This window comes from Bacillus sp. AR8-1 (assembly GCF_008042345.1).
Taxonomy (GTDB): Bacteria; Bacillota; Bacilli; order Bacillales; family Bacillaceae_G; genus Bacillus_A; species Bacillus_A cereus.
In genome coordinates, this window is the sequence record NZ_QNUB01000006.1 from 115,344 (window position 1) to 173,014 (window position 57,671).

The following is a 57,671-nucleotide window of genomic DNA, read 5'->3' on the forward strand; positions in this document are numbered from 1 at the left end:
TCGCTTGCAAATGCAACAAACTTTTCAATTGTTGCAACATCATTTAATTTTGATTCTGCTAATAATAGTTCTTTTAATGTGTCACCTTGAATGTAAGGAACTTCAATAATAACGAAACGGTTTTTTAATGCTTCATTTAGTTCACTTGTTCCAACGTAACCTTCGTTAATCGCAGCAATTACACGGTATTCGTCATCACCGTATACAACCTCTTGTGTAAATGGGTTTGTGATCATTTTACGGTAATCTAATGCGCCGTGAAGTAGCGGTAAAGTTTCAGGTTTTGCCATATTGATTTCGTCAATATATAGGAAGTGACCGTTCTTCATTGCTTTCATAAGAGGACCGTTAACGAATGAAACTTCAGATGCACCATCGTTCGTTTGTAGTGTGTTGTATCCTAAAATACCTTCTACATCTAAGTCGACAGAGCAGTTAATGCTATGCATTGGTTTTTGGAATAAAGAAGAAAGAGTTTCCGCTAGTACTGTTTTACCACTACCAGTCGGTCCTTTTAATAGAATGTTCTTGCCAAGAAGAAGTGCTGTAATCGCATCTTCAATAATGCTATTATCAGACGCTTTATATATTTTCGTTCCGATTAAATGTGCATTTTCACCAGCTTCTTGTTTATTCTTTTCATGAATCGTAGAAAGCTGTTGTTTTAAATCAGAATGTATATGAAATTGTTCTAACATGTATTTCCCACCTAACATTATTTTCATAAAGTAATACATCTTATGATAACTTGTTTTAATATGGTATGCAAAGAAAAGGAAGGAGGATAAAGGGAAAAGAAAAAGCAATCAAGATGAAGTTGATTGCTTACAGTAAAGGAGAAATGAGCCTCATGAAAGACTCCAATATGCGTTTTTTTATACTTCTTTTTTGGAAAGAGTTCCATTTAATTTCAGTTGAATGTTTAAAGTCTTCTTCAAAATCATGTTTAATATCGTGAACTGTTTTTGATTCATAAAGTACGCTAATAATTTCGTAATTCAATTCAAAGCTACGTACATCCATGTTTGCTGTTCCAATAGTTGCAATTGTATCATCAACGAGTACAATTTTTGCATGCATAAAACCATCTTTATAACTGTAAATAGAAGCACCAGCCTTTAAAAGCGGAGTGAAATAGGATTGAGATGCTTGATCACTAATGATGCTATCACTTTTACCTGGATATAAAATCCGTACATCTATTCCGGCAATTGCACTTAAGCGTAATAATGTTAAAGTTTCTTGATCTGGAATAAAGTAGGGTGTAGCAATCCAAATTGATTTTTTTGCAGAGCCCATAACAGCTAATAATGTATTACGAATACTTTTATCATCGGAGCTTGGTCCGCTGGCTACGATTTGAACAGCACCTTCTGCATTTGAAATCTCTTTACCTGGGAAGTATTGTCTATTCATGAATTGATCCCAGGAATAAGTATTTAAACCACTAGAGGCATAGAGCCAGTCTTCTAGAAAGATTGCTTGTAATTTATATAATGCTTTTCCTTCTATTTTTAAATGACTATCACGCCAAACAGGAAATTTCTTTGAACGGCCAAGATATTCATCACCGACATTGAGTCCTCCGGTAAAACCAATTTCTCCATCTACAATAACAATTTTTCGATGGTTACGATAATTGACAGTTTCAAGTAACCAAGCTGAAAAAATAGGGTCAAATTCTACAATTTCAATCCCAGCTTCTTTCATAGGTTGTAAAAATCGTCTTCTTAACGTATTACTTCCAAGGCCATCATAAAGGAAGCGTACAATAACACCATCTTTTGCTTTTTGTATTAAAGCATCTCGAACTTTTGTACCAATTTCATCAGATTTATAAATGTAGTATTGAATATGTATATGATGTTTTGCCTGCTCTATAGCTCGCAAAATTTCTGAAAATGTTTGATCTCCGTTTGTTAAAAGTTTTGTAGTTGTTTTATCTGCGGCAGGACCGCCTCCAAATTTTTGTATGACTTCTGTTAAATGTAAGGAACGTTCATTTAGTGGGACTGTGAGTAATAACTCTAGTCTTCTTCCTTCTAATATTTCACGGAATAATTTTCTTTGTTCTTCTGAACGATGGAGATGTTTTTTTCTTCTCCAGCGGCTGCGTCCAAAAATAGCGTATAAAAGCACACCTATAATAGGAAGAAGTGCTAATACTAAAAACCATGCTAATGTACTTTGTGGAGATCTATTTTCTATAAAAATAACGAATGAAATTCCTACGATTGTGATGGACCATAGAGCACCGACAAATGTATATAACGAGATATACGATGTATTTAATAGGAACAGAACGATAGATACAATTGTAAATATTAATAGTAATTGAACGATAGGCTTCTTCATTTCTATATAATTCCCCTAATCTTTTTTCAATATAGACTTCTTAAATAGAAGATGTAATATGACATCTTTATTATAAGGTGTTTTGCTTTTTTTACAAAATATAGACATTTCACCTATACTTTCCGCATTTGTCCTACATACAGTGTACTATCCCATTTTTTATCTCACTCTTAACGCATATGAAAATGAAAAAATCGAAAAGGAGCGGAGAAACATGAATTATATAGAAAATAATGGATTGTACTATCGGAATCATCATGGAGGACACAATCATGGTGGGCATAATCATAACGGCGGACATCATCACCATGGAGGACACAATCACTATGATCACCATCATCATCACGGAGGCGGATGGGGCTGGGGTGGTGGTAGTTCATGGGGAGGCGGATTTTTCCCTGGAAGCTTTGCAGGAGGAGTGTTAGGCGGACTGACAGCGGGTGCGTTAACAGGTGCAACAAGTGGAGGATATTATCCGGCTCCATATCCAGTAGCTTATCCATCACCATACCCTGTAACGTATCCAATGCCATACCCAGGTTATCAGCAAATACCATATTCGTATTAAACTAAAAAAGAGTCTTTTTTAGTTTAATACGGTATTTATTTATAAAATACACCCAACCCTGTAACGTATCCAATGCCATACCCAGGTTATCAGCAAATACCATATTCGTATTAAACTAAAAAAGAGGCTATCCTCTTTTTTAGTTTAATACGGTATTTATTTATAAAATACTTCCAAAATTAAGGTGAAAATATGTTAATATTTTGTTATTGTAATTCAAAAACATATACATTGATGTAGAGTTTTATATTATTATTCGTGAATAGTTATGTAGTATGTTCTAATTTCTATTTCGTTATTAAAAACAAAGAGATCAGATGTGAGTGGTATTAGTTGGAAATAAGGCTTGCATAGAGCCACTTAAAGGGATTGCAGTATAATAAGGCGCGAAATAATTAGGGAGATGAGAAGCTACTAGTTATAATTGGAACGGTATAATATTGCTTTTTATTACAAATAATATTATGTTATTTTAATCGGTCTATTTAAAAAGATAATTTATGTAATGGGCTAGTGTTAGAAAATGAAATATCTCTATTTCTATGAAGAGAAACAGGTTGTGTTTTAGTCAGATAGAAGCAAGGAGAGATGCGCATGCTAGAACAGAGAGGTCATGCATTATATGACTCTTCATTGCGAGATTTAAAGTTAGCATTAGATGAGTCTTCAATTGTTGCAATTACAGATCGAAAAGGTCTTATTACATATGTAAATGATAAATTTTGTGAAATCTCTAAATACAAAAGAGAAGAATTAATTGGAAAAGATCACCGTATTTTAAATTCAGGACATCATCCAAAAACCTTTTTTCAAGACTTATGGAAACGTATTTTGAATGGGAAAGTATGGACAGGTGAGATTCGGAATCGAGCAAAAGATGGTACATATTATTGGGTCAAAACAACAATTGTTCCATTTTTAAATGAAAAAGGAGAGCCATACCAGTTTATCGCAATTCGAAATGATATTAGTAGTAGAAAAGAAGCGGAACATAGATTGCGGCTAAGTGAAAGTCGTTATAGGGAACTTGCCTATCATGATGCTTTAACGAGTTTGCCTAACCGTTTACAATTAATAACGACCGTTAATAAATTGATTGCAGATAAAAAAGAATTTGGTATGATTTACTTTGATTTGGACCGTTTTAAATTAGTAAATGATACGTTAGGTCATATGATAGGGGATTTACTTTTAAGCGAAGTTGCTTCACGGTTGCATTATGTACTAGGAGAGAAAGATGTTCTGGCTAGGCTAGGTGGCGACGAATTTGTGCTGTTAACAAAAAATCATAGACAAGATGATATGAGTCAGTTAGCGACATCTGTGTTGTCATGTTTTCAGGCACCATTTATGCTGGAAGGCCATGAAGTATACATTTCAGCTAGTCTAGGACTTTGTTCTTATCCACAAGACGGACAAGATGTGGAAACTTTATTGAAAAACTCTGACTTAGCTATGTATAGTGCAAAAGAACAGGGGAGAAACGCTGCGTGTTTCTTTACAGATGAGCTACGCGCGAAAATAAATCGTAGAATGAAAGTTGAGTTTGCTTTGCAAAAGGCAATTCGTGATGAAGAGTTAGATGTAGCATTGCAGCCTATTATTGATTTGAAAACGAAGAGATATTCTGGTATAGAAGCTCTAGTACGTTGTATGACAGAAGACGGACCTATTTCACCAAGCGAATTTATCCCTGTTGCTGAAGAGTCTGGACTTATTATAAAGCTAGGAGACTGGGTATTAGAAAAGTCATGCCGATTGTTTAAAACTTTGCCAAATTATCAAGAAGGACTAAAGTTATCTGTGAATTTATCTATACAACAATTAATGCAGAAACGTTTTATTTTGTCTGTACGTAGCATTTTAAAGAGAACTGGTTTTCCTCCGAACCGTTTAATATTAGAAATAACGGAAAGCATTGCAGTTCGCCATTTTGATTATATTATTGCTACATTACAAGAATTAAGAAATATGGGTGTTTTAATTGCTTTGGATGATTTCGGAACTGGCTATTCTTCCTTATATTATTTAAAACAACTACCACTGGATATTGTAAAAATTGATCGTAATTTTATTCGTGAATTTCATTATGATCATGCACAACCAGAACGAACGATTGTAAAATCCGTTATTGAAATTGCTCATAGTTTAAATTTAGCAGTAGTTGCTGCAGGGGTAGAAACAGTAGAGCAAGAGAGTTTGTTACAATCAATGAGCTGTGATTATGTACAGGGATTTTATTATGCGAAACCTTTATCTGTAGGAGAGCTAAAAGAAAAGTTAATTACAGATTTTTAATAAAAAAGAGAAGCCAGCAGCTTCTCTTTATTTAATCCGTTTTTTGTGAGTCTTTCATTAGTACAGGATAAAGAATAAGACCTAATACGAACAATCCAATTCCTAAGAAGAACGTTTTTAAGTCAGCAGTTCCTGTTTTGATAACCCAAATTGAGTATATAAATGCTAATGTAGTGATGATTCCGTCCTTTATTCGAGAACCAGGCATTATATCATACGTTTCTCCTGTAATAACCAGTTTGAATTGGTACAGAGTAGAAACAAGGTATGGAATTAAATAGGCTAATGTTGCTACGACGATAGCGAAACTATACGCTTCTGAAACAGTACCAGAAATCGTTGAAAATAAGAAGATTTGCGTCATTACATTTGTAATCAATAATGATTTTGAAGGACTACCTTTTTTATTTGTTTTCCCGAAAAACTTAGGGAAAAGTCCATTCTTTGCTGCCTGGTAAGGTACTTCTGAACTAACAACAATCCAGCCAACTGTAGATCCAAATAAAGATATAAGAGCGAGTAAAGCCATGATATATGCGCCTTTACTTCCAATTGCTAAATTTAATGCGTCTACTAATGGTTTTTGAGACTCTTTTAAAGCATCTTGCGGAAGAGCTCCCATTGTAAGTAAAGTAATTGACATGTAAATAAGAAGAGCGATAATTAATCCGAAAATCGTAGCTTTTTTTACATCGCGCTGTGATTTTGCACGATTAGAAAGCATAACTGCTGATTCAATACCGATAAATGCCCAGAGTGTTGCAATAGCAGCTGAATTGATTTGTCCCCCTAACGAGATGGATTGTCCTGCTTCATTCATAAAGGTTTGACCGTCTCCGAAATTAGAGGCATTGAAAATGAATAATGTAATTACAATAAACATTGTAAATCCGATAATTTTTGCAATGGTAGCAAGTAGATTCATGTTTCCAGCTCGATCAATATTTTGAGAAAGAATATATTGAATTCCCCACAGCATAAGGCTACATACGAGGAAAGTTAATCCTTTTCCGAGTTCCAGTGAAAATCCATTTATTGAAAAAAGAATTTGCTTACTTTGTAAAACTGGAAAGAATGTTGATAAATATCCAGCAAAGGAAATAATAACAGATGCTGTTGCAGCCCAGTTAGCAGCCCAATATCCCCATGCCATACTATATCCTGCAACTTTACCAGCTTTTTTTGAAGGAAACATAGCTTGAGCATAGCTTTGTGGTCCAGCTTTTAATTCTGGTTTCCGAATCGCTAAATTTCCAAATACAAGTGCAATCATAAATACGCCAAGTCCTGTAATACTCCATGCGAGTGTAGAACCCATCGGACCTGATACTTGTGCTAAATTTGCTGGAAGCATAAATACGCCACCGCCAACCATATTCCCGATAACAAATGCTGTTAAAACCCATAATCCCCATTTTTTCGTTTCCATTTTTGTTAACTCCTTTGTAGTAAGTTTTGCTTAAACATCATTTTTTACTAGCTTTTTGACAATAAAAAAAGAGCCATGTAGATAAAAAATACCTACATGGCTCTTTGCCTAACGTAGGTACAACGGGAATAACCCTTGTACCTACGCGTAATTTTTCCGCTAGGTTTCAAGGGTTACGTATGATGATGATGTTTTTGTGCAAATGTAACTACAGTTGTTGTATAAGTAAGCATAGTTCTTTGCTCCCTTTCTCCTCTGATTTTGAAGTTAGTATACTACATGTTTTTTTGAATGAAAAGAAAAATATAAAAATTTTTATGAAAATACGTTTTAAAGATTAAATATTTACCTATATTTTTCTTGTACTGGAAAATAAGTGAGAGATTGGCAGAAGAGTGAAGCATGTTATAATACATATAGAATTAGAAGGTGACAAGGGGCTATTGTAGATGATGAGTAAGTATGAACAAATTTATACAGAAATCAGTAAATCTATTGATAATAAACAATTAAAAGAGGGATGCAAAATTCCATCAGAAACAGAATTAATGAAGCAGTATGAGGCAAGCCGAGGCACGGTAAGAAAAGCTGTAGATTTACTGCAAGAGCGTGGATATGTGCAAAAAATTCATGGAAAAGGTGTTTTTGTTTTAAAGCGAAAAAATATTGAATTTAATTTTGGCGGTATTGTAAGTTTCCAAGAAGAAAATGAACGTTTAGGACGTCATTGTATTACGGAAGTTGTGGAAATGGACAAAGAAAAAGCCAAAAAAGAAATTGCGAAATTATTAAATGTAAAAGAAAAAACAGAGATTGACCATATTAAACGTGTACGAAATATTGATGGAGAAAAAGTAATTTTAGATATAAATCATTTTGTATCTGAATTTATTCCAGGATTAACGAAAGAAATTGCAACAGCATCGATTTATAAATACATCGAGAAAGAGCTTGGGCTACATATTAGTTATTCGCAGAGGGTAATAGAAGTACAGCCATGTACAGAGGATGACAGAAAGTATTTAGATTTAAATGGAACAGACTATGTTGTCGTTGTGAAAAACTTTACACATTTGTATGATGGAAGTCAGTTCGAATATACAGAATCACGCCACCGTTTAGATATTTTTCACTTTTCGGATGTGGCACGCAGGAAGTAAAGAGGTGGAACAAAATATTGTTTCATCTCTTTTTTTATAAAAAAAAAACACGAACTCGTATATACGAGTGTTGACTAACTTATATATACGAGTTAATATGTAATTGTAAACGGTATCAAAAAAAGAAAAGAGGGACGGGAATATGGGGAAAGACTATCGTAAAACAGCAGAGGAAGTGTTGCAGTATATTGGTGGGAAAGACAATATTGAACAAGCTGCACATTGTGTGACGAGGCTCCGTATCGCTTTAAAAGATGAAAGTAAAATAGATAATGATAAATTACAGTCTGTTTCATTAGTGAAAGGAGCGTTTCATAACGCTGGTATATTTCAAGTTGTAATTGGTCCAGGGGATGTAGATCGTGTTTACGCTGAATTGATAACGCTTGCAGGTATGAAAGAATCGACTGTAGCTGACGTAAAAGACTCTGGAAATCAGAAGTTAAATCCAGCTCAAAAGTTTGTAAAAATATTTTCGGATGTATTTATGCCTATATTACCAGCGATCGTAACGGCTGGTTTACTAATGGGTATTAACAATCTATTAGGGGCAAAGGACTTATTTTTTGATGGGAAAAATTTATTAGATGTTTATCCGAACTTAGGTGGGCTTTGGGATTTAATTAATATGATGGCCAATACAGCATTCGTATTCTTACCAGCACTTGTCGGGTGGTCAGCAACGAAGCGTTTTGGTGGTAGTCCAATACTAGGGATTGTTATGGGATTAATGCTTGTGCACCCGGCCTTATTAAACGCTTGGGACTATGGAAAAGCAGCGACTGGTTTAGAGGGTCAAAAGATTGAGTACTTCAATATTTTAGGACTATTCCAAATTGAGAAGGTAGGATATCAAGGACAAATTTTACCTGTTTTAGTAGCAGCATTTGTATTAAGTAAAGTGGAAATTTTCTTAAAGAAACATGTACCAAATGCAATTCAATTATTAGTTGTACCAATTACAACAATCGTTGTGACAGGTGTGTTGGCACTAGGAATTATCGGTCCGGTTACACGTCATATTGGAGATTTATTAACAGTAGGATTAGTAGGTGTATATGAAACAGTACCAGTAGTTGGAGCAGTATTATTTGGAGCGTTATATGCACCCCTTGTAATTACAGGTATGCATCATATGTTTATTGCAATTGATTTACAATTGATTGCACAACATGGCGGTACATTTATTTGGCCGATGATCGCTCTTTCTAACATTGCGCAAGGTAGTGCGGCACTTGCGATGTTCTGGATTTCTAAAAATCAAAATGATAAAAGTATGGCATCAACATCAGCCATTTCAGCATACTTCGGTATTACAGAACCAGCGATGTTTGGTGTGAATTTACGAAATAAGTTCCCGTTCTATGCAGCGATTATAGGGTCTGCTGTGGCAGCGATATTCATTACATTAAATGGTGTATTAGCACCTGCTATCGGAATTGGCGGATTGCCAGCATTTATTTCTATCATTCCGAAATCGATTCCAATGTTTATTGTAGGAATGATTATTGCAGTTGTAATCCCATTTACTTTAACATGGTTATTTGCAAAAAGAGTCAAACAGAAGTAGGAGGAAGTTAAACATGAAGGATTGGCATAAAAGTGTAGTCTATCAAATTTATCCGAAGAGCTTTAATAGTTATTACAATAGAGAAACCGGTGATATAAAAGGGGTTACAGAGAAACTAGATTATTTAAAAGAACTCGGAGTGGATTATATATGGTTAACACCGATATACCAATCACCACAAAATGATAATGGATATGATGTAAGTGATTACTACAGCATTGATCCATCTTACGGAACGATGGAAGAGTTTGAAGAACTTTTAGCAGAAGCGAAAGTACGTAACATTGAGATTATGCTTGATATTGTTGTAAATCATAGTTCGACTGAACATAAGTGGTTTAAAGAAGCGAAGGAAGATAAAAATAGTCCATATCGTAATTACTATATTTGGCGTGATGAAAAAAATAATTGGCAGTCTAAGTTTGGTGGATCTGCTTGGAAATATGAGGAGAAGACGGAGCAATATTATTTACATTTATTTGATGAAACACAAGCTGATTTAAATTGGGAAAATGAAAAACTTCGTGAAGAAGTATATGATATGATGCGTTTTTGGCTGGATAAAGGGGTAACAGGATTCCGATTAGATGTCATTAACTTAATTTCAAAAGACCAATGCTTTTTAAACGATGAAGGTAGTACTGCGACAAGTGATGGACGCAAGTATTATACAGATGGTCCGCGTGTTCATGAATATTTACAAGAGATGAACCGAAATGTTTTTGCAGGAAAAGATGTCATTACAGTTGGAGAAATGTCATCTACGACAATTGATAATTGTATTAAATATTCTAATCCTGAGCGTAATGAATTAAGCATGACGTTTAGTTTCCATCATTTAAAAGTAGATTATCCGAATGGTGATAAGTGGACGAAAGCAGAGTTTGATTTTATTAAATTAAAAGAGATTATGTCTAACTGGCAAATTGAAATGCAAAAGGGCGGAGGATGGAATGCGTTATTTTGGTGTAATCATGACCAGCCTCGCATCGTGTCACGCTTTGGTGATGATGGAAAGTACCGAAACGAATCTGCAAAAATGTTAGCGACAGCCATGCACATGCTGCAAGGAACGCCTTATATTTATCAAGGGGAAGAAATCGGTATGACGAATCCTAAATTTGAGTCCATCGAGCAATATCGTGATGTAGAATCGTTAAATATATACGATATAAAGCTAAAAGAAGGGCTATCAAAAGAAGAGATTATAGGGATTTTAAAGCAAAAATCTCGTGACAACTCTCGCACTCCGATGCAGTGGAATGAAGAGATGAACAGTGGTTTTACAACAAGTACACCTTGGATTTCAGCGGCTGAAAATTTTAAAGAAATAAACGTAGAGAAAGCATTAGAAGATAAAGAGTCCGTATTTTATCATTATAAAAAGTTAATAGAGCTTAGAAAAACGTATGATGTAATTACAGAAGGAGAATATGCTATTTTGGATAAAAATGATCCTAAAATTTGGGCATATACTCGTACTACAGAAAGTGAAGTACTACTTGTTATAAATAACTTCTATGGAGAAGAAATAACGTATTCAGTACCAGCGCACGTTCAGTTAGATGGAATGAAACAAGAAGTACTACTTTCGAATTATAAAGATGCCAGCAAGGATATTGCAAAACTTAACTTAAGACCATATGAATCAATTGTGTATCGATATACGAAATAAAAAGGTTGTATGCCCGAGCGGCATACAACCTTTTTATTTTAAGACACCACTATACAAAATGCTTACTTCTACTTCAGGTTTGAATTTTACTTTTGCATAATCTTTATTCCAATTTTTTTTCTTCCATAAGTTAGGATGATAAGCGATAAGATGTCTTCCAATACCGAAAGCATCACAATTTGCTTTTTGTAGTTTTCGTGTTATTTTTTTCGCTTCTTTCGTGAGTTGTTTAGAAAGTTCTTTATTTAGTTTTTCTCTATCGTCCATTGTATACATATTATCTCTTGGAGATTCAAGTGCTATAACTTTTAATTGGAGCTTAATGTGAGCATAAACATTTCCTTTTTTATCTGTTGTTATTTTTAAGTCGCGTTTTAATTTTCGATTACTAATTTCCATTGTTAAATAATCAGATGTCTTCTCAGATTCATCACTAGTCAGTTTTTGGGTTATACGGGCACTTGTTCCCATTTTTCCGGTTAATAACACGAATAAAACAGATTGTTTCAAAGGTAAATGCCCAGTTAATTTATCATTGTTAAATAAAGCTAACCCGTTTGTAACTACTTCTTTTCCTTTTATTTTTATAGAAGGAAGGGTAAAGTCTTTACCGGGATCTAACATTTTTGTAGCAGCTGTTTCTAAAGTTTCTTTTGGAAATACACTCATATCTTCTAAGCTTTTCACTTTTTTCTTTAGAAAATCTCCAATTAGTAAATTTCCTATTTTCTTTTTTTCGAGTATCTCCGATGTTTCACCATCTACTGCAATAAGTTTTACTAAAGCAGTTGGGTTTGTTGGATCTCGAAAGCTGACATCTAAATAGGGGAGTATACCCTTTTTTAGAATTTTGGTTCCGAGTAATTGAACACCATATTTAAAATAGCGAATATTCCCAGTCACATTTTTTTTTAGGGCATCGCCTGTATCCATTATGTTATGCCCGGTTGCTGAATATATTTCATTCTCAAATGAAGATTGCTCTCCGCTTGAACTTTTTACGAGCTCGATTGTTTGCTGGAGTTTATTCTCTTCCGTAATATCAGCTCCAACGCTATAAGCTAAACTTGCCTCCCTTAATGGTTCTTGATCCCAACAGCCAGAAAGGAGGGAACTAGCACATAATATTAAAAGTAATTTAACTCTTTTTTTGAACATACTGTTCTCCTTTCTTATTTCGTATCACAGAATAAAGTAGAAATAAAAGAGGAAGGACAACTATAAAAATATAGGTGAACTTATCAGTGAAAGTTGAAATTACTTTTAATTCTTCAGGTGTATCTATAAATAAGGCTACACTAAAAGCAATAATACCAACGATTGGAACAGCCTTTTTATGATTAGCAAGGTTGAATATATGTCCAATTCCGATTGAAGCAGCGCAGTAATAACTAGCAATAGAAGCGACAACTGTTATCATCCAAATTGGGATGAAGATTAGGTCCGTTCGATCTATAATTCCAATATGCAAGGAGCGTAATAAGTAAGCAACTGGCTCTGGAATAAGCTCAATTTGCTTTGGACTAAATACGATAAAGCAAATCCAAACGGTAAAAGTATAAAAAAGAGTTACAAATCCATTGGCGATAGAAATGGCCTTCAGTTTTGCAATAGAACTCCCATTTACTTTTGGGAAAGCGATAAGAATAATTTCAAAACCATACATGGCTGTAATTGTTTCCTTGGATGCTTGAATTATATTCCACCATCCGGCTTCTGTAATAGGAAAAATATAAGAGAAATCAGCTCGTGAAAGCCCTAGGGCAATTAAAAGGGCCATTGGAATAATGAGAATAGAGGCCATGACATAAAATCGTACGATGACTTTAAATGTGTTATAAGCTACATAACAACAAGCTACTGTACATAATATGAGAATTGCAGACCACGGAGTTGCGTGTAAAACCCATACTTTAATGACGTTACAAGCATTCAACATAACCGTCATACCGATAAGGGTAAAATAAAAAACATAAGAAAAGCCCAATAGTTTTCCTAACTTATTACCAAATAGCATACAAACACTTTTATACATATCTGCATCAGGAAATCGTTTTAAGAAAAGCCACATAAGTAAAATAATAAGTTGAATGGCAAGCCCCGCGATGAGCGCAGAAATCCAACCACCACCTTTTGCTATCGGATGAAGCCGGTTAGGTAGAGATAGTATACCGACCCCAATTTGGCATTGAATAACGAAAAAGGTAAATTGAACAAGTGAAATTTTACTTTGCGTGTTTGTCACCGTCCTCATCCTCTCTCGTTACAGGTTGGCGCTGCATTTTTTTCGGTTTTGGATCATGTGGTCTTTCCCAAAATGACCAAATTGGTAGTCTTATGAAAGAATCTTTCATATCTTTAATCCGCATCGGGGCAACAGGAGAAAGATATGGTGTATGAAATGAATGAAGCTGACATAAGTGAACGAAAGTTATAATGAGACCGAATGATATTCCTACATATCCGAATATGGCAGCAAGGAGCATTAATGGAAAACGAAGAATCCGAACTGCTGAACTCATATCGTTTGATGGAACGAGAAAAGATGAGATTGCAGTTAAAGCTACAACGATGATCATTGTGTAAGAAACGAGTCCAGCTTTTACAATTGCATCCCCAATTACTAAACCACCTACAATACCGATTGTTTGTCCAACGCGGCTCGGCAAGCGAATACCAGCTTCTCGTAATAACTCGAAAATTAACTCCATTAAGAGAGCTTCAAAAATAGGAGGAAGCGGTACTTTCTCTAATGAAGCTTTAATCGTATACACAAGTTCGAGCGGTAACACATCAGGATGAAAAGCGACAGTTGCAATATATAAAGCTGGTAAGAGAAAGGCAATTAAAAAACTTACTAAGCGAATCATTCGGACGAAAGAACCGACAATCCAACGGTTATTATAATCATCTGGTGATTGATAAAAAGCGAATAACGTAACCGGTACGATGAGTGCTGTTGGATCTCCGTCAGATAAAATAGCAACACGCCCTTCCATTAAATTAGCAACAGTTCTATCTGGACGCTCTGTATTTAATTGCTGCGGAAATGGGGAGAAAGACGTATCCTCTATAAATTCTTGTATGTATCCTGGTGGCATAAGTGCATCCGTTTTAATGGTTTCCAATCTTCTTTTCACTTCTATAACTAAATCGTCATTCGCTATATTTTGCATATAAGTAATTGCCACTTTCGTGTGCATTTCTTCACCGAGTGTAAAATACTTAACAACTAAATTTGGACTCTTAATGAGTTTACGAATAGAGGTTAAATTAGTTGCTAGATCCTCTACAAAACCAGTATGTGGACCGCGCACAACTCCTTCATTATCAGGCTCTGCTATATCTCTCTTTAAAGATAAGGCTGTTTCGAAAATACAAAAACTGTCGACGTGTTCATGAAAATATAAGGATTTACCTTGTAATAAAAGTTGTATCCCATAATTTAAATTCGTTTCTTTTTTCATATTTAACGTAGAAAAAGCTTTATCTAAAGATAAATCTGATCGCGTTAATAATGGCTCAAGGACTAACTGATGAATTAGATTTGGATCTGCTAAAGATTCGATATATAAGATTGTTCCTTTTCCGTTTTGAAAAGGGAGATCTAATTTTTTTATATCATCAGAATGAGAAAGTTTATTTTCAATGTAATTAATGTTCTCCGGAAGTGATGGAAACATATGCTTTTGGTTTTTACTCTCTTGTTGTTCTTTTTGCTCTGTCATAATTTCCACCTCTCTTAAAGTGCAATTGTTTCTGTTAATTTTTGTTGTTTGTGAGAAATTTATGCTTGAATTATTTTAAAAAAAAGAGGATTGAAGGTTACGTTACATTGTCTTTTGTGCATTATTCAATTTCATAGCAGTACTTCTAACATTTGTGTCGAATTAAGAAGATATATAGGAGGGATATATATGGAAATAGCTGTAGAACGTGTTTTTACGAAAGAGATTTTAAAAAGAGCAGCGAATTTGTTTCATGTAACAGTAGAAGAAAAGCCACTTGGAGATTTTGAGAATTATATTTTTAAGGCGAAGGGTGATAATGATGAAGATTACGTATTACGTTTAACACATTCTTCTCATCGTTCTAAACAAGAGGTAGAGGCTGAACTAGATTTTTTACGATATGTTGCGGAGAATGGGGCAAAGGTAGCAGGACCTCTTTATTCAACGTCTCGAAATCTCGTAGAAGAAATCGTAGCAGAGGATGGGACTTTCTTTTTCGCTTCTTTATTTACATATGCAAAAGGTGAGCCAGTAAAAGGAGCAGAATCGCCTTATTGGGGAGATGCTTATTTTGAAGCGTGGGGAAAAGCGATTGGGCAACTGCATCGCCTTACAATGGATTATCCTAAAACAGACTACCGTGAAACGTGGGAAGAAGACGAAAGTGGAATTGTTAATGAATTAGAAGATGGTCAAGTGAAAGAGATTGCAGCGGTATTAATGGATGAAATTAAGGCTCTTCCAGTTGAAAGAGAAACGTTCGGTCTTATGCACGGTGATATCCATCAAGGTAATTTCCATTATGATGGAAAAGAGCTTACAATCTTTGATTTTGACGATGCAGCTTATAATTACTTTATACATGATTTAGCGATGGTTCTATACTACTCTGTTCTATTTACACTGTGGACAGCAGAAGAGAAGACAGATTTTGCTCGTAAACAGTTACAAGTGTTACGAAAAGGATATGAGTATGAGCACAGGCTGGCGGATAGTTGGTATGAATCGATACCACTATTTTTACGTTTACGTGATATAGGTTTATATGGAACGCTTCAGAAGAAGTTTAAAGGGAAAGATATGCCTGATAACTTCTTGAAATTATCAGAAGAGCTATACGAAAGAATTATTAAAAGAGAAGCAATTGTGAATATATAATACATTTAGTTCAAAACAAAGTATATAAAACAAATATATACTTTGTTTTTTTATACAAAAATATGTTTACTTTATTAAAATAATATTGTCCTGGATTCGGTATACACTTATAATTTTATATATATTCTGAATATTCTTTATAAAGAAGGAGGGGGAATGTTGGAAGCTTTCGTAAATTGGTTAAATAATATTGTTTGGAGTCCAGCACTTGTTTATTTATGTTTAGGAGTAGGTTTATATTTTTCCATTCGAACGAAGTTTTTACAAGTAAGGCACGTAGGAGAAATGGTGAAGCTGACATTTCAAGGAGAAAAATCAGAAGCTGGTGTTTCTTCATTCCAAGCGTTAGCACTTTCATTATCAGGACGCGTTGGAACAGGAAATATTGCTGGAGTAGCAACAGCGGTTGCATTCGGTGGACCAGGAGCTGTATTTTGGATGTGGGCAGTAGCCTTTTTAGGGGCAGGATCAGCTTATGTAGAATCAACACTCGCGCAAATATATAAGACGAAACATCAAGGGCAGTTTCGTGGTGGGCCTGCTTACTACATCGAAAAAGGTCTAGGAGTTAAATGGTATGCTTTAGTATTCGTTGCAGCGACAATTCTTGCAACAGGACTTTTATTACCAGGTGTACAAGCAAATAGTATTGCTGTAAGTTTAGAAACAGCTTTTGGTATTAATACTACCGTATCAGGGGCTATATTAGTTGTCGTATTAGCTCTTATCATTTTCGGTGGAGTAAAGCGGATTGTTAACGTAGCGCAAGTTGTCGTACCGTTTATGGCAATAGGCTATATTTTAGTAGCTTGCGTCATTGTTGCTATGAATATTGAAAAATTGCCAGAAGCATTTATGTTAATTATAAGAAGTGCATTTGCATTAGAAGCTGCATTTGGTGGTATTATCGGTTTAGCAATTTCTTGGGGAGTAAAACGTGGTATTTATTCTAATGAAGCAGGGCAAGGAACTGGGCCACATGCAGCAGCAGCAGCTGAAGTATCACATCCAGCTAAACAAGGTTTAGTGCAAGCATTTTCCGTTTACATTGATACATTATTTGTTTGTTCAGCAACAGCATTTATGATGATTATTACAGGCATGTATAACGTATTTGATGCAAGCGGAAAAAACTTTATCGTTAATAAATTAAATGGTGCTCAGCCAGGACCAGGATATACACAGGCAGCGGTAGAATCTGTTTTCCCTGGATTTGGAAACGGTTTCGTTGCAATCTCGCTATTATTCTTCGCGTTTACAACAATTATGGCGTATTACTACATTGCAGAAACGAATATAGCGTACTTAAATCGTGATAAGGATCGTCCTTGGCTGTCCATGATACTAAAGTTTGTATTTTTAGGAGCAGTATTCTATGGCTGTATAAAAACAGCAGCAACGGCTTGGGCTTTAGGCGACATTGGGGTAGGAATTATGGCATGGGTAAATATTATTGCGATTTTACTATTACAAAAACCTGCATTAGTCGCATTAAAGGATTATGAAAAACAGAAAAAAGAAGGAAAAGATCCAGTATTCGATCCAGGGCCATTAGGAATTAAAAATGCTGATTTCTGGGAGCATGAGTACGGGAAAGATAAGAAAGAAGAAGTATCTTAATAGGATAGAAATGAAGGAGCAAAGGGAGCGATCTTTGCTCTTTTTTTATGGACAAATTGAAGTTGAAAGTTATTTTTTTGCCTATTTTTGAATATAAAAAGAATGTACATGCGTTGTTAGGGGAAGGGGGGAGTATGTTGATAGAGTTTCGTAATGTAAATAAATATTATGGTAACTTTCAAGTTTTGAAAAATATTAATGTGCAAGTGAAAAAAGGCGAAGTGGTAGTAGTTGTTGGGCCTTCAGGATCAGGAAAAAGTACATTACTTCGATGTATAAATCAATTAGAGGCAATTACAGATGGAGAATTAATTGTACAAAATACAGAGGTACACAATAAAAAAACGGACATGAATGAATTGCGGCGAAATATTGGGATGGTCTTTCAACATTTTTATTTATACCCACATAAAACAGTTCTGCAAAATATTACACTAGCACCGATTAAAGTAAATAAAGTTTCCAAAGAAGAAGCAGAAAAAACAGCAATGTTTTATTTAGAGAAAGTAGGAATCCCGGAGAAGGCTAATGTATATCCGCATCAATTATCCGGAGGACAACAGCAAAGGGTAGCAATTGCTAGAGGACTTGCGATGCAACCGGAAATTATGCTGTTCGATGAGCCTACGTCTGCTCTTGATCCGGAGATGATCGGGGAAGTACTTGATGTTATGAAAACGCTAGCTAAAGAAGGGATGACAATGGTCGTTGTCACGCATGAAATGGGATTTGCACGAGAAGTAGCAGATCGGATTTTATTTATGGATGATGGTCAAATTATTGAAGATACAACACCGGCACAATTTTTTGCAAATCCTGAACAAGAAAGAGCTCGTTTATTTTTAAGTCGGGTGCTAAATCATTAGAGGAGGAATTTCATGCTTAAAATGAAAAAGTTATTTACTTTAATCGTATTTTCATGTTTATTCGTGCTTGTTGTTGCTGGATGCGGAAGTAAAAAAGATGAGGCAAAGGAAACAAATACGAAGCAAGGCGGGGCTGTTGAGCAAATTAAGAAACGAGGGAAATTAGTAGTTGGGGTGAAGAATGATACGAATTTATTTGGATTAAAAAATCCTTCAACAGGGCAAGTAGAAGGATTCGATGTTGATATCGCGAAGGCACTTGCGAAAAAAATTCTTGGGGACGAAAAGAAACTAGAGTTGAAAGAAGTAACATCTAAAACACGTATTCCACTACTGAAAAATGGTGATATTGATGCAATTATCGCAACAATGACAATTACGGAAGAACGTAAAAAAGAAGTTGATTTTTCAGATGTATATTTTAAAGCAGGGCAATCGTTACTTGTGAAAAAAGGAAGCAATATTAAGAGTATTGATGATATAAAACAAGGTGTGAAAGTATTAGCTGTAAAAGGCTCAACATCTACAAATAACATTCGTCAAAAGTCACCAGAAGCGACTGTATTAGAATTTGAAAATTATAGTGAGGCATTTACAGCGTTAAAAGCGGGGAAAGGTGATGTTTTAACGACAGATAATGCAATTCTTTACGGAATGGCAAAACAAGATTCTAATTATGAAGTTGTAGGGAAAATTTTTACGGATGAACCGTACGGAATTGCAGTGCAGAAGGGTGCAGAGGATTTAACAAAAGAGATTAATAGTTTATTAAAAGATATGAAAGCTAATGGAGAATACGATAAATTATATGAAAAATGGATCGGTCAAAAACAAGAAAAATAAAGTGACACTAATTGGAATAAATAATAAGAGTGAGAGGATGAGGGATGCTCATCCTCTTCTTGTAAAGAAAGAGGGGAGAATATGTGCCTGATTTTTCTATACTAACGAATAACATTGATATGTATTTAGAAGGCTTTAAGTATACAGTTATGTCTAGTGTAATTGCATTAATAGGAAGCTTTATTTTAGGAGTAATTTTGGCGGTAATGCGTATTGCACCGATTCGTATTTTAAATTGGGTAGGATCAGCTTTTGTAGAGTTTGTAAGAAATATTCCACTCGTATTAATTGCATTTATATTTTATTTTGCTTTACCTGTAATAGGAATTACTTTAAATGGTTTTGTAGCAGGAACAGTTACGCTTACGGTATATACGGCAGCTTTTATTGCGGAAGTCATTCGCGCTGGTATTCTATCAGTCGCGAAAGGTCAGATGGAAGCAGCAAGGTCTTCAGGGTTAACGTATGTACAGGCGATGTATTATGTTGTCTTACCTCAAGCGATGAAAATCGTAATTCCTCCTCTAGGAAATCAATTTCTCAATTTAGTAAAAAACTCTTCCATACTCGGAATTATCGCTGGTACTGATTTAATGTATCAAGGAGATTTAATTTCAACGAAGACGTTTGTTACGTTTGATGTTTATATATTTGTCGGGATGTTTTATTTAATATTAACAATTCCGCTCAGTATGCTAGTGCGTTATTTAGAAAAACGCTTGGCAAAGGAGGCGGTGTAAATGGATTTTAAGGGGGCAATTACAGGGGATCATATTCTATTTTTATTAAAAGGATTACTTATAACGTTAGAGGTAGCGCTCGTAGCAATTGTACTTAGCTTTATTATCGGTAGTGTAATAGGAATATTGCGCTACACGAAAATACCTGTCGTCTCACAAATATTAGGAATTATCGTTGAAGTGATTCGAAACTTACCACTACTGTTAATTATATTTTTCACGTATTTTGCACTTCCAGAAGCAGGCTTGAAATTAGAAATTATAACAGCTGCAATTGTTGCTTTAACAATATTTGAGGCAGCAATGATATCTGAAATTGTTCGAAGTGGTCTGTTATCTATTGAAAAAGGACAGATTGAGGCCGCAAGATCTTCAGGATTAACGTATGTGCAAGCGCTGTGGCATATTATTTTGCCACAAGCATTAAGGAGAATGGTCCCGCCGCTTGTCAGTCAGTTTATTTCATTGCTGAAGGATACGTCGCTAGCGGTTGTTATATCACTCCCAGAGCTTATGCATAATGCTCAAATTATTAGCGGGCAGAATGTAAATTATATGATTCCAACGTTTATAGTAGTAGCTTGTATGTATTTTATCGTAAATTATAGTTTATCAATTTTATCGAGAAGGTTAGAACTTCGTTGACTCTTACAATATATGTAAGGGTTTTTTCCTTGTTTATCCTTATTTTCCTCTAAATAGAATCTAAATCTTGCAATAATTAGATTTTTTATATTATTTTATCAGAAAAGTTTTAATTTTATATAGAAAATGTAATCGCTTTCGTGTATATTTTTATTATCAGAAAATTTTAACAAGACATAGGGGTATGGTAGGGGGAGGATTTAGATGCAGCAACCAACGAATGAGAAATTACATCGTACGATGAAGAGTAGACATTTATTTATGATCGCACTTGGTGGTGTAATCGGAACTGGTTTTTTCTTAGGTTCAGGTTACACTATTAATCAGGCTGGACCAGGGGGGGCCATCCTTTCATATTTAGTAGGCGGATTTATTATGTATTTAACAATGCTTTGTCTTGGAGAGTTAACGGTAGCAATGCCAGTTTCAGGTTCTTTCCAAAAGTATGCGACGAAGTTTATTGGACCAGGAACGGGCTTTATGATCGGCTGGCTATACTGGCTTGGCTGGGCAGTAACAGTAGGACTAGAATTAACGTCAATCGGTTTAATGATGAAAAGATGGTTTCCAAATGTTGATGTTTGGGTATGGTGCCTTGTATTCGGCGTTATTCTATATGCGTCAAATGCTATCTCAGCGAAAAGCTACGCTGAATTAGAATTTTGGTTTTCTAGTATTAAAGTAATTACAATCCTTGCATTTGTTGTTCTTGGTGGTAGTGCATTATTAGGATTTATATCATATGACGGAAAAGAAGCAGCACCTCTTTTCTCTAACTTTGTAAGCGATGGTGGACTTTTCCCGAATGGACTAGCTGCCGTATTACTTACAATGATTACAGTTAACTTCTCGTTCCAAGGAACAGAGTTAATCGGAATTGCAGCGGGAGAAAGTGAAAATCCAGAAAAAACAATTCCACGTGCGATCCGTAATACAGTATGGCGCATTATGTTATTCTTCATTTTAACAATGACGATTTTAGTAGGATTAATTTCTTGGAAAGAAGCAGGCGTAATTGAAAGCCCATTTGTAGTCGTATTTGATAAAATTGGTATTCCATACGCAGCTGATATTATGAACTTCGTTATTATTACTGCGTTATTATCTGTAGCGAACTCTGGATTATATGCAGCGACGCGTATACTATGGTCACTTGCAAATGAAGGAATGGCACCAACTTCCTTCCAGAAAGTAAATAAGCGGGGTATTCCAATTACAGCGCTAGTCGTAACGATTGCGGTAGCTGGATTATCTCTATTCACAAGTTTCCTTGCAGAAGATACAGTATACATGTACTTATTATCGATAGCTGGTTTATCGGCTGTTTCAAGTTGGATCATTATTGCTCTATCGCAACTTCGCTTTAGAAGTCAGTATATAAAAGGCGGAGGAAAGTTAGAGGACTTAAAGTATAGAACACCACTATATCCGATTGTTCCAATTTTAGCTTTAATTACAAATAGCATCGTTGTTATTAGTTTAGCGTTTATTCCTGAACAAAGAATGGCTTTATACTGCGGTATTCCATTTATCATTTTCTGCTATATATATTATTATTATTATATGAGTAAGAAACAGCAGAAACCGATGAAAGTGGAGATGGACAAAACAAATGAAACTAACAATCAAACACGATGATATAAAGGCAGATTTATCGTACGCTCAATTAGCGATTGGAAAAGAAAACGGGTATTCACCGTTACAATTACTCGTTTCTTCTATCGCAGGATGTAGTGCAATTGTCTTTCGAACAATTTTAGAAAAGAAACGTATTCCATACGATACGTTTACGATCGAAACTGAAATTGGTAGAAGTGAAGCTTTATCCAAACCAGTTGAAAGTGTTCATTTGCACTATAAAATTAAAGCGGAAAACATTACAGAAGAGCAGTTGGACAAAGCATTGCAGCTCGCAGTGAAAAATTGTACGATTGTTCAATCTGTAAAAGATAGTATAAAGGTTACGGAAACAATTGAACTAATAAAATGAAACATAAAAACGTGAGAGCCGTATTCTCACGTTTTTATGTTTTTAGAAAGAGGGGAAAGTGTAGTGGACTGTTTAGGTTGTAAATTAGCAAACGAAGAGAAAAAAATATATAAAGTATATGAAGATGATTATGTAACTTGCTTTTTAGATCATGCGCCTTTCTACCCAGGACATACTTTAATTGTGCCAAAGCAGCATGTTGTAGAAGTAGACGAATTAGATGACGTTGTAGCAAGATCAATTATGGATGCTTCTAAGCTGATTGCAAAAGCGATTAAGGCATTATATAAACCAGATGGAATTACAGTTTGTCAAAATGGTGGAGTATTTAACGAGTTAACACATTACCATATGCATGTCGTACCAAGATATAAAGAGCGTTCGTTTGCTGAGTTTTATACGGTGCAACCGGAGGAAAAGAAGAATCATAACTTTGAAGAGACAAAGAATTTGTTAAAAGAAGCGATAGAGCAAATACTGTATATTGAAAAGGTGTAAAAGAATTTTTCTTAGAGATACAGTCAGGAAAATTCTAATATTAAAAAGCCCAATTTCTCAGTTACAATAGAGAAATTGGGCTTTTGTTTATTCTATTATTAAATTTTATCTATAAAAAGATTTTGCAGTGTCACAAAGTTACAGTGCTCATTCGTTATATAGAGTGAGAGGAGGAATTATATGAAAGTTACAAACAAAGATTATGAAAAGATGGAAGAGCTATATGAGTTGTATGAACAAAAAATTTATTATGTAGCTTATTCTATTTTAAATAATATTCAACAGGCTGAAGATGCGGTTCAAGAGACGTTTATTACTCTTTATAAGAACTTGGAAAAGCTCCATAGCTTGAGCACTGAAGAGCTTAAACGCTATATTTTGAGGATCGCGAAAAACAAGGCGATTGATAGTTACCGGAAAAATAAACGACATGAAACATTTTTAGAAGAATATGAAAGAGAATCAATAGAAGCAGTAGATGAAAATATTGAAGAGTGGGAAAAACGTAAAATGTCTGAGGTTCAAATTGATACATTGCTAAAAGAGTTAAATGAATCTAACAGACAGGTGTTTAAGTACAAAGTCTTCTATAACTTAACGTATCAAGAAATTTCAAGTGTAATGGGGATTACGGAGGCTAATGTCCGCAAGCAGTTTGAACGCGCTCGAAAACGAGTCCAAAATATGATAGGAGGTATACAACATGACGAATTCAAAGAACTCCAAAGAAATATATGAACTTGCTGAAAAAATTGCTTTAGATGATTTTGATAAATCCGAAGAACAACATGAATTTTCACATACATATACGCGCAAAAAGAAACTGTTTATGGAGGAAATGAAGCTGAAGGGCGAGCGACAACAGAAAAAGAGTAAAAGAAATCGTATGTTAATCGCTGCTGCCTGCTTATTGATTGGTATGCCGACAACCGTTTTTGGTGCAGTAAAAGTCTATAATATGATTGTTCAAAAACAAAATTATGAAGTAAATGTTTCCTTAACAAATAAGGATTCGAAAAAGAGTGATCAGTGGTATAAGTTGAAGGTTGGTAAATTGCCAGAAAATATGGAAGCAATTGATGACACTGCTATGAAATATTCATTTAAAGATAACTATGCAAATGGAGGCTTTTCATTCGTTCTTTGGAGAGTAGGGGGGAATTCAGATTTTCCAACTCTGTACTCGAAAAGTTATGAAGAAAAAGAGATAAATGGTAAGAAGGCAGTAATTGTCCATAGAGAAACTGGTAAAAAAGATTTAATGATGGACAGGGTAGTTTTTCTATTCTTTGAGGAAGAAGGGATCATGTTACAAAGTTATATTGGAAACGATATAAATGAAGAACAAATGGTGGATGTGTTAGGGAACATCTCACTTGAGCCTACGTCAAAAGAAAAGGCATCACATATAACAGATTATGATAAAAAGTATTTTAGCGAAGAAAGTAAGCCTAAAAAAACTAAGGTGATTCCTTTGAAAAAAGATAGTAAACGACTATTTCATATAGGACAAAAGGTTCCAGTAACGATTATCATGGATAACAGCAAAATTGAATATGTGATAGAAAAGGTTGAAGTTTTTGATTCAATCAAAGATTTTAAACAAGAGAACTTTTATGAACTTGGCTTAGGAATACTAAGCAGGAATCAGGCTTTGGATCAAGGGGGACAATTAATACCATATAGACGGGACAAATATAAAATTGGAAATGGTAAAGATTCAATTGATCAATTAGTAGAATCAAAATTAATTCATCCTAAATTTGTCTACCTAACAACAACAGTGAAAAATATAGGTAAACAGGCGACAGAAGAAATCTATATGCATCCATCCATACAAGTGCTTAAAAGTAAGGGGAATGTATGGAATTACGCTGAAAGAGATGGAATTGCAGAAAAAAATATTATGACAGGCGAAGTTGATTATTTAGAGCCTCACGGAGATGGAAAAAGCTTTTACAATATTGGCAGTATCCGACCAGGACAAACGGTGAAGGTTAACTTAGGTTATTTTGTAGATGAGGATAAGATAGATTCAATCTTCCTTGATGCTTTCCGTTACAGTGGGTCTAGTGGCACTGAGAATATGAATGAGAAAAATCGTTGGTGGTTCGATATTCGTCAACAATCAAAATAATAGAAACAAATCGAAGAAAAAAGCTGCTTATATTTAGCAGCTTTTTTCGTCTTCATACATATGTAAAATTTCTTTCGCACGTATACGTAAACCATCTGTCAATTCTTTCGGTTCTAAAACTTTTGCATCTTTTCCAAGTCTATAAAATAAAGGAGTAATAAAGTTAATCTCACCTTTATCAATTGTTGAATTTATATATCCTGTCCCATCCTCGTTTACTATAACGAATTCCTCAAGATAAGGAACGCTTTTACATTGGCGTACGCCTTCTGTTGTCAGTAAAACATGTAACTGAGTAGGATTGTGTACTACGTTAGAGTTAGAGGCAAACCACTCTTCTAAATTCATGAATGTATCTGTATTTTCTTCCATCGATAATATTGAGAGAATACGATCAACGCGATACAGTAATACTTTTTTTCTACCGAAGTCATAGGACGGTAAGTACCATAACCCGTCGTGAGCATATACACCAATCGGATGAACATGTTTTGTTTTTATCCCTGATTTAGATTCGTATTGAAAGTGTAAATTTTTATTTTCAATAGCCGCTGTTAACACTTCGTTTAAAAGTGGGGTCTCAATTGTTCTCTTCGGATTCCAAAAGGCGATATAAGAACGTATTTTATCAACTTTCACTTTCGCCTCATGTTGTAGAGAGCTATATAGTTTATGAGTGACAGAATTGATTTCTGTATTAAAAGGCAAGTCTCTGTAGTAGCTTAAAGATTGAAAGGCAAAAAAGATGGAGACTGCTTCTTCTTCCGTAAATAAGATAGGTGGAATGACCCTAGTTGTTAATACTTTATATCCTCCATTACGACCTTGTTCAGCATAAATGGGTAATCCCATATCACTTAAATCTAAAATATATCTATGGACAGTACGAACGGAAATATTAAATTCATCGGCTATTTCTTGAGCTGTAAATGCTTTTTTTGCAGAAGCAAATATAAGAATATCTAATAAGCGTTTAGCTTTTGACAAATGTATCACCTTTTTTCTTTTTAACATGACATAAATTGTCATGTTTTATTGTTAGTATATTGTTTACATCATATGTTATCAAGATGAGATGCAAGGAGGAAAAGATATGTCACGTGAAATAGTTTTATTTATAGCGGCGAGCTTAGATGGGTATATTGCGAAAGAAAATGATGATTTAGAGTGGTTAATGGAAACGGAAGGAGAGGGAGATAACGGTTATACAGAAATGTATGAAACAATTGATACAATAATAATGGGAAAGAGAACGTACGATTATGTAGTAGAGCATACAGAGACATTCCCGTATTTAGATAAAAAATGTTATGTGTTTTCTAATTCAGAAAAAGGCACGAACGGACATGTAGAGTTTGTAAATGAAGATGTAGTGGAGTTTACAAAAAGGTTAAAAGTACAAGAAGGATCTAAAATATGGATGGTTGGTGGAGGAGAGCTACTGAGAGAATTCTTTAAAAATAATCTAATTGATGAATATATTGTTACGATTACACCGCATATATTAGGCTCGGGTGTTCCATTATTTAAAGAAAAGAATCCAGAAATTAATTTAACTTTAACGGATACGAAACGTTTTGGGCAATTTGTAAATTTATATTATAAAGTAAGATGATAAAGAAACACGACTACTGATGATAGTCGTGTTTCTTTATAGATGGTAATGAAATTATAAAGCAAGACCCGTGATTGACTTCACTCGTTACTGTAATATTTCCGCCGTGTAGCTCTACAATTTCCTTCACGATAGATAGTCCTAAACCAGTTCCACCTGTAGCTCGTGATCTAGCTTTATCAACACGATAAAAGCGGTCGAAAATGTGAGGGAGGTCTTCAGGCGGGATACCTTCGCCTTCATCTTCAATTGTAATGGAGATACGTTTATGTTCTTCTGTAATAGAAATGTTTATATGAGAATGTTCTTTTGAATGTCTATAAGCGTTATTTAAAATGTTTACTATAACTTGTTCAAATCGCTGTTCATCTAAGTTTACTAGCAGTGTAGGAGAACAAGAGAAAGAAACTTTAATGTATCTTTCTTTATACATGGCGTTTACTTTTTCAGCTATGCGAGTAAGGAAGGTGTGTAAATGCACTTCCTTTACTTGAATAGAAAAGTTATGTTGTTCCATTTGTGCAAGTGAAAATAAATCTTGAACTAAGTTTGTAATGTAATCAGACTCATCTTTTATAATCGATAAATATCGTAAACGTTGTTCAGGAGAGGTGCTTTCTTTTAAAGCAATGTCAGCATAACCTCTTACGTATGTTAACGGTGTTCGTAATTCGTGAGCAACACTTGCTAGGAATTCACTTCGCTCTGTTTTCATATAATGTAAATCATTTGCGAGCGTTTGAATAGATGATGCTAGTTCACCAATTTCATCATTTCGAGTAGTTGTTAACGAAACGGACAAATCGCCTTTACTCATTTTTTCAGTTGCATGTTTCATGTGTAACAATGGTTTTGTTAACAAACGTGATAATAGAAAGATGGTGATGGCTGTTAGTAGAAACGTAATGACTCCGGCAATAATGAATTGTCTTGTTAGCCCGTTAACCATTTCCTCGATTGATTCCGTCCCGAGAAACATATATACGTATCCTTCCGTTTTTCCAGCCACTACAATGGGGCTAACTGTACATATATAATTAGATGTTTTCCAATGATTCTCTATAATTGCTCCGTCATGATCTGTCCGTGTTTGCATCTTTTCAATATGCTTTTTTATAGTAGTATTTATTTCATTGGATTTAGCTAGTACCTCCTTATTTGCATTTGTAATAACAACAGTAGTTTCGGCTTCGGATTCCATTAGTGCAACATGGGAGATTGTTTGCTTATCAAAATACTTTTCAAGGACATCTCTGTGACTATTTCCGCGCTTTAATAAAGCTGTCATTTCTTCATTTACTCTATTGTTGACAAGGCTATAATAAAGCGAGACAAATAGAACACTTTCGATTAAAAGTGTAACAATCAAAAAATAAAATCCGAGCTGAATAGAAATTCGCTTCATTGCTTTGCTCCTTAATCTAGAGTATCAACCCATCGATATCCGACTCCGTAAACAGTTTTTAAATGGTGATCAATAGGGAAATTTACTTTTCGCAATTTATCACGTAAATTACGAATATGTGAATCGACTGTGCGATCTTCTGTATTTGTGTTTAACCCCCAAATTCGTTCGATGAGCTGATCACGGCTTAATACGTAGTTCACATGGCGTAAAAATAATCCGAGTAAAGAAAATTCAATTGGTGTGAGAAGGAGTTCTTCATTATGGACAGAAACGAAGTGTTTTGTTTCATCCCATACAATACCGTGATATTGGATTTGTTTATGTTCATTTGTACGTCTTAAAACGGCTTCAATTCTTGCGAAAAGTTCTTCTTCATGGAAAGGTTTCGTTACATAATCATCGGCTCCAAGTTTTAATCCTTGAACGACATCTACTGTTTGATCACGAGCTGTAACCATAATAATAGGAATGTTACTAAAAGATCGGATTTTTTTGCACGTTTCCCATCCGTCCATCTTTGGCATCATAATATCGAGTAAAACAAATTTAAAGTTTCGATTTTCTATATGTAAAATAGCTTCTTCTCCTGAAGTCGCACATACGCAGTTATATCCAATTGGGGTAAGATAAAGCGTTAATAATTCAAGCATTCTCGGTTCATCGTCTACGAGCAGTATATCAATCATAGAGAGCCCTCCATATTTATAATCGTTACTTAAAGTGTAATGCAAAATCATGAAGAAATGGTGCAGATTATGATGTGTCTGCATAATTTCTTCAGAATTGCTTGTTATTGTGGAGTTGAAATTACATTTTAGGTAATCATATTGGCTCAAAAATGATTAATACGGAGGCGGTATAATGAAAAAAATGACCCGAATTTTTGGGATAACAATAATTACAGCAGTTGGTCTTGCTGCATGCGGACAAACGAATACAGACCATAAAAACCATGAATCTACAAAAGAGAAAAAAACAGAGCAAAAGGAAATGAAAATGAATCAGGAGGTAACGGCGCCAAAAGAAATGAACCAAGGGGCATCGTATGATTTATTAACGACAAGTTTAAAAAATGTGACGAGGTTAAATACAAATGATCCCCTGCAAATGGCAGTGTTAACTTCGCAAACGATATGGCCAGCAACCCATAAAGAGAACCAGCCGGGTGCTGTTATTTTAGTACCAGCAAGCGAGTGGCAATTAGGTATTGCGAGTGCAGACCTTATTCATCATCCGAATAACGGGCCGATTTTATTTATAGAAAAAGAAAAGATACCGGAAATGACGTTAAAAGAAATAAAACGATTAAATCCAATCGGAACGAAAGATGGAACACAAATTATGGTGATGGGGGATGTAGGTACTAGCGCGCTTGAACAATTAAAAGGTTATAAAGTAAAACAAATAAAAGAAACGGACCCAGCTATATTTGCGAAAGATGTTGATAAGGAGTATGCCGATATAACAGGAAGCTACCCAAATAGTGTTATTATCGGTTCATCTGCAGAAGAAGGACGTTTATATACAACACCCGCTGTAAATTGGATTTCTCATATGCCGGAACCACTACTCTATACAGAAAAGAATAAAGTGCCAGAAGCGACAATAGAGGCATTAAAGATGAGAAAAGATAAAGCAAATATATATATATTAGGGCCAGAAAAAATTGTTTCAAAAGAAGTAGAAAAGGAGTTAAGCAAATACGGGAAAGTAACGCGTATTAGTGGAGAGACCCCTACAGAAAACTCGATTGCGTTCGCTAAATTTAAAGATGAAAAAACAAAATTTGGCTGGGGATTCACAAAACCTGGTCACGGTTTATCATTTGTTTCAAGCAAAACACCAGATTTAGCAGTTGCTGGGGCACCTTTTTCACATATGGGTAAACACGCACCTGTTGTATTATTAGAAGAAGGTAAAGCTTCACAACCAGTGTATGACTTCCTTGCAAGCATTCAGCCGAAGTTTAAAGATGATCCAACACTTGGACCATATAATCATGGCTTCTTATTAGGAAGTACGAGTGATATTTCATTTGAAACACAAGGAATACTAGATGAGAGGTTAGAAATTGTTCAGGAAAGTGGTCAAGGACACGGTGGACATTAATGAAATGAGAAAAGACGCTACTAAGGTAGCGTCTTTTTCTTTAGGAAACTTTTACATAGTAAAAAATCTTCTACTCGTTATATAATAGCTTTCGTGCAGTCGGCTAGATTTTCTTATGGAGAAAATCAAATTATAAAGGAGTAGAGGAGTGGTATTTTGTTTCAAACGATAAAAAATGACTGGTTTTCTAATGTGAGAGGGGACGTGTTATCAGGGATTGTCGTTGCTTTAGCATTAATCCCTGAAGCGATAGCCTTCTCTGTTATTGCAGGCGTAGATCCGACAGTTGGACTATACGCAGCCTTTTGTATTGCGGTTACCATTTCATTTGTTGGCGGAAGAACTGGAATGATTTCAGCTGCAACAGGTGCAATGGCATTATTAATGGTAACGCTCGTTAAAGATCATGGTTTGCAATATTTATTTGCTACAACAATATTAACAGGTATCGTCCAAATTATTTTTGGCGTGTTCAAACTGAGCTCATTTATGAAGTTTGTTCCGAAATCTGTTATGAGTGGTTTTTTAAATTCACTTGGAATTTTAGTTTTTACAGCGCAATTACCGCATTTTAAAAATGCAACTTGGCAAATGTATGCACTCGTTGTATTAGGACTTGCAATTATATATTTATTTCCACGTATTACAACGGTTGTACCTTCTACGCTTATTTCAATTATTATTGTGACGAGCATTGCACTTATGAGCGGATTACAGTTGAAAACAGTAGGGGATATGGGAAGCCTGCCGAAAGAATTACCGTTCTTTAGTATTCCTGATGTGCCATTTACATTAGAAACATTAGGGATTATTTTACCTTATGCAGTTATGCTTGCAATCATTGGTTTACTAGAGTCTTTATTAACAGCTTCAGTTTTAGATGATATGACGCATACAGAAAGTAATAAGCATAAAGAGGCACGCGGACAAGGGATCGCAAACATCGTTGCTGGATTTTTCGGAGGAATGGCAGGATGTGCAATGATCGGTCAATCTGTTATTAATATTAAATCAGGTGGACGAGGTCGCCTATCAACATTTGTAGCGGGCGGATTTTTAATCGTATTACTATTCGTTTTAGGAGATTATGTCGTTCATATTCCGATGGCAGCTTTAGTTGCGGTTATGATTATGATTTCAATCGGAACGTTTGATTGGAACTCTGTAACAACGATTCATAAAGTACCAAAAGGAAACGCATTTGTTATGATCGTAACAGTTGTGATTGTCCTAATTACACATAACTTAGCAGTAGGTGTAATTATCGGAACAGTAATTAGTGCGGTGTTATTTGCATTCAATATGGCAAAGATTCACGTGAAACATTTATATATTGAAAATAAGAAAATATACGAAATTCACGGTCAACTTTTCTTTGCATCCACAGCCGATTTCATAAATAATTTTTCATTTAATGAAGATGTAAAAGAAATTGAAATGAATTTTACTCATGCGCACGTATGGGATGATTCAGCGGTGGCATCAATTGATAAAGTTATCATAAAGTATGAGCAAAGTGGTGTGAAAGTAAGTATAACAGGATTAAATGAACGTAGCTCAAAACTTGTTGCAAATTTAGCTACTTATAATAAAAGAATTGCTAGTTAAAAGCCTCCTTTTTAGGGGGCTTTATTATATAATACGAGTAGGATAACGAAAAGGGGATTCAGCATATGTACAAACAAATTATATTAGCATGTGACGGTTCTGAACATGCACTTCGAGCAGCGGAACATGCAACATATATTGCGAAATTTAGCGAAGAAACAAATGTTGAAGTTGTGTACGTAGTAGATAATAGAACGGCAAAATCAGATATTATACAAGGTCAAACAGATTTAGAAACAATATCGGCTAGTCGAAAAGATAAGTTAAAAGAGATTGAAGTTTTATTAAAGAAAGAGAACATATCTTATACAATTACGATATTACATGGTGATCCTGGAGATACAATTGTTCAATATGTAAATACAGGAGATATAGATCTTGTTATAGCGGGAAGCAGAGGATTAAATACACTGCAAGAAATGGTACTTGGTAGTGTAAGTCATAAAATAGCAAAACGAGTGAAATGTCCGGTGATGATTATAAAATAAAATGTAACTAAAGACCTTAGTATAGCTGAGGTCTTTTTTATGTATAAATAACTCTCAGTTGTGGAAATACTAGATATATAAGTTGAAAAGATGTTAACTTACAAATTTGTAAGTTAGTTGTTAGAGAAATCGATGTTATGAAATTTTTCCCATTGGTAAAATAAAAGTATCAAAGGGGAGATAGGGAGGATGGAAGTAATGAAATCATTTCAAAATTTGTCATATAGTCAAGGGGTAAGCTTAATTTGTTTAGGGGGATTTGCTGGATCTGTTACGTTAGCTGTTTTAATAAAGGTATTTCATCAAATCTTTTAATATTAGAGTAGGGAAGGAATTGGTTGTTATCATTAGTAGGAAAAGCAATGAAAATAAAAAATAGCTCTTAGCATGTATGTAAATGCTAAGAGCTATTTTTATGTTTATTTTTCTACTTCTGGCTTCTCACTTGTTACAGTAACGTCTTTCCAATGTGAAGTTATTTGATTCACTTCAGTGTTGACATCATAATTTTTTACGCGCTTATTAACACCTGTTAAATCAAATGTGTAATGAATTGGAATCATCGGTGCTTCGTCATGAATTAATTTTTGCCATTTATCGTATACTTCTTTACGATATTTTTCATCAGTAGCTTTTTCTGATAATCCTGCTTCTAATAACTTCGTATTTTCATCATTTACCCAGCGTTGATAGTTGAATCCGGCATTTTTGCCCCATAGGCCAGAAAGGTCAGGGTCAGAGCCAGTGTTCCAAGCACCGGCAAAAATATCAACCTTCGGATCATCTTTTTTAATCATGTCACGCATAGCATTAAATTCGTGTAAGCGTCCATCAACAAGTTCTACTTTTAAGCCGATATCTTTCCAAGATTGAATGTAGAATTTAGCCAGCGGTTCACTTGTTTCACTACCACTACTAGTTAAGAAGTTAATCTTCAATTCATTACCTTTTGGATCTTCACGGAATCCATCACCATTTTTATCTTTATACCCAGCTTCATCTAATAGTTTTTTCGCTTTATTTACATCGAAATTATACGCACCAACATCATTATTATGGTACTTTGGCATAGATGGTGGAATTGGAGAGTTAGCTGGAACGCGAAGTCCGTGATATACTTTCTCTCCTAATTTTTCTCTATCAATTGCATGTGCCATCGCTTGACGTAAACGAACGTCTTTGAACTTATCGTTATCCATTACAGCTTCATTCTTTGCTTTGTCCATATGTCCGAACTTAAATCCGATATAAGTGTAAGCAAGGTCAGTTTTACCAATTAGTTGTGTGTTTTTTAATTTACTTACGTTCGGATATTGATCAGCAGTAATTGCTGCAATATCAATATCACCTTTTTTCAGAGATGCACTAACAATAGATGGATTTACAACTTTTAATGTTACATTTTTTAGCTTAGGTTTGCCGCCCCAGTAATCATCAAAACGCTCATACTCAACTGATTCACCAGGAACGATTTTCTTCACTTTAAATGGACCGAATCCAATTGGATTTTGGCGGATTTTATCTGATTCAGCTAGTTTTTCAATTGGTACATCACCTAAATATTTTTTAGGTGTAGGATATGTCCAAATACCAGTTTTTAGTGAAGGGTTTACTTCTTTATAAGTAATGGAAATTGTTTTTGGATCGACTACTTTAATACCAGAAATTTTGTCAGCTTTTCCAGTGTGATATTCTTCCATACCTTCAATCATTTGCATTTGTGTATCGTAACGGATACCTGTATATTTGCTATTACCGATTATTAAGTAAGAATATTCTAAATCCTCAGCTGTTACAGGATTACCATCGTGCCATTTTACATTATCTTTAATTTTAATTGTAATTGTTTTTTTATCTTCAGAAATTGTATAAGTTGCAGCACCGTCATTTGTAATTTCCCAGTTTTTATCTGTAGCTAATAATTGTTCATCAAAGAAATCCATAATCTCTGAATCTGGAGCAACTTCATACAATACTCTACTTAAAACACCAGCGAAAGGTGAATTTGAAACGAGTCCATAAGTTAATGATCCGTCTTTAATTTCTTTACTGTCATTTTTTACAGTAGCACTAAATTTATTTGTTTCTACTTTTTTTGTGTTTGCTTTTTTACTACTGCTATCAGCACCCCCACATGCAGATAGTAATAATGTTGAAGCAGCAAGTGTACTTAATACTTTGTAAAGTTTTGGTTTGTTCATAACTTCTCCACCCCTTATCCTTTTCTTTGTCTCGCATCAGCCGCACGCTTTAACGCTTGACCAATAAAATTTATACACAGCATCAACACTAAAATCATGATTGATGCGGGTAACCAAATCCACCACTTTTCTTGTAATACATCTGGGTTAGTTGCGTAACTTACAAGTGTACCAAGACTTGGTGTGCTCTCTGGTAGACCGAAGCCTAAGTAAGTTAAACTAGATTCAATTCCGATGTTACCAGCAAGATTTAATGTGATATTTACGATAATAATAGAACTTAAATTAGGTAATATTTGCTGGAAGATTATTTTCCAATTTGGTGTTCCTAATGTTTTTGATGCAGATACGTAATCAAGTTCTTTCTCAGTCAATACTTTAGAGCGTATAAGCCTTGCTTTTCCGACCCATAAGAAAGCGGTCATTATGAGAATAAATGTCGTAATATTGAAAGTTGGAACGAGTGAGATAAACACGATAACAATCATTAAGAATGGTAAAATCATCATAAAGTCGATAAAACGCATAATGATGTTATCGACAACTCCTCCAAAATAGCCAGCAATTAGTCCCGTCGTAAGACCGATAAGGGTTGCTAAAAGAGTGATGGCTAAACCAACTGTAAAGGAGTTACGTGTACCAATAATTAATTGTCCGAAAATATCACGGCCTCCATAATCAGTTCCTAACCAATGTTCAGCAGAAGGAGGGTCATAAATAGCGAACAAATCGACTCGGACGATATCTTCTTGCTTCATAATAAATGAAGTTGCGTAAACGGCTATTAATATTAAAGCTAAAAAGAATAGAGAAAACATTGCTAGTTTATCTTTACGAAATTCTCGCCACATAATGGAGAAACCAGAGGGGCTCTTTTCGTAATGAATGACTTCAGTTTGTTTTTCAGGATTTGCTAACATAACGTTTCTTCACCTCCATTAATCAATACGAATACGTGGATCAACGATGCTTAGAATAATATCGGAAAGAAGAGTCCCGAGTAGCGTTGCGAATCCAGTAAATAATACAAGAGCAGTTACGACACTGAAATCACGTTGAGTGATAGATTGGAAAAATAGTTGTCCAATTCCTGGATAGCCGAAAATATTTTCTAGAATAATAGAGCCTCCAACTAAACCTGTAATTTCATATCCTAAAAATGCTGCAATTGGTAAAAATGAATTTCTTAAAATATGTCTGGAATATACTTTAGATTCTGGTACACCTTTTGCTTTTACTGTGCGTACAAAATCTTTATGTTTCGTATCGATAATTTCACTTCGTAAATATTGTACAGTTCCTACAGTCCCAATTAATGCCCCAGATAAAGCTGGTAAAATCATATGATTGAATTTACTTAAATAGTAATCAAATGATCCTGTTGCAACTTGTGGATCAACGCTACCACTCGTAGGGAAAATTGGATATAAAAAGCCGAATAAGAATAACATTACTAACCCGAAAATAAATAGTGGTGTACCGAATCCTAAAAAGTTATAGAGCGTAATGAGTCGATCAGCCCACGTATCATTCCAACGTCCACTTATAACTCCAAGTGGAATAGCAATTAAGTAAGTAAGAATAAGAATAAGAAGAGCTAACAGTATGGTATTGCCAAGACGTTCCCCGATAATATCTGTTACTTTTATTTTATGTGCGTAAGAAATACCGAAATCCCCTTGTACAGCATTTGAAATCCACCTTACATATTGAGTGGGAATAGGATCGTTTAAACCTAGTTTTTCACGTTGTTCTTCGAGCACTTTTGGATCGGCTTTTGGGTTTGCTAGTTCAGCGCCACTTAATGCATCACCTGGCATTGCCTTAGCCAGTGTAAAGACGAGTACGCTTAATATGAATAATTGCGGTATCATAACTAAAACCCGGCGTAATATAAATTTCCACATATTTTATCACTCCCTTAAGGTAATGCCACCCGGTGTGTTGGCGAGATTGGTTTTAAATCGTAAGCACGACCATTTTCATTGAAATAACTTTCGTATGATTTCTCATACTCAACGCTTACCTCACGACGCAATTTACGTTGCTGCTCGCGGTTTTCTGGACGAATATCAGGAATAGCTGATATTAGGCGCTTCGTATAGATGTGCTGTGGATTATTATAAATTTCAGCACTAGTTGCTTCTTCCACAATGCGTCCGCGATACATAACACCGATACGGTCACACATATGGCGAACTACACCTAAATCATGACTAATAAATAGGTATGTTAGTCCGAGTTCAGATTGTAAATCTTGCAAGAAGTTTAAAACTTGAGCTTGTACCGACACGTCAAGCGCGGATACAGGTTCATCTGCGATAATAAGCTTCGGTTTTAGTGTAAGTGCGCGTGCAATACCAATCCGCTGTCTTTGTCCACCGGAAAATTCATGTGGGTATTTATACATAGACTCAGGATTTAATCCAACTTTATCAAGATAATCTTGAACAGCTCTACGCTCTTCATCAGGTGAGAGTTTCTCAAAATTTCGAAGTGGTTCAGCGATAATATCCATAACACGTTTCTTCGGGTTTAAGGATGAATAAGGATCTTGAAAAATCATCTGAATATCTTTTCGTTGTTCTCTTAGTTCTGAGCGACTTAATTTTGTTAAATCTCTATTATTAAAATGAATGCTACCGCCTGTCGCTTTTGTTAAGTGCATAATTGCTTTTCCAGTTGTTGATTTGCCGCTCCCAGATTCCCCAACGATTCCGTATGTTTCGCCAGGTTGTAGTTCGAAGCTTACGCCATCAACAGCACGAACGTAATCTAATGTACGGCCGAAAACACCACCTTTAATTGGAAAGTGTACTTTTAAATCTTCTACTTTAAGCAGTGCCATGAGTTACGTCATCTCCTTTCTTATGTTGGAAGTTGAAATGTTTGTAGCAAGTGCAACGTACCCAATGGTCTTGTTTTACTTCATGTAAAACGGGATTTTCTTCATGTTGATCAGGTCTAATCCATGGAATCCGTGCTTGGAATCGACAACCTGTGCGAGGTAACTTAGCTAATGTCGGTACAACGCCTTGAATAACATGTAATTTTTCTTTTTCAGCAGATGCAGACGGGATTGAATTTAATAAGGAACGAGTATATGGATGAAGAGGGTTATTAAAAATCTCTTCGACTGTTCCTGTTTCTACAACTTGTCCTGCATACATAACGACGATACGATCAGCGGTTTCGGCCACGACGCTTAAATCGTGTGTAATTAAGATGATGCCCATTTTCGTTTGTTCTTGAATGGAACGTAATAAATCTAAAATTTGCGCTTGAATGGTTACGTCAAGTGCAGTTGTTGGCTCATCTGCAATAATGAGCCCTGGCTTACAAGCAATTGCAATTGCGATAACAATTCTTTGTCTCATTCCGCCAGATAATTCGTGTGGGTATTGTTTATATGTAAGTTCTGGTTTTGGAATACCAACTTGATGGAGTAGTTCTAAGGTGCGTTCTTTCTTTTCAACTTTTGAAAGGCTTGTGTGGTAGTCTAAGTTTTCTTCGATTTGTTTTCCAACTGTCATAAGAGGATCGAGTGCTGTAAGAGGTTCTTGGAAAATCATTCCGATATTTGAACCGCGTACTTTATTTATTTCGGCGGTTGACATGCTAAGTAAGTCCTTATCTCTATAGTAAAGCTGCCCTTGTAATTTTGTATTTGCTTCATTATGCAGTCGCATAATGGAAAGGGCAAGTGCACTTTTTCCGCATCCTGACTCACCAACGATAGCAACAATTTCATTTTCATGAACAGTTAAGGATACATCATCAACTGCTGCATGATACTGATCTTGTATACGAAAGGAAGTTTGCAAGTTTTCAATACGAAGAAGTGGATTCTTCATGGCTATCCCTCCATCTTTTCTGAAAAGACTAAATATTTTGTATGTTGTTATTTTAATATAAATTGACAATGTTTGACAAGGGTAAGTTGAAAAAATATTCAAAAATCTTTTTATATAAAAGTGGAATGCAGTTGTATTAGGTGTTGAAGTTATTTGGAAGCGCTAACATATATATGAGAGGAAAATGAATCTTTTGTAAGAAAAAAGATTTATATGTAGAAAAAAGAGAGGCATTCTGGAAAGAATGGTCTCTCTTTTTTTGATAAGTATAATATTTGTACTTAAGCTTGCTTTTGTTTTGTTGACCCTGTATTTAAAGTAAGGGCAAGGAAGAACATTGCAAGTATGCAAGATGCAAGTAATAAGATGAATCCGCCATCCCATCCGAATGCATCTACGATAAAGCCCATAGCGGCACTAGCGAAAGCAGCTCCGCCTAAGTAACCGAAGAATCCAGTTAAGCCTGCTGCAGTTCCAGCAGCTTTCTTTGGTGCTAAGTCTAGAGCGTGTAGACCAATTAACATAACCGGTCCGTAAATTAAAAATCCAATTGCGACAAGTGCGATACTATCAACCATTGGATTACCAGGAGGGTTTAACCAGTAAACAAGAACTGCGATAAATACACCAACCATAAATAAAATACCAGCAGGTGCACGACGTCCTTTAAATAGTTTATCACTCATCCATCCGCAAAGAAGTGTACCTGGAATACCAGCCCATTCATATAGAGCGTAAGCAGTACGTGAGCTACTATGAGTAAAGCTTTTTTCTTCTACTAAATAAGTAGGAGCCCAGTCTACAACGCCGTAACGTACGAAATATACGAAAACGTTCGCAATAGCGATGTACCATAAAAACTTATTGTTTAGTACGTATTTAAATAAAATTTCTTTTGCCGAAAGTTCGCGTTCGCGATCTTTTATTTTCTCATCTGGTGGATATTCTCCAGTATGCTCTTCAATAGAAGGTAGTCCACAAGATTGAGGCGTATCTTTCATCGTAATTAATACATAAATACCAACTAAAATTGAAAGAATACCTGGGAAGTAAAAAATACTTTTCCAGTCATTTGCAAAGAAGTATAAGCCTAATGTTACAAGAGAAGGCATAAGCGCGCCGCCGACATTATGAGCGACGTTCCAAATAGACATTTTTGTACCACGTTCGCTAATAGAGAACCAGTGAACCATCGTACGACCACAAGGAGGCCAGCCCATACCTTGTACCCATCCATTTAAAAACTGAAGTACAAACATAAGTATAATGCTCGTTGTAATGAAAGAAAATGAGCCGAAAATAATATTAATGATACCTGATAAAAATAGCCCAGCTGCTAAAAAGTAGCGAGGATTACAACGATCGGATACGATACCCATCAAGAATTTACTTAATCCGTAAGCGATAGATACTGCTGAAAGGATAACCCCAAGTTCCCCTTTACTAAAGCCTTGTTCGATTAAGTATGGCATTGCTAGTGAAAAGTTTTTTCGAACAAAGTAGTAACCTGCATAACCGATGAAGATACCTAAGAATACTTGTAAACGTAATTTACGGTATTCGCTATCAACGCGATCAGCTGGTAAGCGTTCCGCGTGGGGCGCAGGTTTAAATAATTGTGTGAAAAACATAAAATGAAAATCCTCCCCTAATTAATTCGAAGCGTTTTAAGACAGAGAATATAAAAAGGCCATGAAATATAAAAAAGTTTCCTTTTTTATGATTCATAGCCGTGTACTCCGTTTCTCCGTGACTGTCAATATTAACTTCGTCGAAAATTATACAACTTTGTGACAAAAATGTAAACGTTTTTATGAATAAAAGTATTGACGGATTTTGTTCGCGGGATTAATATTTAAATACGTTAAATATTTTATTGTTTAAATAAGAGGTGGATAACATGCCAAATGATATGACGCATATCGATAAAATTCAAGCTCTTGCCTTTTCGATTGGAAAGAAAATGCAGACGGAGTTATTAAAACAAATGCAAGCAACAGGACTTACACCACCGCAGTTTTATATTTTAAAAATTTTAGATCATTATGGGGCTTCAAGAGCGACAACATTAGCAAAAAAGATGTATGTGAAGCCTAGCGCGATTACAGTGATGATTGATCGTCTAATCGATCAAGAACTTGTAGAACGCTATCACGACAAAGATGACCGTCGTGTTGTCATCATCGAGTTAACGAAAAAGGGGAAAGCTAGAGTAGAAGAGGCAATGACAGCTCGCAATGAGCATATTGCAAAATACTTTTCACATTTAGAGTTGCAAGAAAGAGAAGATTTATTACGTCTCTTTGAGAAGTTAGAAACCATTATTTGCGGGACACAAGAGAAAAAAGAGAATAACTAAGAGGAATTGAGGAGATTACATGGAGCAACAAGAAAATCAAAATAGAAAGTTGTTGTTAATCGGTTTAGTAATCGCGATGCTATTTGCTGCATTAGATGGAACAATTGTTGGTACAGCAATGCCACGTATCGTCGGTGACCTAGGCGGATTAAGTTTAATGACATGGTTAACGACAGCTTATATGTTAACATCAACGACAGTTGTACCAATTGCAGGTAAATTAGCGGATTTACTTGGTCGTCGTAACGTATATATAACAGGGCTAGTTATTTTCATGATTGGTTCGGCGTTATGTGGTATGGCGAATGGTATGACAGAATTAATTATTTTCCGTGGTATTCAAGGTCTTGGTGGCGGTATTATGATGCCAATGGCTATGATTATTATTGGAGATATGTTCACGGGAAAAGAACGTGCGAAATGGCAAGGTATTTTTGGTGCGTTATACGGTCTTGCTTCTGTAATTGGACCGCAAGTTGGTGGTTGGATTGTAGATGCAGTGAACTGGAGATGGGTATTCTACATTAACTTACCGGTTGGTATTTTAGCAACAATCTTTATTGCAATGGGATTAAAATCACATAAACAAACAGGACCAATTAAAATTGATATCGCTGGAATCTTTACGATGATTCTAGGTGTTGTAAGTTTATTACTTGCGCTAACGTTTGGTGGAAAAGATTATGCATGGGATTCTTGGCAAATTATCGGTTTATTCGCACTAGCTGTAATTGGTATCGTTAGCTTTGTTATTGTTGAAACGAAAGCTGAAGAGCCGATTTTACCAATGCATTTCTTTAAAAATCGCACATTTACAATACTGAATGCGATTGGATTCTTTATGAGTATTGGAATGTTCGGCGCGATTATGTTCGTACCATTCTTCATGCAAGGTATTGTAGGAGTAAGTGCTGCTGAATCAGGAACAATTATGACTCCAATGATGATTACAATGATTGTAATGAGTATTATCGGTGGGCAACTTGTATTAAAAGTTGGTGTAAAACCACAAATTATCGCAGGTATGCTTATTATGGCCGGTGGTTTCTGGTTATTAACAACGATGGATATGCACACAACGAAGCTTACAGCTACTTCTTATATGATGGTTATCGGTTTAGGAATGGGTCTTGTAATGCCGACATTAACATTAGCGTTACAAGAAAGCTTCCCGAAAAAAGACCTTGGTGTCGTAACGTCATCAAGTCAGTTCTTCCGTCAAATTGGTGGAACATTTGGTATTACAATTTTAGGATCAATTATGAATAACACTTCAGGTACAACGTTAACAAATAAATTAGTACCTGTATTAGATACATTCCCGAAAGAAGCGGGACAAATGGTAACGAAATTTAAAGATATGATTCACACAGATCCACAAGGTTTATATTCGATGCTATTTAGCCCAGAGGCATTAAAACAAATGCCAGAAGCGTTTGCTAACAGCATTGTACCTATTTTGAAAAACTCTTTAGTAGACTCGCTTCATACTGTATTCTTAACAGGATTAGTATTTATCGTAGTAGGTGCCATCTTTACGATTTTCTTACAAAAAATTAAACTATCAGATCGTAAAAAAGATGCTGAAGAGCCTGCTGTAGAAGAAAAAGAAAAAACTGTATCATACTCGTAATGAAGAAGCATCGCCTTATGGCGGTGCTTTTTTGAGTATAACCTTAAAAGCTTTTTAGTGAGAAATGATTGACGTATTTTTAGAAATACGTTATATTATTTTCTGTAAACGGTTACATGAAATGAGGAGAAAAGAGAATGAGTACGATTAAAGACGTTGCGAAATTAGCGGGAGTATCTGTTGCGACCGTTTCCAGAGTTTTAAATAAAAATGGATATGTTCACGAAGATACATTAAAAAAGGTAGAGCGTGCAATTGAGATGTTAGATTATAAGCCTAGTACAGTAGCGCGTTCACTGTATAATAAAAAGTCTCGTTTAATTGGCTTAGTTGTTCCAAATATCGTGAATCCGTTTTTTCCAGAAGTTGCACGTGCCGTAGAAGATGTAGCACATAAACAAGGTTACACAGTTGTCCTTTGTAACTCTGATGAAAGTTTAGAAAAAGAGAAACAATACATTGATGTACTTAGACAAAATAATGTAGATGGATTTATTGTAGCAACAAATCCACAAAATAGTGTTAATTACATGAATTTATCTGTCCCGGTTGTTGCGATTGACCGTATGTTTAATGAGCGTATTCCTACTGTATATGCAGATAACTATGCAGGAAGTCAGGCTGCGACAAAGTTGTTACTAGATAAAGGATGTAAACATATTGCACATATTCGCGGTCCACGTGATGTGAGTACTGCAAATGAACGTTTTGAAGGTTTTGTAGACGTTATTACGCAAAATAACCTTTCGTATATGATTGCGGAGAGTACGTTTGAGCCAGCAAATAGTGAGCGTGTAGCGATGGAATTATTAGAAGAATACCCGCATATTGATGGTATTGTTGCTGGGAATGATTTAATTGCGATTGGTATTGTAAAGGCTGCACTTCAAAAGGGGATTGCCATTCCAGATGATTTACAAATTATCGGATTTGATGGAATTTCTTTAACAGAAATGATGTATCCATCTATTACAACAGTTGCACAACCGATATATGAAATGGGGAAAATTGCAACAGAGTTGTTGTTAGAGCAAATGGAAGGAAATACATTAGAAGAGAAACACTATCGTTTGCCGATTGAAATTATAGAACGAAATACAACGAAGTAAGGAGATGAAACAGATGCCAAATATTGCAGTAGTAGGAAGCATTTCAATGGACTTAGTGGCTGTTTCAAAAAAACGGCCGAAAGCAGGAGAAACAGTAATTGGTGAAGCGTTTCATACAATCCCAGGAGGGAAAGGGGCAAACCAAGCAGTTGCTGCAGCTAGGTTAGGAGCAAATGTAGCAATGGTTGGAGCGGTAGGAAATGATGATTATGGAACAGTAGTTAGAAAAAATTTAGAGAACGAACGCATTTTTATCGATTATGTGGTACCGGTTACAGATAGAACGACAGGAATTGCTCATATCGTTTTAGCAGAAGAAGATAACAGTATTGTTGTCGTACAAGGGGCAAATGCTCTTGTAAATAAGTCAGTTGTAGATCGCTCCAAAGACCTTCTTGTAAAAGCGGATATGGTTGTTCTTCAACTAGAAATTCCACTTGAAACAGTAAAATATGTATTGGCTATTTGTGAGGAACATAATATTCCTGTTATGTTGAATCCAGCGCCAGCACAAGTTTTATCAGAAGAAATTTTAGAAAAAGCAACTTATATTACGCCAAATGAACATGAGTGCCGCATTGTATTAGATGATTTTACATCACCAATTGAAGATTTATTGGCGAAGTATCCAAATAAATTATTGATGACAGAAGGTTCTAACGGTGTTCGTTTCCATAATGGCACAGAGATTGTACATGTTCCTAGCATTGCTGTTGATGTAGTGGATACAACTGGAGCTGGTGATACATTTAATGGTGCGTTAGCAGTTGCACTTTCTGAAGGAGAGACACTTCAAAAAGCAATTCGTTTCGCGAATATTGCCGGTGGTCTTTCTGTAACGAAACTTGGAGCACAGGGCGGTATGCCAACGAGAGATCGAGTACGTGAAGTGCAGGTGATTGTTGGATGAAAAAGCATGGTGTATTAAACAGTGAAATCGCGGCAGTCCTTGCTTCACTTGGGCATACAGATACGGTTGTAATTGCTGATTGCGGGTTACCGATTCCGGATGGAGTAAAACGAATTGATTTAGCTGTTGAGATTGGAAAACCGAGTTTTTTAGAGGTGTTACAAGTTGTAGCTGATGATATGGCAATCGAAAAAGTGACGTTAGCAGAAGAAGTCATTATAAATAATGCGGAAGTAAATAAAGAGATCGAGCAAAAATTAATAGAGCCAGCATTTGAGTATGTATCTCATGAACAATTTAAAGAGCATACAAAGAAAGCGAAGGCGATTATTCGTACAGGCGAGGCTACGCCTTATGCAAATGTAATTTTACATGCAGGCGTGATTTTTTAATAAAGGGAAGTGATGGGAATGCATATTGAAATGAAAAACATTTCAAAGGCGTTCAATGGCAATCCTGTTTTGAAGAATGCACAGTTTATGATTGAAACAGGAGAAGTCCATGCATTGATGGGGGAAAATGGAGCGGGTAAATCAACGCTCATGAAGATTTTAACAGGTGTATACAAAAAAGATGATGGGACAATCACGATTGATGGGCAAGAGCGCAACTTTAAAAATGCGAAAGAAGCTGAAGAGTACGGCATCGCATTTATACATCAAGAACTAAACATATTGCCGAATTTAACAGTAGCTGAAAATATGTTTCTTGGTAAAGAGTTAATGTATGGGAAAACAGGTATTTTACGCACTCGACAAATGAACGCGATTGCGCAGCAGCAACTAGCAGAGCTAGGATTGCATGTAAGAGGTGCTATGTTAGCAGAGGAACTATCGGTTGGACAACAGCAAATTATCGAAATTGCGAAAGCGTTAATGACAAACGCGAGCGTTATTATTATGGATGAACCTACTGCGGCACTGACGGATCGTGAAATCGAAACGCTCTTTACAGTAATCAATAAGTTACGTAAAGAAGGTGTTTCATTCGTGTACATTTCGCATCGTATGGAAGAGATTTTCTCAATATGTGATGCCATTACGATTTTGCGTGATGGAGAATACGTTGGAAAGAGATTAATTCCAGAAACATCATTTGATGAAGTAGTGAGTATGATGGTGGGGCGCAGCATTGGTGAACGTTACCCAGAGCGAAATAGTCAAATTGGTGATGTCATTTTTGAAATGCGTAACGGAACGAAGAAAGGGAAATTTGAAAATGTTTCGTTTCAAGTGAGGAAAGGTGAAATCCTTGGTGTAGCTGGTTTGATGGGGGCTGGTCGCACTGATATTATGAAAGCGATATTTGGTTATGAACCTTTAGATTCTGGACAAATTTTTATAAATGGACAAGAAGTAAAGATTGATAGTCCGATAGATGCAATTAGACAAAGAATTGCTTTCATTACAGAAGATAGAAAGTCTGAAGGATTAGTGTTAGATTTTTCAATTCGAGAAAATTTAGCTTTACCGAATTTAGAAAGTCTTTCAAAGGGAAGTGTTCTAAGCAACGAGCTAGAACAACAGTTTACAGAGGATATGATGAAGCTTCTTAATGTGAAAGCATCTAGCGGAGAGCAGGCAGTGAAATCTCTTTCTGGTGGAAATCAGCAAAAGATTGTAATCGCAAAATGGCTAGGCATTCATCCGCAATTACTCATTTTAGATGAGCCAACAAGAGGTGTCGATGTTGGAGCGAAAAAAGAAATTTACTCTATCATGAATAAGCTTACTGAGCAAGGCGATGCCGTTATTATGGTATCATCTGAGCTTCCGGAAGTTTTAGGAATGAGTGATCGAGTTCTTGTTATTCATGAAGGAAAAGTCGGCGGCATTTTAGGGAAAGATGAGGCATCACAAGAGTCTATTATGGCACTAGCTACAGGGGGAGAGTAAGGATGGCTAAGAAGGGGAATGTATTACAACAACTCGGTTCTTTAATCGGTTTAGTATTAATTATCGTCGTAATTACAGTTTTAAATCCAGCGTTCATTGAAATTCCAAATTTATTTAATATACTGCGTCAAGTATCGATTAATGCGCTTATTGCATTCGGAATGACCTTCGTAATTTTAACAGGGGGTATTGACTTATCGGTAGGTTCTATTTTAGCATTATCAAGTGCACTTGTTGCTGGAATGATGGCAAGTGGCATGGATCCGTTCCTTGCAATGGCAGTTGGACTATTAGCAGGTCTTGTAATGGGGATTGTAAACGGTATCATCATTGCGAAAGGAAAAGTAGCTCCATTTATTGCAACTTTAGCAACAATGACTATTTTTCGTGGGTTGACGCTTGTTTATATGGACGGACGTCCGATCACTGGTCTTGGTGATCATTTAATGTTCCAAATGTTTGGCCGCGGTTATTTTCTTGGTATTCCGGTACCAGCTGTTACAATGATGATCGCTTTCGCAGTACTGTACTTCATTTTGAAGAAAACGACATTTGGCCGTCGTACATTTGCAATTGGTGGAAATGAAGAAGCAGCAGCACTATCAGGTATTAATGTTACGAGAATTAAAGTAATGATTTACGGTCTTTCCGGAATTTTGGCAGCGCTTGCAGGTATTGTCTTAACATCACGACTAGATTCTGCACAGCCGACTGCAGGTACTTCTTACGAATTAGATGCAATTGCAGCAGTTGTATTAGGTGGAACAAGTCTTTCTGGGGGAAGAGGATGGATTGTTGGTACATTCATCGGTGTACTAATTATCGGTGTACTAAATAACGGTTTAAATTTATTAGGTGTATCTTCTTTCTTCCAACAAGTTGTAAAAGGACTTGTAATCTTACTAGCTGTATTAATTGATCGCCGAAAAGAAGCGTAATGGAGGGACAGTTCATGAAGAAATGGTTACTTATACTCGTTGCATGTATTATGGTCATTACTGCTGGTTGTTCAATGGAACCACCAGAATGGGCAAAGGATTCTAGCGATAAAGGTCGAAATAAAACTATTAAAGTTGGATTCTCTGTTTCAACTTTAAATAATCCCTTTTTTGTAACTTTGAAAAAGGGTGCAGAAAAGAAAGCGAAAGATAGCGGCATCGAATTGATTGCTGTTGATGCGCAAAATGATGCAGCGAAGCAAACGAACGATGTTGAAGATTTAATTCAAAAGGGTGTCGATGTAGTTGTTATTAATCCGACCGATTCAGATGCTGTTGCTTCAGCGGTAAGTGCGGCAAATGCAGCAAATGTCCCTGTTATTACAGTAGACCGCGTTGCGAATTCAGGTAAGGTTGTTTCTCACATTGCATCTAATAATATCGAAGGTGGTCAAATGGCTAGTGATTACATTCGTGAATTAGTCGGCGAAGGAGCAAACGTTGCTGAGTTAGAAGGAATCCCTGGATCGTCTGCTGCTCGTGAACGTGGGAAAGGATTCCATAACGTAGCCGATAAGTCTTTAAAAGTAGTTGCCAAACAAGCGGCTGATTTTGATAGAGCGAAAGGATTATCTGTTATGGAAAACATTTTGCAAGCAAATGGTGATATTAAAGCCGTGTTTGCGCATAACGACGAGATGGCATTAGGTGCACTTGAAGCATTGAAGTCTGCTGGAAAAACAGATGTAGTAGTTGTTGGATTTGATGCAACAGAAGATGCTGTGAAAGCGGTTAACGATGGGCGTATGGCTGCAACAGTCGCTCAAAAACCGGAATTAATCGGAGAGAAGGCGACGCAAACAGCAAAAGAGATAACACAAGGTAAAAAAGTGGACAAATCTATTCCGATTGAATTAGAGCTTATTAAGAAAAATAAATAAATATAAAATGAAAATTAGGAAGGAAGAATAACAAATGAAATTTTTTATTGATACAGCAAACATTAACGAAATTAAAGAGGCAAATGCATTAGGCGTAGTAGCTGGAGTAACGACAAACCCATCACTTGTAGCAAAAGAAGGCGTAGATTTCCATGAGCGTATTCGTGAAATTTGCAGCTTTATAGAAGGACCTGTAAGTGCAGAAGTAATTAGCTTAGAAGCTGATAAAATGATTGAAGAAGGAAAAGAATTAGCGAAGATTGCTCCAAACGTTGTTGTAAAAGTTCCAATGACAACAGAAGGTTTAAAAGCAGTAAAAGCATTCTCAGATTTAGGAATTCGTACAAACGTTACATTAGTATTCTCAGCAGTTCAAGCATTACTTGCAGCTCGCGCTGGTGCAACATATGTTTCACCATTCTTAGGTCGTTTAGATGATATCGGTCATAACGGTATGGATTTAATTCGTCAAATCGCAGAAATCTTTGCAATTCATGGCATCGAAACAGAAATCATTGCAGCATCTGTACGTCACAGCGTTCACGTAACTGACGCAGCATTAAACGGTGCACATATTGCAACAATCCCAGCAAACGTAATTGCTTCATTAGTGAAGCACCCATTAACAGATCAAGGAATTGAGAAATTCTTAGCTGATTGGGAAAAAACACAAGAGAAATAATAGAAAATCAAGAATCCTAGTTTAATTGACTAGGATTCTTTTTTATTTAAAAGAATTTTCATGCAATTTTGCATATTGTCTTTTAAATTTGTTATATAAGATATTTAATATATATCACATAACTCTTTATTTTTCATATTTCGATATAAAGTGAAACTTTAATCAGTGGGGGCTTTGTTCATCAGCACACTGATTATTAGTTGAACCAAGGGATAAACAGATAGAGGGTCTGACCAGAAAACTGGAGGGCATGATTCTATAACAGAAAGTTTAATGTTTATAGAATTATGTCTTTTTATATAGGGAGGGTAGTAAACAGAGATTTCGACAAAAACGCACCGATTTATCTGAATTTTAAGTTTTATAAAAGGAGAGAAATGGAATGAGAAGAAAAGCCCCATTTAAAGTGTTGTCATCATTAGCAATTGCAGCAATTATCGGATGCACATCTGTAATGAGTGCGCCGTTAGCATATGCCGAAACGCCAGCAAAAGAGAAAGAGAATGTGTCTACAACGCCAATTGATTACAATTTAATTCAAGAAGATCGTTTAGCGGAAGCTTTGAAAGAAAGAGGAACAATTAATCCAGCATCTTCTAAAGAAGAGACGAAAAAGGCTGTCGAGCAATATATTGAAAAGAAACAAGGAGATCAGGCGAACAAAGAAATTCTTCCAGATGCTCACTCACAAGAAACGTCTGATTTCACAAAAAAAGTAAAAGAGAAAAAGATGGAAGAAAAGGAAAATGTAAAAAAGACTGAAAAAAATATTAATCTTGAGCAAAAGCCAGAACCAAATAAAAAGCAATTAAATGGGCAAGTTCCAACTTCAAAAGCAAAGCAAGCTCCATATAAAGGATCTGTTCGATCGGATAAAGTATTAGTGCTACTCGTTGAATTTAGTGATTATAAACATAATAATATTGATCAAACACCAGGTTATATGTATTCGAAAGACTTTAGTAGAGAACATTATCAAAAGATGTTGTTTGGTAAGGAGCCTTATACATTATTTGATGGTTCAAAAGTAAAAACGTTTAAACAATACTATGAAGAGCAGTCTGGTGGTAGTTATACGACAGACGGATATGTAACGGAGTGGCTAACAGTTCCAGGAAAAGCATCTGATTATGGAGCTGATGGTAGCAGTGGTCACGATAATAAAGGTCCGAAAGGTGCACGTGATTTAGTGAAAGAAGCTTTGCATGCAGCTGCTGAGAAAGGACTAGATTTATCTCAGTTTGATCAGTTTGATAGGTATGATACAAACGGGGATGGGAATCAAAATGAACCTGACGGTGTAATTGATCATTTAATGGTAATCCATGCTGGTGTTGGTCAAGAAGCAGGTGGTGGTAAATTAGGTGATGATGCGATCTGGTCACATCGTTCAAAATTAGCAGTAGATCCAGTAGCGATTGAAGGTACAAAATCAAAAGTAGATTACTTTGGTGGAAAAGTAGCAGCACATGATTACACAATTGAACCAGAAGATGGAGCTGTAGGTGTGTTTGCGCATGAATTTGGACATGATCTTGGATTACCAGATGAATATGACACGAAATATACTGGAAATGGTTCACCTGTCGAAGCTTGGTCGTTAATGAGTGGAGGTAGTTGGACAGGAAAAATCGCAGGAACGGAGCCGACAAGTTTTTCACCACAAAATAAAGACTTCTTACAAAAGAATATGGGTGGCAACTGGGCAAAAATATTAGAAGTAGATTACGATAAAATTAAGAGTGGTGTGGGAGTTCCTACCTATATTGATCAAAGTGTTACGAAATCAAATCGTCCAGGCGTTGTACGTGTTAACTTACCAGGTAAAAGTGTTGAAACGATTAAACCGGAGTTTGGAAAGCATGCATATTATAGTACAAGAGGCGATGATATGCATACAACGTTAGAGACACCTTTCTTTGATTTAACAAAAGGAACAAATGCAAAATTCGATTATAAAGCAAATTATGAGTTAGAAGCAGAGTGCGATTTCGTCGAAGTACATGCAGTAACAGAAGATGGAACGAAGACGTTAATTGATAGACTTGGAGAAAAAGTAGTCCAAGGAGATAAAGATACAACAGATGGGAAATGGATTGATAAATCATATGATTTAAGTCAATTTAAAGGCAAAAAAGTGAAACTACAATTAGACTATATTACAGATCCGGCTGTAACATATAAAGGTTTTGCGATGGACAATGTAAATGTAACTGTTGATGGACAAGTTGTATTTTCTGATGATGCAGAAGGACAGTCTAAAATGAATTTAAATGGTTTTGTTGTTTCTGATGGGACAGAGAAGAAAGCTCATTATTACTACTTAGAGTGGAGAAACTATGCGGGATCAGATAATGGTTTAAAAGCAGGAAAAGGTCCAGTGTATAATACAGGTCTTGTCGTTTGGTATGCAGATGATAGTTTCAAAGATAACTGGGTTGGGGTGCATCCAGGTGAAGGATTCCTTGGTGTTGTAGATTCTCATCCAGAAGCGCTAGTTGGTAATTTAAACGGAAAACCAGCATACGGTAATACGGGCATGCAAATTGCAGATGCTGCATTTTCATTTGATAAAACACCAGCATGGAGTGTAAATTCATTAACACGTGGTCAGTTTAACTATTCTGGATTACAAGGTGTTACAACTTTTGATGATTCAAAAGTATATAGTAACAAGCAAATTGCAGATGCAGGAAGAAAAGTTCCAAACCTTGGACTTAAATTCCAAGTTGTTGGACAGGCAGAAGATAAATCGGCAGGCGCTGTTTGGATTAAACGTTAATAACATAAAAGCACATTCTTCATATGAAGAGTGTGCTTTTTAATTTGTACAGTAAGTTATTATTTTAGTTTATGTAATACAAGTGTTTATTCATGTGTAGTGTATCAAATTATGTGGGGAAAGGAAATATTTCCGAGGAAATTGTCGAAGTATCGTCGGTATTTATAAACTTTCTTTTTAAAAGAAGCGATGTATTATTGCCTTTACGGCTCAATTTATTTACATTGTTATTTGGTTATACACAAAAGTAATATATTGGGCAAAAAAGAGTTCTATTCAATAGGGCTCTTTTTATAGATAGAAAGGAGTAAGCGATAAATGAAAGAAGTTATTGAATGTCCACAGTGTGAAGGGGATATTACTGTACAGCATATTATTGATCTCCCGCATCCTTTTTCATTAAGGTGTCCACATTGTAAGGTGAAGTTGAAAGAAATCAGGGTAACGCCATGTTTAATATTAGCGATGATTTGTATAATTCCATTGTTTATTATTATTGGAGAGAGTATTAAGGAATTACTAGTAAAATATTTTTCTATTGTAGACAATGTACCAACTGTACTTATTTTCTTTTTATTTTGTTATCCATTGTATTATTTCTATGAAAAATATAATGCTATATTGTTTATTAAATATGGTTTGCTGAAAGTTAAAAGTTAAATTGAATAGGAGATTATCATTATGCTTTGGAAAATATATTTAGTTATTGTAGCAATGTTAGCTATTATTTCGTTAGTAAGGGGTATGTTTCAAACACCAATTCAAAAGTTTGACTTTGTAGTATCTATTATTACGTGGATAGGGCTTTTTGGTTTTGTATTTGATATACAAATATTAACCTCAATTGTTTGGAAATGTATCTTCTTGTTTAGCGTCATTTGGACTTTAACTGCAGTTTTTGTTTTTCGTTTATATGAAGAGCGAGATGAGCCATTACCTTTTATATTTAAATTAATTGGCATTATTCCAACGCTTCCATTATATTACGGATTATATCAATATGCATTTTAAAAAAGACAACGATGGATTATCCCATCATTGTCTTTTTTACTTTGCTTCTTACATAAATCATCCCAGCAAATGTTAATAAAAATGCTGTCCCGATAATGAAGCTGATGCTAGGTGATGCTCCGATTGCGCCGACTGTAAAGGAGCCAGCAACAACTCCTAATGAGAAGAAGGCATAAAATAATCCGAATGCCTTTCCACGATTATCGTCTGTAGTATTTTCAACGAGTAAAGCGTTAATAGACGGAAAGAGGATTGCGAATCCAATTCCATAAATCATCATTACGATAAAGAGCATACCTTTTGTAGCAAATAATCCGAGTAAAGATAATGCGAATGCCATAACTGCAATTCCGATTAGCATTAGTTTCGAACGATTAAATCGATCGTAAATACGATTTGTTGGAAGCAAGAAGAAGAGGATAGCAGTTATACCGAATACACTTAACATCATGCCTGTTGTGGATGCTTTAAGCGCTAATGCCTCAACTTTTACTGGTAACATATAAGTGACAATTCCTTGTGAAAACATTAATGTGAAAGCACCAATATATGCTTGTAATAACGGTTCTGATTTTAAAAGTTCAACCATATCTTCTTTGTTCATCATTTGCGTTCTTGATGTATCTTTTCTTGATACGTTATTTGGTAAGAAGAATAGAGATACGATCGTACCAAGAGCCATTAAAATAGAAATAGTAATGAAGACCCACTCTACGCCAGCTGTTGCTTTCATAATACCGCTGAAAGCAGGTCCTACGATTGCGGCTGTTCCAACAGCAGCACCAGATAGAGCCATTGCTTTTCCTTGTCTTTTTGCATTTGTTTGTTTTGATAAAAATGTAAAGGCAGCAGGAATTAAAAAGCCATCACTAAATCCATGCATAAAGCGCACAACTAATAGTTGTTCACCACTTTGAACAACGGTGTATAACAAGACTATGAAACTCGTAATTCCCATGCTTATATAAAGGATTTTTTTTGCACCAAATTTATCGACAGCGGCTCCAGCAATAATATTACCGATCATATTAGCGAATGAGTACATACCGACAACTAGACCGATAATAAGAGGAGTTCCTCCAAGGCTTTGAGCGAAAGTACTCATAATAGGTAATTGTGAAAATGTATCTAAAAATGCCACGATAACGATAAAGTAAATAAAATATTTCAAGCGATATTCACCTCTCCTATGCTATTATGGCACAATGCTAATTTCACCTGCAATGAAATTGAATTAACAGATGTGGAAAAAAGTACAAAGTGACAAAATATTGAACGTTATTTGTAAAAAATTAGTGGGAACGTGATTGTTTTTTTGAAATATATGGATAGAAGTATTATAATAGAGTTGTAAACTTCACCAGGTTAAGTATATACATAGAGAGGGATGTATAAAATGAAAGCACTACTTTGGCATAATCAACGTGATGTACGAGTAGAAGAAGTACCAGAACCAACAGTAAAACCAGGAACAGTGAAAATCAAAGTTAAATGGTGTGGTATTTGTGGGACAGACTTGCATGAATATTTAGCAGGGCCTATTTTTATTCCAACAGAAGAACATCCATTAACACATGTGAAAGCACCTGTTATTTTAGGTCATGAGTTTAGTGGTGAGGTAATAGAGATTGGTGAAGGAGTTACATCTCATAAAGTGGGAGACCGCGTTGTTGTAGAGCCAATTTATTCTTGTGGTAAATGTGAAGCTTGTAAACATGGACATTACAATGTTTGTGAACAACTTGTTTTCCACGGTCTTGGCGGAGAAGGCGGCGGTTTCTCTGAATATACAGTAGTACCAGAAGATATGGTTCATCACATTCCAAATGAAATGACGTATGAACAAGGTGCGCTTGTAGAACCAGCAGCAGTAGCAGTTCATGCAGTACGTCAAAGTAAATTAAAAGAAGGGGAAGCTGTAGCGGTATTTGGTTGCGGTCCAATTGGACTTCTTGTTATCCAAGCAGCTAAAGCAGCAGGAGCAACTCCTGTTATTGCAGTTGAACTTTCTAAAGAACGTCAAGAGTTAGCGAAATTAGCAGGTGCGGATTATGTATTAAACCCAGCAACTCAAGATGTGTTAGCTGAAATTCGTAACTTAACAAATGGTTTAGGTGTAAATGTTAGCTTTGAAGTAACAGGTGTTGAAGTTGTACTACGCCAAGCGATTGAAAGTACAAGCTTCGAAGGACAAACTGTAATTGTTAGTGTATGGGAAAAAGACGCAACAATTACTCCAAATAACTTAGTATTAAAAGAAAAAGAAGTTATTGGTATTTTAGGATACCGTCACATCTTCCCAGCTGTTATTAAATTAATTAGCTCTGGACAAATTCAAGCAGAGAAATTAATTACGAAAAAAATTACAGTGGATCAAGTTGTTGAAGAAGGATTTGAAGCACTTGTAAAAGATAAAACCCAAGTGAAAATTCTTGTTTCACCTAAATAAGATAGAATCGAAAAAAGTAGCCCTTTTCTAGAAATAGAAGAGGGCTACTTTTTTTCTGTACAGAAAGGTGATAGACTTTCCTGTAACTAAAGGTATTTTGTTTGGAAGGGGAAGTCTAATGCTTTCATTTATATTGACATTGAAACGGATGCTAAAAGCTTGTTTGCGAGCATGGAAAGATAAAGAATTTCAAGTGTTATTCGTATTAACAATTTTGACATTAATATCTGGTACAATCTTTTATAGTACAGTGGAGGGGTTACGTCCTCTGGATGCTTTATATTTTAGCGTTGTGACGCTGACTACTGTCGGTGATGGGCAATTTAGTCCCCAAACTGACTTCGGAAAGATATTTACGATATTATACATATTTATAGGGATCGGATTAGTGTTTGGATTTATACATAAGTTGGCAGTTAATGTACAATTGCCAAGTATATTATCGAATAGAAAAAAAGAGTAAAGCATGTGGGTGCTTTACTCTTTTTTTACATTAGTTTAGACAAGCCTTAATAATAGTTTATTAAAATGAAAGTGTATTCATTCATTATATTCACTATGTATAAAGTTATAATGATATGAACATTTGCATATTTTAATTTAGTGATAGAAATTTCGTGAAAGGTGGGATATTCTAGTCATAGGTTAACCGGACGACATCATAGGATCCTAACAAAATGTTTACAATAATTCAATTATAAAATGGAGGATTTTATATGAAAAAGAAAGTACTTGCTTTAGCGGCAGCTATTACATTAGTTGCTCCATTACAAAGTGTTGCATTTGCTCATGAAAATGATGGGGGACAGAGATTTGGAGTTATTCCGCGCTGGTCTGCTGAAGATAAACATAAAGAAGGCGTGAATTCTCATTTATGGATTGTAAACCGTGCAATTGATATTATGTCTCGTAATACAACACTTGTAAAACAAGATCGAGTTGCACTATTAAATGAATGGCGTACTGAGTTAGAGAACGGTATTTATGCTGCTGACTATGAAAATCCTTATTATGATAATAGCACATTTGCTTCACATTTCTATGACCCTGACAATGGGAAAACTTATATTCCGTATGCAAAGCAGGCAAAGGAAACTGGAGCTAAATATTTTAAATTAGCTGGTGAGTCTTACAAAAATAAAGATATGAAACAAGCATTCTTCTATTTAGGATTATCTCTTCATTATTTAGGGGATGTAAACCAACCAATGCATGCGGCAAACTTTACGAACCTTTCGTATCCACAAGGATTCCATTCTAAATATGAAAACTTTGTAGATACGATAAAAGATAATTATAAAGTAACGGATGGAAATGGGTATTGGAACTGGAAAGGTACGAATCCAGAAGATTGGATTCATGGAGCGGCAGTAGTTGCGAAACAAGATTACGCTGGCATTGTAAATGATAATACGAAAGATTGGTTCGTAAGAGCAGCTGTATCACAAGAATATGCAGATAAATGGCGCGCTGAAGTTACACCAATGACAGGTAAGCGTTTAATGGATGCACAACGTGTTACTGCTGGATACATTCAGCTTTGGTTTGATACGTACGGAAATCGTTAAGTATTTGAAAAAGGTCAAATCTCAGAATAGAGTATTTGGCCTTTTTATTACTATACAATACATGGAGGTATGAAACGTGAAAGGTAAATTGCTAAAAGGTGTACTTAGCTTAGGGGTTGGTTTAGGAGCTTTATATAGCGGAACTTCAGCTCAAGCAGAAGCATCTACAAATCAAAATGATACATTAAAAGTGATGACGCATAATGTATATATGCTATCAACAAACTTATATCCGAACTGGGGACAAACTGAGCGTGCTGATTTAATCGGGGCGGCAGATTATATAAAGAATCAAGATGTTGTTATATTAAATGAAGTGTTTGATAATAGTGCTTCAGATCGTTTATTAGGCAATTTGAAGAAAGAATATCCAAATCAAACAGCAGTATTAGGTCGTAGTAGTGGAAGCGAATGGGATAAAACGTTAGGAAACTATTCATCTTCAACTCCTGAAGATGGTGGCGTTGCGATTGTGAGCAAATGGCCAATCGCTGAAAAGATTCAATATGTATTTGCAAAAGGATGCGGGCCAGATAATTTATCGAATAAAGGATTTGTATACACGAAAATTAAGAAAAATGATCGTTTCGTTCACGTGATTGGGACGCATTTGCAGGCTGAAGATAGTATGTGCGGAAAAACTTCACCAGCATCTGTACGTACGAACCAATTAAAAGAAATTCAAGATTTTATTAAAAATAAAAATATACCAAATAATGAGTATGTGTTAATTGGTGGTGATATGAACGTAAATAAGATAAATGCAGAGAACAATAATGATTCAGAGTATGCATCTATGTTTAAAACATTGAACGCTTCTGTACCATC

53 protein-coding genes (2 of these 53 cut by a window edge) are annotated in these 57,671 nt (G+C 35.6%); 37 read left to right on the top strand and 16 right to left on the bottom strand.

The features are described 5' to 3' along the window. Together DN400_RS03350 and DN400_RS03355 are read right to left on the bottom strand one after the other, a co-directional pair. Positions 1 to 698 carry the 5' portion of an ATP-binding protein gene (locus DN400_RS03350; RefSeq protein ID WP_000892992.1) on the bottom strand. Its footprint begins 196 nt before the window's first position, so 698 of the gene's 894 nt are visible here — the first part of the coding sequence; it begins with the start codon at positions 696 to 698; its stop codon lies off the left edge, out of view. 127 nt (positions 699 to 825) lie between these two features. Further along, positions 826 to 2,355 (bottom strand): cardiolipin synthase, encoded by a 1,530-nt coding sequence (locus DN400_RS03355; protein ID WP_000743035.1) that lies wholly within the window; start codon positions 2,353 to 2,355, stop codon positions 826 to 828. Between the two features lie 214 nt (positions 2,356 to 2,569). Here DN400_RS03355 and DN400_RS03360 point away from each other — a divergent pair, with 214 nt between their 5' ends. Together DN400_RS03360 and DN400_RS03365 are read left to right on the top strand one after the other, a co-directional pair. After that, positions 2,570 to 2,923, top strand: coding sequence for a hypothetical protein (locus DN400_RS03360; protein ID WP_001106379.1), 354 nt, complete (start codon positions 2,570 to 2,572; stop codon positions 2,921 to 2,923). Between the two features lie 594 nt (positions 2,924 to 3,517). After that, positions 3,518 to 5,221 (top strand): putative bifunctional diguanylate cyclase/phosphodiesterase, encoded by a 1,704-nt coding sequence (locus DN400_RS03365; protein WP_147801544.1) that lies wholly within the window; start codon positions 3,518 to 3,520, stop codon positions 5,219 to 5,221. Positions 5,222 to 5,252: 31 nt separating this feature from the next. On the opposite strand, the gene DN400_RS03370 is transcribed toward DN400_RS03365, so the two are convergent. Beyond that, a complete protein-coding gene (locus DN400_RS03370) occupies positions 5,253 to 6,650 on the bottom strand; it encodes an amino acid permease (protein ID WP_098255462.1) in 1,398 nt (465 codons plus the stop codon). Between the two features lie 449 nt (positions 6,651 to 7,099). On the opposite strand from DN400_RS03370, the gene treR reads away from it, so the two are divergent. From treR to treC, 3 genes are all read left to right on the top strand, one after another. Next, on the top strand, positions 7,100 to 7,810 hold the full coding sequence (treR, locus tag DN400_RS03375) for a trehalose operon repressor (protein ID WP_147801545.1): 711 nt from the start codon (positions 7,100 to 7,102) through the stop codon (positions 7,808 to 7,810). Between the two features lie 142 nt (positions 7,811 to 7,952). Next, entirely contained in the window at positions 7,953 to 9,380 is a 1,428-nt protein-coding gene (gene treP, locus DN400_RS03380; protein WP_000513942.1) for a PTS system trehalose-specific EIIBC component, read from the top strand. 13 nt (positions 9,381 to 9,393) lie between these two features. Continuing rightward, positions 9,394 to 11,055 (top strand): alpha,alpha-phosphotrehalase, encoded by a 1,662-nt coding sequence (treC, locus tag DN400_RS03385; protein ID WP_000656151.1) that lies wholly within the window; start codon positions 9,394 to 9,396, stop codon positions 11,053 to 11,055. A gap of 33 nt (positions 11,056 to 11,088) precedes the next feature. Here treC and DN400_RS03390 read toward each other — a convergent pair whose 3' ends face one another. The 3 genes from DN400_RS03390 to gerKA are packed head-to-tail and all read right to left on the bottom strand — an operon-like array spanning position 11,089 to position 14,783. Continuing rightward, positions 11,089 to 12,213: a Ger(x)C family spore germination protein gene (locus DN400_RS03390; protein WP_000474045.1), complete on the bottom strand. Its 1,125-nt coding sequence runs from the start codon at positions 12,211 to 12,213 to the stop codon at positions 11,089 to 11,091. Then, entirely contained in the window at positions 12,194 to 13,300 is a 1,107-nt protein-coding gene (locus DN400_RS03395) for a GerAB/ArcD/ProY family transporter (RefSeq protein WP_000185797.1), read from the bottom strand. The genes DN400_RS03390 and DN400_RS03395 overlap by 20 nt, the downstream gene beginning before the upstream one ends. After that, on the bottom strand, positions 13,281 to 14,783 hold the full coding sequence (gene gerKA, locus DN400_RS03400; protein ID WP_016513624.1) for a spore germination protein GerKA: 1,503 nt from the start codon (positions 14,781 to 14,783) through the stop codon (positions 13,281 to 13,283). The genes DN400_RS03395 and gerKA overlap by 20 nt, the downstream gene beginning before the upstream one ends. 189 nt (positions 14,784 to 14,972) lie before the next feature. Here gerKA and DN400_RS03405 point away from each other — a divergent pair, with 189 nt between their 5' ends. The 11 genes from DN400_RS03405 to DN400_RS03455 all read left to right on the top strand — a co-directional run bounded on the left by DN400_RS03405 (position 14,973) and on the right by DN400_RS03455 (position 25,283). Further along, positions 14,973 to 15,944, top strand: coding sequence for a phosphotransferase enzyme family protein (locus DN400_RS03405; protein WP_098255461.1), 972 nt, complete (start codon positions 14,973 to 14,975; stop codon positions 15,942 to 15,944). Positions 15,945 to 16,103: 159 nt separating this feature from the next. Next, on the top strand, positions 16,104 to 17,564 hold the full coding sequence (locus DN400_RS03410) for an alanine/glycine:cation symporter family protein (protein WP_000387158.1): 1,461 nt from the start codon (positions 16,104 to 16,106) through the stop codon (positions 17,562 to 17,564). Between the two features lie 137 nt (positions 17,565 to 17,701). Beyond that, complete coding sequence (locus tag DN400_RS03415; RefSeq protein ID WP_002162934.1) at positions 17,702 to 18,430, top strand: amino acid ABC transporter ATP-binding protein; 729 nt, start codon at positions 17,702 to 17,704, stop codon at positions 18,428 to 18,430. 12 nt (positions 18,431 to 18,442) lie between these two features. Then, positions 18,443 to 19,273: a glutamine ABC transporter substrate-binding protein GlnH gene (glnH, locus tag DN400_RS03420; RefSeq protein ID WP_025118055.1), complete on the top strand. Its 831-nt coding sequence runs from the start codon at positions 18,443 to 18,445 to the stop codon at positions 19,271 to 19,273. Positions 19,274 to 19,356: 83 nt separating this feature from the next. Next, the gene (locus DN400_RS03425; RefSeq protein WP_001112682.1) at positions 19,357 to 20,013 is read left to right on the top strand and encodes an amino acid ABC transporter permease; all 657 of its coding nucleotides are present in this window, start codon (positions 19,357 to 19,359) and stop codon (positions 20,011 to 20,013) included. Then, on the top strand, positions 20,014 to 20,658 hold the full coding sequence (locus DN400_RS03430; protein WP_097845847.1) for an amino acid ABC transporter permease: 645 nt from the start codon (positions 20,014 to 20,016) through the stop codon (positions 20,656 to 20,658). A gap of 204 nt (positions 20,659 to 20,862) precedes the next feature. Then, a complete protein-coding gene (locus DN400_RS03435; RefSeq protein WP_098834931.1) occupies positions 20,863 to 22,296 on the top strand; it encodes an amino acid permease in 1,434 nt (477 codons plus the stop codon). Next, complete coding sequence (locus tag DN400_RS03440) at positions 22,271 to 22,648, top strand: OsmC family protein (RefSeq protein ID WP_098255459.1); 378 nt, start codon at positions 22,271 to 22,273, stop codon at positions 22,646 to 22,648. The genes DN400_RS03435 and DN400_RS03440 overlap by 26 nt, the downstream gene beginning before the upstream one ends. 63 nt (positions 22,649 to 22,711) lie before the next feature. After that, positions 22,712 to 23,146 (top strand): HIT family protein, encoded by a 435-nt coding sequence (locus DN400_RS03445; protein WP_000340521.1) that lies wholly within the window; start codon positions 22,712 to 22,714, stop codon positions 23,144 to 23,146. 180 nt (positions 23,147 to 23,326) lie between these two features. Further along, entirely contained in the window at positions 23,327 to 23,884 is a 558-nt protein-coding gene (locus tag DN400_RS03450; protein ID WP_000869256.1) for an RNA polymerase sigma factor, read from the top strand. Next, positions 23,850 to 25,283 carry an anti-sigma factor gene (locus DN400_RS03455; RefSeq protein ID WP_098164588.1) on the top strand — a complete coding sequence of 478 codons (1,434 nt, stop codon included), beginning with the start codon at positions 23,850 to 23,852 and terminating at the stop codon, positions 25,281 to 25,283. Before DN400_RS03450 ends, DN400_RS03455 begins: the two co-directional genes overlap by 35 nt. Before the next feature lie 33 nt (positions 25,284 to 25,316). Here DN400_RS03455 and DN400_RS03460 read toward each other — a convergent pair whose 3' ends face one another. Next, on the bottom strand, positions 25,317 to 26,312 hold the full coding sequence (locus DN400_RS03460) for a helix-turn-helix transcriptional regulator (protein ID WP_170956924.1): 996 nt from the start codon (positions 26,310 to 26,312) through the stop codon (positions 25,317 to 25,319). A gap of 64 nt (positions 26,313 to 26,376) precedes the next feature. Between DN400_RS03460 and DN400_RS03465 the strand changes: the two genes are divergently transcribed. Further along, entirely contained in the window at positions 26,377 to 26,898 is a 522-nt protein-coding gene (locus tag DN400_RS03465; RefSeq protein ID WP_000085797.1) for a dihydrofolate reductase family protein, read from the top strand. 13 nt (positions 26,899 to 26,911) lie between these two features. Here the strand turns inward: DN400_RS03465 and DN400_RS03470 are convergent, their stop codons facing one another. Together DN400_RS03470 and DN400_RS03475 are read right to left on the bottom strand one after the other, a co-directional pair. Next, positions 26,912 to 28,303, bottom strand: a complete 1,392-nt coding sequence (locus DN400_RS03470; protein ID WP_000822579.1) for a sensor histidine kinase — start codon at positions 28,301 to 28,303, stop codon at positions 26,912 to 26,914. 11 nt (positions 28,304 to 28,314) lie between these two features. Next, positions 28,315 to 28,992, bottom strand: a complete 678-nt coding sequence (locus DN400_RS03475) for a response regulator transcription factor (RefSeq protein WP_000565482.1) — start codon at positions 28,990 to 28,992, stop codon at positions 28,315 to 28,317. A 175-nt stretch (positions 28,993 to 29,167) separates the two neighbouring features. Here DN400_RS03475 and DN400_RS03480 point away from each other — a divergent pair, with 175 nt between their 5' ends. From DN400_RS03480 to DN400_RS03495, 4 genes are all read left to right on the top strand, one after another. Next, the gene (locus DN400_RS03480; RefSeq protein ID WP_000738880.1) at positions 29,168 to 30,415 is read left to right on the top strand and encodes a hypothetical protein; all 1,248 of its coding nucleotides are present in this window, start codon (positions 29,168 to 29,170) and stop codon (positions 30,413 to 30,415) included. A 156-nt stretch (positions 30,416 to 30,571) separates the two neighbouring features. Next, positions 30,572 to 32,023: a SulP family inorganic anion transporter gene (locus DN400_RS03485; protein WP_016513632.1), complete on the top strand. Its 1,452-nt coding sequence runs from the start codon at positions 30,572 to 30,574 to the stop codon at positions 32,021 to 32,023. 65 nt (positions 32,024 to 32,088) lie between these two features. Continuing rightward, complete coding sequence (locus DN400_RS03490; RefSeq protein ID WP_065229755.1) at positions 32,089 to 32,511, top strand: universal stress protein; 423 nt, start codon at positions 32,089 to 32,091, stop codon at positions 32,509 to 32,511. A 198-nt stretch (positions 32,512 to 32,709) separates the two neighbouring features. Next, a complete protein-coding gene (locus DN400_RS03495) occupies positions 32,710 to 32,826 on the top strand; it encodes a DUF4027 family protein (protein ID WP_002094283.1) in 117 nt (38 codons plus the stop codon). 104 nt (positions 32,827 to 32,930) lie between these two features. Here the strand turns inward: DN400_RS03495 and opp4A are convergent, their stop codons facing one another. The 6 genes from opp4A to glpT all read right to left on the bottom strand — a co-directional run bounded on the left by opp4A (position 32,931) and on the right by glpT (position 40,197). Further along, positions 32,931 to 34,712 (bottom strand): oligopeptide ABC transporter substrate-binding protein, encoded by a 1,782-nt coding sequence (gene opp4A / locus DN400_RS03500; RefSeq protein ID WP_065229756.1) that lies wholly within the window; start codon positions 34,710 to 34,712, stop codon positions 32,931 to 32,933. 14 nt (positions 34,713 to 34,726) lie between these two features. Continuing rightward, positions 34,727 to 35,632: an ABC transporter permease gene (locus DN400_RS03505; RefSeq protein ID WP_000880730.1), complete on the bottom strand. Its 906-nt coding sequence runs from the start codon at positions 35,630 to 35,632 to the stop codon at positions 34,727 to 34,729. Between the two features lie 18 nt (positions 35,633 to 35,650). Continuing rightward, positions 35,651 to 36,619, bottom strand: a complete 969-nt coding sequence (gene opp4B, locus DN400_RS03510) for an oligopeptide ABC transporter permease (RefSeq protein WP_000265452.1) — start codon at positions 36,617 to 36,619, stop codon at positions 35,651 to 35,653. Positions 36,620 to 36,633: 14 nt separating this feature from the next. Further along, positions 36,634 to 37,560, bottom strand: coding sequence for an ABC transporter ATP-binding protein (locus DN400_RS03515; RefSeq protein ID WP_001196381.1), 927 nt, complete (start codon positions 37,558 to 37,560; stop codon positions 36,634 to 36,636). Continuing rightward, a complete protein-coding gene (locus tag DN400_RS03520; RefSeq protein ID WP_000795382.1) occupies positions 37,547 to 38,566 on the bottom strand; it encodes an ABC transporter ATP-binding protein in 1,020 nt (339 codons plus the stop codon). Before DN400_RS03520 ends, DN400_RS03515 begins: the two co-directional genes overlap by 14 nt. Positions 38,567 to 38,847: 281 nt before the next feature. Continuing rightward, positions 38,848 to 40,197, bottom strand: a complete 1,350-nt coding sequence (gene glpT / locus DN400_RS03525) for a glycerol-3-phosphate transporter (RefSeq protein WP_000466388.1) — start codon at positions 40,195 to 40,197, stop codon at positions 38,848 to 38,850. Between the two features lie 269 nt (positions 40,198 to 40,466). On the opposite strand from glpT, the gene DN400_RS03530 reads away from it, so the two are divergent. The 12 genes from DN400_RS03530 (at position 40,467) to DN400_RS03585 (ending at position 52,826) form a co-directional block, all read left to right on the top strand. Further along, positions 40,467 to 40,925, top strand: coding sequence for a MarR family winged helix-turn-helix transcriptional regulator (locus tag DN400_RS03530; protein WP_001132367.1), 459 nt, complete (start codon positions 40,467 to 40,469; stop codon positions 40,923 to 40,925). Between the two features lie 19 nt (positions 40,926 to 40,944). Beyond that, complete coding sequence (locus tag DN400_RS03535; protein ID WP_000437647.1) at positions 40,945 to 42,558, top strand: MDR family MFS transporter; 1,614 nt, start codon at positions 40,945 to 40,947, stop codon at positions 42,556 to 42,558. A gap of 137 nt (positions 42,559 to 42,695) precedes the next feature. Continuing rightward, entirely contained in the window at positions 42,696 to 43,667 is a 972-nt protein-coding gene (gene rbsR, locus DN400_RS03540; protein WP_000104051.1) for a ribose operon transcriptional repressor RbsR, read from the top strand. A gap of 13 nt (positions 43,668 to 43,680) precedes the next feature. Next, positions 43,681 to 44,577 (top strand): ribokinase, encoded by an 897-nt coding sequence (gene rbsK, locus DN400_RS03545; protein ID WP_001132865.1) that lies wholly within the window; start codon positions 43,681 to 43,683, stop codon positions 44,575 to 44,577. Beyond that, complete coding sequence (rbsD, locus tag DN400_RS03550) at positions 44,574 to 44,969, top strand: D-ribose pyranase (RefSeq protein WP_000716151.1); 396 nt, start codon at positions 44,574 to 44,576, stop codon at positions 44,967 to 44,969. Before rbsK ends, rbsD begins: the two co-directional genes overlap by 4 nt. A gap of 18 nt (positions 44,970 to 44,987) precedes the next feature. Then, positions 44,988 to 46,472 carry a ribose ABC transporter ATP-binding protein RbsA gene (gene rbsA, locus DN400_RS03555; RefSeq protein ID WP_098255472.1) on the top strand — a complete coding sequence of 495 codons (1,485 nt, stop codon included), beginning with the start codon at positions 44,988 to 44,990 and terminating at the stop codon, positions 46,470 to 46,472. 2 nt (positions 46,473 to 46,474) lie between these two features. Next, a complete protein-coding gene (locus DN400_RS03560; RefSeq protein ID WP_001074649.1) occupies positions 46,475 to 47,410 on the top strand; it encodes an ABC transporter permease subunit in 936 nt (311 codons plus the stop codon). A 14-nt stretch (positions 47,411 to 47,424) separates the two neighbouring features. Next, entirely contained in the window at positions 47,425 to 48,351 is a 927-nt protein-coding gene (gene rbsB / locus DN400_RS03565; RefSeq protein WP_098255458.1) for a ribose ABC transporter substrate-binding protein RbsB, read from the top strand. A 34-nt stretch (positions 48,352 to 48,385) separates the two neighbouring features. Further along, positions 48,386 to 49,033 carry a fructose-6-phosphate aldolase gene (gene fsa / locus DN400_RS03570; RefSeq protein WP_000667666.1) on the top strand — a complete coding sequence of 216 codons (648 nt, stop codon included), beginning with the start codon at positions 48,386 to 48,388 and terminating at the stop codon, positions 49,031 to 49,033. A gap of 382 nt (positions 49,034 to 49,415) precedes the next feature. Continuing rightward, entirely contained in the window at positions 49,416 to 51,815 is a 2,400-nt protein-coding gene (inhA2, locus tag DN400_RS03575) for a M6 family metalloprotease immune inhibitor InhA2 (RefSeq protein WP_001252976.1), read from the top strand. Between the two features lie 318 nt (positions 51,816 to 52,133). Continuing rightward, a complete protein-coding gene (locus DN400_RS03580; RefSeq protein ID WP_000665754.1) occupies positions 52,134 to 52,475 on the top strand; it encodes a hypothetical protein in 342 nt (113 codons plus the stop codon). A gap of 21 nt (positions 52,476 to 52,496) precedes the next feature. Next, a complete protein-coding gene (locus DN400_RS03585; protein ID WP_000964465.1) occupies positions 52,497 to 52,826 on the top strand; it encodes a hypothetical protein in 330 nt (109 codons plus the stop codon). A gap of 16 nt (positions 52,827 to 52,842) precedes the next feature. Here DN400_RS03585 and DN400_RS03590 read toward each other — a convergent pair whose 3' ends face one another. Further along, positions 52,843 to 53,997, bottom strand: a complete 1,155-nt coding sequence (locus tag DN400_RS03590; RefSeq protein ID WP_000873271.1) for an MFS transporter — start codon at positions 53,995 to 53,997, stop codon at positions 52,843 to 52,845. Positions 53,998 to 54,222: 225 nt separating this feature from the next. On the opposite strand from DN400_RS03590, the gene bdhA reads away from it, so the two are divergent. The 4 genes from bdhA to sph form a co-directional block, all read left to right on the top strand. Next, on the top strand, positions 54,223 to 55,275 hold the full coding sequence (gene bdhA / locus DN400_RS03595) for a (R,R)-butanediol dehydrogenase (RefSeq protein ID WP_147801546.1): 1,053 nt from the start codon (positions 54,223 to 54,225) through the stop codon (positions 55,273 to 55,275). 118 nt (positions 55,276 to 55,393) lie between these two features. Continuing rightward, positions 55,394 to 55,738: a potassium channel family protein gene (locus DN400_RS03600; protein ID WP_000948035.1), complete on the top strand. Its 345-nt coding sequence runs from the start codon at positions 55,394 to 55,396 to the stop codon at positions 55,736 to 55,738. 253 nt (positions 55,739 to 55,991) lie between these two features. Then, positions 55,992 to 56,843, top strand: coding sequence for a phospholipase CerA (gene cerA, locus DN400_RS03605; protein WP_000730997.1), 852 nt, complete (start codon positions 55,992 to 55,994; stop codon positions 56,841 to 56,843). 76 nt (positions 56,844 to 56,919) lie between these two features. Then, a protein-coding gene (gene sph / locus DN400_RS03610; protein ID WP_000676799.1) for a sphingomyelinase C crosses the window boundary here: on the top strand, positions 56,920 to 57,671 show its 5' portion. The gene runs 250 nt beyond the window's last position; only the first 752 of its 1,002 coding nucleotides appear in the window; it begins with the start codon at positions 56,920 to 56,922; its stop codon lies off the right edge, out of view.

Bases quoted from the DNA above. Each gene is read 5' to 3' on its own strand.
- DN400_RS03355 (WP_000743035.1), bottom strand. From the start codon at position 2,355: ATGAAGAAGCCTATCGTTCAATTACTATTAATATTTACAATTGTATCT.
- DN400_RS03360 (WP_001106379.1), top strand. From the start codon at position 2,570: ATGAATTATATAGAAAATAATGGATTGTACTATCGGAATCATCATGGA.
- DN400_RS03365 (WP_147801544.1), top strand. From the start codon at position 3,518: ATGCTAGAACAGAGAGGTCATGCATTATATGACTCTTCATTGCGAGAT.
- DN400_RS03370 (WP_098255462.1), bottom strand. From the start codon at position 6,650: ATGGAAACGAAAAAATGGGGATTATGGGTTTTAACAGCATTTGTTATC.
- treR (WP_147801545.1), top strand. From the start codon at position 7,100: ATGATGAGTAAGTATGAACAAATTTATACAGAAATCAGTAAATCTATT.
- treP (WP_000513942.1), top strand. From the start codon at position 7,953: ATGGGGAAAGACTATCGTAAAACAGCAGAGGAAGTGTTGCAGTATATT.
- treC (WP_000656151.1), top strand. From the start codon at position 9,394: ATGAAGGATTGGCATAAAAGTGTAGTCTATCAAATTTATCCGAAGAGC.
- DN400_RS03390 (WP_000474045.1), bottom strand. From the start codon at position 12,213: ATGTTCAAAAAAAGAGTTAAATTACTTTTAATATTATGTGCTAGTTCC.
- gerKA (WP_016513624.1), bottom strand. From the start codon at position 14,783: ATGACAGAGCAAAAAGAACAACAAGAGAGTAAAAACCAAAAGCATATG.
- DN400_RS03405 (WP_098255461.1), top strand. From the start codon at position 14,973: ATGGAAATAGCTGTAGAACGTGTTTTTACGAAAGAGATTTTAAAAAGA.
- glnH (WP_025118055.1), top strand. From the start codon at position 18,443: ATGCTTAAAATGAAAAAGTTATTTACTTTAATCGTATTTTCATGTTTA.
- DN400_RS03430 (WP_097845847.1), top strand. From the start codon at position 20,014: ATGGATTTTAAGGGGGCAATTACAGGGGATCATATTCTATTTTTATTA.
- DN400_RS03435 (WP_098834931.1), top strand. From the start codon at position 20,863: ATGCAGCAACCAACGAATGAGAAATTACATCGTACGATGAAGAGTAGA.
- DN400_RS03440 (WP_098255459.1), top strand. From the start codon at position 22,271: ATGAAACTAACAATCAAACACGATGATATAAAGGCAGATTTATCGTAC.
- DN400_RS03450 (WP_000869256.1), top strand. From the start codon at position 23,327: ATGAAAGTTACAAACAAAGATTATGAAAAGATGGAAGAGCTATATGAG.
- DN400_RS03455 (WP_098164588.1), top strand. From the start codon at position 23,850: ATGACGAATTCAAAGAACTCCAAAGAAATATATGAACTTGCTGAAAAA.
- DN400_RS03460 (WP_170956924.1), bottom strand. From the start codon at position 26,312: ATGACAATTTATGTCATGTTAAAAAGAAAAAAGGTGATACATTTGTCA.
- DN400_RS03465 (WP_000085797.1), top strand. From the start codon at position 26,377: ATGTCACGTGAAATAGTTTTATTTATAGCGGCGAGCTTAGATGGGTAT.
- DN400_RS03470 (WP_000822579.1), bottom strand. From the start codon at position 28,303: ATGAAGCGAATTTCTATTCAGCTCGGATTTTATTTTTTGATTGTTACA.
- DN400_RS03475 (WP_000565482.1), bottom strand. From the start codon at position 28,992: ATGATTGATATACTGCTCGTAGACGATGAACCGAGAATGCTTGAATTA.
- DN400_RS03480 (WP_000738880.1), top strand. From the start codon at position 29,168: ATGAAAAAAATGACCCGAATTTTTGGGATAACAATAATTACAGCAGTT.
- DN400_RS03490 (WP_065229755.1), top strand. From the start codon at position 32,089: ATGTACAAACAAATTATATTAGCATGTGACGGTTCTGAACATGCACTT.
- DN400_RS03495 (WP_002094283.1), top strand. From the start codon at position 32,710: ATGAAATCATTTCAAAATTTGTCATATAGTCAAGGGGTAAGCTTAATT.
- opp4A (WP_065229756.1), bottom strand. From the start codon at position 34,712: ATGAACAAACCAAAACTTTACAAAGTATTAAGTACACTTGCTGCTTCA.
- DN400_RS03505 (WP_000880730.1), bottom strand. From the start codon at position 35,632: ATGTTAGCAAATCCTGAAAAACAAACTGAAGTCATTCATTACGAAAAG.
- opp4B (WP_000265452.1), bottom strand. From the start codon at position 36,619: ATGTGGAAATTTATATTACGCCGGGTTTTAGTTATGATACCGCAATTA.
- DN400_RS03515 (WP_001196381.1), bottom strand. From the start codon at position 37,560: ATGGCACTGCTTAAAGTAGAAGATTTAAAAGTACACTTTCCAATTAAA.
- DN400_RS03520 (WP_000795382.1), bottom strand. From the start codon at position 38,566: ATGAAGAATCCACTTCTTCGTATTGAAAACTTGCAAACTTCCTTTCGT.
- glpT (WP_000466388.1), bottom strand. From the start codon at position 40,197: ATGTTTTTCACACAATTATTTAAACCTGCGCCCCACGCGGAACGCTTA.
- DN400_RS03530 (WP_001132367.1), top strand. From the start codon at position 40,467: ATGCCAAATGATATGACGCATATCGATAAAATTCAAGCTCTTGCCTTT.
- DN400_RS03535 (WP_000437647.1), top strand. From the start codon at position 40,945: ATGGAGCAACAAGAAAATCAAAATAGAAAGTTGTTGTTAATCGGTTTA.
- rbsR (WP_000104051.1), top strand. From the start codon at position 42,696: ATGAGTACGATTAAAGACGTTGCGAAATTAGCGGGAGTATCTGTTGCG.
- rbsK (WP_001132865.1), top strand. From the start codon at position 43,681: ATGCCAAATATTGCAGTAGTAGGAAGCATTTCAATGGACTTAGTGGCT.
- rbsD (WP_000716151.1), top strand. From the start codon at position 44,574: ATGAAAAAGCATGGTGTATTAAACAGTGAAATCGCGGCAGTCCTTGCT.
- rbsA (WP_098255472.1), top strand. From the start codon at position 44,988: ATGCATATTGAAATGAAAAACATTTCAAAGGCGTTCAATGGCAATCCT.
- DN400_RS03560 (WP_001074649.1), top strand. From the start codon at position 46,475: ATGGCTAAGAAGGGGAATGTATTACAACAACTCGGTTCTTTAATCGGT.
- rbsB (WP_098255458.1), top strand. From the start codon at position 47,425: ATGAAGAAATGGTTACTTATACTCGTTGCATGTATTATGGTCATTACT.
- fsa (WP_000667666.1), top strand. From the start codon at position 48,386: ATGAAATTTTTTATTGATACAGCAAACATTAACGAAATTAAAGAGGCA.
- inhA2 (WP_001252976.1), top strand. From the start codon at position 49,416: ATGAGAAGAAAAGCCCCATTTAAAGTGTTGTCATCATTAGCAATTGCA.
- DN400_RS03580 (WP_000665754.1), top strand. From the start codon at position 52,134: ATGAAAGAAGTTATTGAATGTCCACAGTGTGAAGGGGATATTACTGTA.
- DN400_RS03585 (WP_000964465.1), top strand. From the start codon at position 52,497: ATGCTTTGGAAAATATATTTAGTTATTGTAGCAATGTTAGCTATTATT.
- bdhA (WP_147801546.1), top strand. From the start codon at position 54,223: ATGAAAGCACTACTTTGGCATAATCAACGTGATGTACGAGTAGAAGAA.
- DN400_RS03600 (WP_000948035.1), top strand. From the start codon at position 55,394: ATGCTTTCATTTATATTGACATTGAAACGGATGCTAAAAGCTTGTTTG.
- cerA (WP_000730997.1), top strand. From the start codon at position 55,992: ATGAAAAAGAAAGTACTTGCTTTAGCGGCAGCTATTACATTAGTTGCT.